The organism is Brevibacterium daeguense, assembly GCF_021729135.1.
GTDB lineage: Bacteria > Actinomycetota > Actinomycetes > Actinomycetales > Brevibacteriaceae > Brevibacterium > Brevibacterium daeguense.
Window position 1 is genome coordinate 169,084 of sequence record NZ_JAJTWW010000009.1, and the last position, 55,067, is coordinate 224,150.

54 protein-coding genes and 2 pseudogenes (1 of these 56 running past the window's edge) are annotated in these 55,067 nt (G+C 68.5%); 37 read left to right on the top strand and 19 right to left on the bottom strand.

From position 1 onward, the window contains the following. A protein-coding gene (locus tag LXN01_RS16375) for a PDDEXK-like endonuclease domain-containing protein (RefSeq protein ID WP_236864503.1) crosses the window boundary here: on the top strand, positions 1-2,459 show its 3' portion. The gene continues 2,356 nt to the left of window position 1, outside the view; the window shows 2,459 of its 4,815 coding nt (coding positions 2,357-4,815); its start codon lies beyond the left edge, outside the window; its stop codon occupies positions 2,457-2,459. Between the two features lie 6 nt (positions 2,460-2,465). After that, a complete protein-coding gene (locus LXN01_RS09670; RefSeq protein WP_236864505.1) occupies positions 2,466-2,678 on the top strand; it encodes a hypothetical protein in 213 nt (70 codons plus the stop codon). A gap of 3 nt (positions 2,679-2,681) precedes the next feature. Here LXN01_RS09670 and mscL read toward each other — a convergent pair whose 3' ends face one another. Further along, positions 2,682-3,167 carry a large conductance mechanosensitive channel protein MscL gene (gene mscL, locus LXN01_RS09675; RefSeq protein WP_236864507.1) on the bottom strand — a complete coding sequence of 162 codons (486 nt, stop codon included), beginning with the start codon at positions 3,165-3,167 and terminating at the stop codon, positions 2,682-2,684. Between the two features lie 64 nt (positions 3,168-3,231). Then, entirely contained in the window at positions 3,232-3,957 is a 726-nt protein-coding gene (locus tag LXN01_RS09680; protein WP_236864509.1) for an SAF domain-containing protein, read from the bottom strand. A gap of 165 nt (positions 3,958-4,122) precedes the next feature. Between LXN01_RS09680 and LXN01_RS16380 the strand changes: the two genes are divergently transcribed. Continuing rightward, a complete protein-coding gene (locus LXN01_RS16380) occupies positions 4,123-4,284 on the top strand; it encodes a hypothetical protein (RefSeq protein ID WP_336885262.1) in 162 nt (53 codons plus the stop codon). A 14-nt stretch (positions 4,285-4,298) separates the two neighbouring features. Here the strand turns inward: LXN01_RS16380 and LXN01_RS16385 are convergent. Together LXN01_RS16385 and LXN01_RS09690 are read right to left on the bottom strand one after the other, a co-directional pair. Beyond that, positions 4,299-4,439, bottom strand: a pseudogene (locus LXN01_RS16385) (FmdB family zinc ribbon protein); the annotation flags it as partial. Between the two features lie 117 nt (positions 4,440-4,556). Continuing rightward, the gene (locus tag LXN01_RS09690) at positions 4,557-5,195 is read right to left on the bottom strand and encodes a 5-formyltetrahydrofolate cyclo-ligase (protein ID WP_236864514.1); all 639 of its coding nucleotides are present in this window, start codon (positions 5,193-5,195) and stop codon (positions 4,557-4,559) included. 23 nt (positions 5,196-5,218) lie between these two features. Between LXN01_RS09690 and galU the strand changes: the two genes are divergently transcribed. From galU to LXN01_RS09710, 4 genes are all read left to right on the top strand, one after another. Continuing rightward, positions 5,219-6,124: a UTP--glucose-1-phosphate uridylyltransferase GalU gene (gene galU, locus LXN01_RS09695; RefSeq protein WP_236864516.1), complete on the top strand. Its 906-nt coding sequence runs from the start codon at positions 5,219-5,221 to the stop codon at positions 6,122-6,124. Beyond that, positions 6,121-6,750 (top strand): molybdopterin-binding protein, encoded by a 630-nt coding sequence (locus LXN01_RS09700; protein WP_236864517.1) that lies wholly within the window; start codon positions 6,121-6,123, stop codon positions 6,748-6,750. Before galU ends, LXN01_RS09700 begins: the two co-directional genes overlap by 4 nt. Positions 6,751-6,753: 3 nt before the next feature. After that, entirely contained in the window at positions 6,754-7,353 is a 600-nt protein-coding gene (locus LXN01_RS09705; RefSeq protein WP_236864518.1) for a GNAT family N-acetyltransferase, read from the top strand. 156 nt (positions 7,354-7,509) lie between these two features. Further along, complete coding sequence (locus LXN01_RS09710; RefSeq protein ID WP_236864519.1) at positions 7,510-9,483, top strand: hypothetical protein; 1,974 nt, start codon at positions 7,510-7,512, stop codon at positions 9,481-9,483. Positions 9,484-9,588: 105 nt separating this feature from the next. Here the strand turns inward: LXN01_RS09710 and LXN01_RS09715 are convergent, their stop codons facing one another. Beyond that, positions 9,589-11,046, bottom strand: a complete 1,458-nt coding sequence (locus tag LXN01_RS09715; RefSeq protein ID WP_236864520.1) for an NAD-dependent succinate-semialdehyde dehydrogenase — start codon at positions 11,044-11,046, stop codon at positions 9,589-9,591. Between the two features lie 77 nt (positions 11,047-11,123). Then, a complete protein-coding gene (locus LXN01_RS09720; RefSeq protein ID WP_236864521.1) occupies positions 11,124-11,807 on the bottom strand; it encodes a MerR family transcriptional regulator in 684 nt (227 codons plus the stop codon). Between the two features lie 137 nt (positions 11,808-11,944). Here LXN01_RS09720 and LXN01_RS09725 point away from each other — a divergent pair, with 137 nt between their 5' ends. The 3 genes from LXN01_RS09725 (at position 11,945) to LXN01_RS09735 (ending at position 13,430) form a co-directional block, all read left to right on the top strand. Next, positions 11,945-12,586, top strand: coding sequence for a DUF2306 domain-containing protein (locus tag LXN01_RS09725; RefSeq protein WP_236864523.1), 642 nt, complete (start codon positions 11,945-11,947; stop codon positions 12,584-12,586). A 59-nt stretch (positions 12,587-12,645) separates the two neighbouring features. Beyond that, the gene (locus LXN01_RS09730) at positions 12,646-12,987 is read left to right on the top strand and encodes a cupin domain-containing protein (protein ID WP_236864525.1); all 342 of its coding nucleotides are present in this window, start codon (positions 12,646-12,648) and stop codon (positions 12,985-12,987) included. An 80-nt stretch (positions 12,988-13,067) separates the two neighbouring features. Beyond that, positions 13,068-13,430: a DUF488 domain-containing protein gene (locus tag LXN01_RS09735; RefSeq protein ID WP_236864527.1), complete on the top strand. Its 363-nt coding sequence runs from the start codon at positions 13,068-13,070 to the stop codon at positions 13,428-13,430. Positions 13,431-13,442: 12 nt separating this feature from the next. Here LXN01_RS09735 and LXN01_RS09740 read toward each other — a convergent pair whose 3' ends face one another. Continuing rightward, on the bottom strand, positions 13,443-13,760 hold the full coding sequence (locus LXN01_RS09740) for a GNAT family N-acetyltransferase (protein ID WP_236864529.1): 318 nt from the start codon (positions 13,758-13,760) through the stop codon (positions 13,443-13,445). Between the two features lie 302 nt (positions 13,761-14,062). On the opposite strand from LXN01_RS09740, the gene LXN01_RS09745 reads away from it, so the two are divergent. Continuing rightward, the gene (locus LXN01_RS09745) at positions 14,063-15,013 is read left to right on the top strand and encodes an ornithine cyclodeaminase family protein (RefSeq protein ID WP_236864536.1); all 951 of its coding nucleotides are present in this window, start codon (positions 14,063-14,065) and stop codon (positions 15,011-15,013) included. Next, positions 15,010-15,540: a GNAT family N-acetyltransferase gene (locus LXN01_RS09750; RefSeq protein WP_236864538.1), complete on the top strand. Its 531-nt coding sequence runs from the start codon at positions 15,010-15,012 to the stop codon at positions 15,538-15,540. Before LXN01_RS09745 ends, LXN01_RS09750 begins: the two co-directional genes overlap by 4 nt. Positions 15,541-15,550: 10 nt before the next feature. Here LXN01_RS09750 and LXN01_RS09755 read toward each other — a convergent pair whose 3' ends face one another. Further along, positions 15,551-16,984, bottom strand: coding sequence for an SLC13 family permease (locus LXN01_RS09755; RefSeq protein WP_236864540.1), 1,434 nt, complete (start codon positions 16,982-16,984; stop codon positions 15,551-15,553). Between the two features lie 81 nt (positions 16,985-17,065). After that, a complete protein-coding gene (locus LXN01_RS09760; RefSeq protein WP_236864542.1) occupies positions 17,066-17,578 on the bottom strand; it encodes an HNH endonuclease in 513 nt (170 codons plus the stop codon). Between the two features lie 171 nt (positions 17,579-17,749). Here LXN01_RS09760 and LXN01_RS09765 point away from each other — a divergent pair, with 171 nt between their 5' ends. Both LXN01_RS09765 and LXN01_RS09770 read left to right on the top strand, forming a co-directional pair. Beyond that, complete coding sequence (locus LXN01_RS09765; protein WP_236864544.1) at positions 17,750-18,931, top strand: trans-sulfuration enzyme family protein; 1,182 nt, start codon at positions 17,750-17,752, stop codon at positions 18,929-18,931. A 93-nt stretch (positions 18,932-19,024) separates the two neighbouring features. After that, on the top strand, positions 19,025-20,557 hold the full coding sequence (locus LXN01_RS09770; protein ID WP_236864551.1) for an AMP-binding protein: 1,533 nt from the start codon (positions 19,025-19,027) through the stop codon (positions 20,555-20,557). An 85-nt stretch (positions 20,558-20,642) separates the two neighbouring features. Here the strand turns inward: LXN01_RS09770 and dctP (LXN01_RS09775) are convergent, their stop codons facing one another. The 7 genes from dctP (LXN01_RS09775) to LXN01_RS09805 all read right to left on the bottom strand — a co-directional run bounded on the left by dctP (LXN01_RS09775) (position 20,643) and on the right by LXN01_RS09805 (position 30,048). Beyond that, positions 20,643-21,953 (bottom strand): TRAP transporter substrate-binding protein DctP, encoded by a 1,311-nt coding sequence (gene dctP, locus LXN01_RS09775; protein ID WP_236864553.1) that lies wholly within the window; start codon positions 21,951-21,953, stop codon positions 20,643-20,645. Between the two features lie 307 nt (positions 21,954-22,260). After that, positions 22,261-23,550, bottom strand: coding sequence for a TRAP transporter substrate-binding protein DctP (gene dctP / locus LXN01_RS09780; protein WP_236864555.1), 1,290 nt, complete (start codon positions 23,548-23,550; stop codon positions 22,261-22,263). Positions 23,551-23,705: 155 nt separating this feature from the next. After that, the gene (locus tag LXN01_RS09785) at positions 23,706-25,010 is read right to left on the bottom strand and encodes a type 2 periplasmic-binding domain-containing protein (protein WP_236864557.1); all 1,305 of its coding nucleotides are present in this window, start codon (positions 25,008-25,010) and stop codon (positions 23,706-23,708) included. 230 nt (positions 25,011-25,240) lie between these two features. Then, complete coding sequence (locus LXN01_RS09790; protein WP_236864559.1) at positions 25,241-26,764, bottom strand: TRAP transporter large permease; 1,524 nt, start codon at positions 26,762-26,764, stop codon at positions 25,241-25,243. Between the two features lie 25 nt (positions 26,765-26,789). Beyond that, positions 26,790-27,326: a TRAP transporter small permease gene (locus LXN01_RS09795; protein WP_236864561.1), complete on the bottom strand. Its 537-nt coding sequence runs from the start codon at positions 27,324-27,326 to the stop codon at positions 26,790-26,792. A 306-nt stretch (positions 27,327-27,632) separates the two neighbouring features. After that, positions 27,633-28,850 carry an acyl-CoA dehydrogenase family protein gene (locus LXN01_RS09800; RefSeq protein WP_236864563.1) on the bottom strand — a complete coding sequence of 406 codons (1,218 nt, stop codon included), beginning with the start codon at positions 28,848-28,850 and terminating at the stop codon, positions 27,633-27,635. A 55-nt stretch (positions 28,851-28,905) separates the two neighbouring features. Next, positions 28,906-30,048: a thiolase family protein gene (locus tag LXN01_RS09805; RefSeq protein WP_236864565.1), complete on the bottom strand. Its 1,143-nt coding sequence runs from the start codon at positions 30,046-30,048 to the stop codon at positions 28,906-28,908. Positions 30,049-30,230: 182 nt separating this feature from the next. On the opposite strand from LXN01_RS09805, the gene LXN01_RS09810 reads away from it, so the two are divergent. From LXN01_RS09810 to LXN01_RS09830, 5 genes are all read left to right on the top strand, one after another. Continuing rightward, positions 30,231-30,983 (top strand): 3-hydroxyacyl-CoA dehydrogenase, encoded by a 753-nt coding sequence (locus tag LXN01_RS09810; RefSeq protein ID WP_236864567.1) that lies wholly within the window; start codon positions 30,231-30,233, stop codon positions 30,981-30,983. Between the two features lie 33 nt (positions 30,984-31,016). Continuing rightward, positions 31,017-31,781, top strand: a complete 765-nt coding sequence (locus tag LXN01_RS09815) for a TetR/AcrR family transcriptional regulator (protein ID WP_236864569.1) — start codon at positions 31,017-31,019, stop codon at positions 31,779-31,781. Then, complete coding sequence (locus LXN01_RS09820) at positions 31,778-32,776, top strand: NAD(P)H-dependent flavin oxidoreductase (protein WP_236864571.1); 999 nt, start codon at positions 31,778-31,780, stop codon at positions 32,774-32,776. The genes LXN01_RS09815 and LXN01_RS09820 overlap by 4 nt, the downstream gene beginning before the upstream one ends. A 100-nt stretch (positions 32,777-32,876) precedes the next feature. Further along, the gene (locus tag LXN01_RS09825) at positions 32,877-34,424 is read left to right on the top strand and encodes an AMP-binding protein (protein ID WP_236864573.1); all 1,548 of its coding nucleotides are present in this window, start codon (positions 32,877-32,879) and stop codon (positions 34,422-34,424) included. Between the two features lie 77 nt (positions 34,425-34,501). Beyond that, positions 34,502-35,092, top strand: coding sequence for a DUF1697 domain-containing protein (locus LXN01_RS09830; protein WP_236864575.1), 591 nt, complete (start codon positions 34,502-34,504; stop codon positions 35,090-35,092). Between the two features lie 27 nt (positions 35,093-35,119). On the opposite strand, the gene LXN01_RS09835 is transcribed toward LXN01_RS09830, so the two are convergent. Next, positions 35,120-35,470: a hypothetical protein gene (locus LXN01_RS09835; RefSeq protein ID WP_236864577.1), complete on the bottom strand. Its 351-nt coding sequence runs from the start codon at positions 35,468-35,470 to the stop codon at positions 35,120-35,122. A gap of 597 nt (positions 35,471-36,067) precedes the next feature. On the opposite strand from LXN01_RS09835, the gene LXN01_RS09840 reads away from it, so the two are divergent. From LXN01_RS09840 to LXN01_RS09880, 9 genes are all read left to right on the top strand, one after another. Further along, positions 36,068-36,292 (top strand): Flp family type IVb pilin, encoded by a 225-nt coding sequence (locus tag LXN01_RS09840; protein WP_236864579.1) that lies wholly within the window; start codon positions 36,068-36,070, stop codon positions 36,290-36,292. A gap of 127 nt (positions 36,293-36,419) precedes the next feature. Then, a complete protein-coding gene (locus LXN01_RS09845) occupies positions 36,420-36,809 on the top strand; it encodes a TadE/TadG family type IV pilus assembly protein (RefSeq protein WP_236864580.1) in 390 nt (129 codons plus the stop codon). Next, entirely contained in the window at positions 36,797-37,750 is a 954-nt protein-coding gene (locus LXN01_RS09850) for a pilus assembly protein TadG-related protein (RefSeq protein WP_236864581.1), read from the top strand. The genes LXN01_RS09845 and LXN01_RS09850 overlap by 13 nt, the downstream gene beginning before the upstream one ends. Before the next feature lie 13 nt (positions 37,751-37,763). Continuing rightward, positions 37,764-38,477 carry a Flp pilus assembly protein CpaB gene (cpaB, locus tag LXN01_RS09855; protein WP_236864582.1) on the top strand — a complete coding sequence of 238 codons (714 nt, stop codon included), beginning with the start codon at positions 37,764-37,766 and terminating at the stop codon, positions 38,475-38,477. Then, complete coding sequence (locus LXN01_RS09860; RefSeq protein ID WP_236864583.1) at positions 38,474-39,709, top strand: CpaE/TadZ family protein; 1,236 nt, start codon at positions 38,474-38,476, stop codon at positions 39,707-39,709. The genes cpaB and LXN01_RS09860 overlap by 4 nt, the downstream gene beginning before the upstream one ends. Beyond that, on the top strand, positions 39,706-41,331 hold the full coding sequence (locus LXN01_RS09865; RefSeq protein ID WP_236864584.1) for an ATPase, T2SS/T4P/T4SS family: 1,626 nt from the start codon (positions 39,706-39,708) through the stop codon (positions 41,329-41,331). The genes LXN01_RS09860 and LXN01_RS09865 overlap by 4 nt, the downstream gene beginning before the upstream one ends. Beyond that, positions 41,328-42,272 carry a type II secretion system F family protein gene (locus LXN01_RS09870; RefSeq protein ID WP_236864585.1) on the top strand — a complete coding sequence of 315 codons (945 nt, stop codon included), beginning with the start codon at positions 41,328-41,330 and terminating at the stop codon, positions 42,270-42,272. The genes LXN01_RS09865 and LXN01_RS09870 overlap by 4 nt, the downstream gene beginning before the upstream one ends. A gap of 65 nt (positions 42,273-42,337) precedes the next feature. Further along, a complete protein-coding gene (locus LXN01_RS09875) occupies positions 42,338-43,237 on the top strand; it encodes a type II secretion system F family protein (protein WP_236864586.1) in 900 nt (299 codons plus the stop codon). A gap of 1 nt (position 43,238) precedes the next feature. Further along, positions 43,239-43,997, top strand: coding sequence for a prepilin peptidase (locus LXN01_RS09880; protein WP_236864587.1), 759 nt, complete (start codon positions 43,239-43,241; stop codon positions 43,995-43,997). Positions 43,998-44,113: 116 nt separating this feature from the next. Here LXN01_RS09880 and LXN01_RS09885 read toward each other — a convergent pair whose 3' ends face one another. After that, the gene (locus LXN01_RS09885; protein WP_236864590.1) at positions 44,114-44,707 is read right to left on the bottom strand and encodes a PaaI family thioesterase; all 594 of its coding nucleotides are present in this window, start codon (positions 44,705-44,707) and stop codon (positions 44,114-44,116) included. Between the two features lie 207 nt (positions 44,708-44,914). On the opposite strand from LXN01_RS09885, the gene LXN01_RS09890 reads away from it, so the two are divergent. The 8 genes from LXN01_RS09890 to LXN01_RS09925 all read left to right on the top strand — a co-directional run bounded on the left by LXN01_RS09890 (position 44,915) and on the right by LXN01_RS09925 (position 53,697). Continuing rightward, on the top strand, positions 44,915-46,459 hold the full coding sequence (locus LXN01_RS09890; protein WP_236864592.1) for an acyl-CoA synthetase: 1,545 nt from the start codon (positions 44,915-44,917) through the stop codon (positions 46,457-46,459). Positions 46,460-46,538: 79 nt separating this feature from the next. Beyond that, on the top strand, positions 46,539-47,513 hold the full coding sequence (locus LXN01_RS09895) for an NADPH:quinone oxidoreductase family protein (protein ID WP_236864594.1): 975 nt from the start codon (positions 46,539-46,541) through the stop codon (positions 47,511-47,513). A gap of 89 nt (positions 47,514-47,602) precedes the next feature. Then, positions 47,603-48,394 carry an enoyl-CoA hydratase gene (locus LXN01_RS09900; RefSeq protein WP_236864596.1) on the top strand — a complete coding sequence of 264 codons (792 nt, stop codon included), beginning with the start codon at positions 47,603-47,605 and terminating at the stop codon, positions 48,392-48,394. Positions 48,395-48,399: 5 nt separating this feature from the next. Next, the gene (locus LXN01_RS09905) at positions 48,400-49,164 is read left to right on the top strand and encodes an SDR family NAD(P)-dependent oxidoreductase (RefSeq protein WP_236864598.1); all 765 of its coding nucleotides are present in this window, start codon (positions 48,400-48,402) and stop codon (positions 49,162-49,164) included. A gap of 58 nt (positions 49,165-49,222) precedes the next feature. Then, complete coding sequence (locus LXN01_RS09910) at positions 49,223-50,119, top strand: enoyl-CoA hydratase-related protein (RefSeq protein ID WP_236864600.1); 897 nt, start codon at positions 49,223-49,225, stop codon at positions 50,117-50,119. A 13-nt stretch (positions 50,120-50,132) separates the two neighbouring features. After that, positions 50,133-51,185, top strand: coding sequence for a dihydrodipicolinate synthase family protein (locus tag LXN01_RS09915; protein ID WP_336885261.1), 1,053 nt, complete (start codon positions 50,133-50,135; stop codon positions 51,183-51,185). Between the two features lie 203 nt (positions 51,186-51,388). Next, positions 51,389-53,008 carry a long-chain-fatty-acid--CoA ligase gene (locus tag LXN01_RS09920; protein ID WP_236864602.1) on the top strand — a complete coding sequence of 540 codons (1,620 nt, stop codon included), beginning with the start codon at positions 51,389-51,391 and terminating at the stop codon, positions 53,006-53,008. A gap of 143 nt (positions 53,009-53,151) precedes the next feature. Further along, positions 53,152-53,697: a GyrI-like domain-containing protein gene (locus LXN01_RS09925; protein ID WP_236864603.1), complete on the top strand. Its 546-nt coding sequence runs from the start codon at positions 53,152-53,154 to the stop codon at positions 53,695-53,697. A gap of 8 nt (positions 53,698-53,705) precedes the next feature. Here LXN01_RS09925 and LXN01_RS09930 read toward each other — a convergent pair whose 3' ends face one another. After that, positions 53,706-54,623, bottom strand: a complete 918-nt coding sequence (locus tag LXN01_RS09930) for a hypothetical protein (RefSeq protein ID WP_236864605.1) — start codon at positions 54,621-54,623, stop codon at positions 53,706-53,708. A 149-nt stretch (positions 54,624-54,772) separates the two neighbouring features. Here LXN01_RS09930 and LXN01_RS09935 point away from each other — a divergent pair. Next, positions 54,773-55,067 (top strand): annotated as a pseudogene (locus tag LXN01_RS09935) (hypothetical protein); the annotation flags it as partial.

The following is a 55,067-nucleotide window of genomic DNA, read 5'->3' on the forward strand; positions in this document are numbered from 1 at the left end:
AGGAGGCGCAGGCACGCCTCGACGCGCTCGGCAGCGACCGGGAGAGCCTCGCCGACCTGCCGGAGCGGACCCGCGTCGAAGCGGAGCTGCTGCAATGGGGTGTCGGAGAACTCCTCGACGACCTGCGCGAGCGCCGCGTCCCCCACGAGCTGGTCGGCCAGGAGTTCGACCTCGCCTACTGGGCGACCGTGCTGCAGCTGCTCGCCTCGGAGGATACTCGGATCGGCGAGCACGACGGTGCGGAGCTGCACCGGGTCGCGGCCGACTTCCGGATCTGCGACAAGCAGTACGTGGCGGCCGGCGCCTCGCGCCTGCAGTGGAGCCATGCCCAGGGCTGGAAGCGCGCGATCACTGAGCTGTCGCAGGAGGCGCAGGCAGTGCGCGCCGAGCTGCGCTCGCGTCATCTCCACGTGAACCGGCTCAGCGAGAGCGCTCCGACCGTGCTCGGCTCACTGGCGCCGATCTGGATGATGAGCCCGTTCCAGGTGCCGGAGCACTTCAGCGGCGCGCCGCTGTTCGACGCGGTGATCATCGCCGACGCCGCGCGGCTGTCCGTGCCCGAGGTGCTTCCCGCCATCGCTCGCGCCCGCCAGGTGATCGCACTGGGCGACGAGCGGCTGCTGGGACCGCGGGAGTTCAGCGTGGCGGTGGACCGCCGGAGTCAGCGCGAGCTGGACTCGGTGCCGAGCGCATTCTCCGCGCTGGCGGAGTTCCTGCCCACCCACCGGCTCCATGTGAGCTATCGCGTGTCGCCCGCGGGACTGGTCGATCTTGCCAACCGTCACTTCTACGATTCGGCGATCACGAGCGTCCCGACCGCTCTGACCAACGAGGGCTCGGGGCTGGAGCTGTCCTTCGTGCCGGACGCGCTCGGCACCCCCGACTCGGGCACCGGGCAGGTGGAGAGCCTGGACGTCGAGGTGCAGCGGGTCGTGGACCTCGTGCTCAAGCACGCGCGCACCCGGGCCCGGCAGTCGCTGGCTGTGGTGACGCTGACTCCGTGGCACGCGCAGCGGGTCGCCACCGCGATCCAGAAGGCGATTCGCGACTACCCCTACGTCGCCTCGTTCTTCACCGATTCGGGGAAGGAGCCGTTCGTCGTCACCGACTGCGAGCGGATCCAGGGCACCGTGCGGGACGCCGTGATCATGTCCCTCGGGTACGGGCGGACCCGCCACGGGCGCATCGTGTACAACTTCGGGAGTCTGTCCAAGCCGGGCGGCGAGCGGCTGCTGGCTGCCGCCATCACGCGAGCGCGCCGCAAGCTCACCATCGTCTCCTGCTTCGAAGCCGACGACTTCGACACCAGCCGGCTGCGGCACGGTGCACGAGTGCTGCCGGGTCTGCTCGCTGATGCAGCCGCCGGCGGTCGAGCGCTGCTGCCCGCCGGGAGCGGCGAGCGTGAACCGCTGATCTCGGACATCGCGGAGCGGCTGCTGCGTTCGGGAGTGACGGCGTGGGAGCGCTACGGCGACATCGACCTGGCCATTCCCGTCTCCGCCGAACCTGCGCAGGGGATGGCTCTGGCTGTCGAGACCGACGGCCAGGCGTATGCGAGCACGCCGAGCATTCGCGAGCGGGAGCGGCTTCGGCCGGAGGCGCTGACGCGGCGCGGCTGGCGATTCCTGCGGGTGTGGTCCACGGACGCGTTCGTCGACCCGCAGTCCGAGGCCGACCGCATCTTCGACGTCTGGAAGGAGACCGTCGAGGATCTCTCACCGCAGGCGGTGCTCGATGCCGCGCGGGCCGCGGCCGTGGTGGTCGGCCGGCAGGGCAACCGCCCCAAGCTCACGCCCGGGCTGCCCCTGCACAAGTACTCCGAATCGGATATCGACGCGATGGTCGACTGGATCCAGTCCGATCGCGTTTCACGCAGCGACAGCGAGCTCCGGGAGCAGCTGCGCACCGCGCTGGCGCAGAAGAGCCAGACGAGGCGCGTCGAGTCGGGTCTCAATGCGGCCGTTGACCGCTACCGGGCCCGCTATGCCGAGGCGAAGCGACAGGCGAGTTCGCCCGACCCGGTCACCCCTGCCGAAGGGAACGCGCGCGTCCGGACCAGCGAGCAGCCGGACCTGGGCTCGCGGGCGGGGCACGGCTCGCGAGTCGCCAGGGCCTCGCAGGCGGGGCACGCCTCCCACCCCGAGCCCGTAGCACGCACCGAGCACGAGGTGTTCCTTCCGGTGTCGTCCGAGACTGCCGGGCAGGGAGACGTCATGCCCTTGTACGACACCGGGCAGCTGCGCGATCAGGACCTCCTCGACGCGGATCTGCGGGCCGCGGGCGGCGAGCAGTCGCCGGATGAGTCGGGTGCTCGTGAAGCCGGTGGATCCCCGGCCGATGGCGACACCGGAACCGGTGGCAGCACTGTGGTGAATGGCAGCGCTGTGGCCGAAGGGTCGCACGATTCGGCCGACGAGCAGTCGCCCGTGGAGCGCAGCGACGCCGACCGGAGGCGATGAGGGGTCGTGGGCGGCGACAGCGGGGCGAAGAAGCGCGACGACACAGCGAAGAAGGCAGTCGAGGCGTACCGCAGGATGGTGCGCAACGAAGCGTCCCCGCATTCGGGCGGTGCGTCGGATCCCGCTGAGAATCGCGATTCGGCGGACGAGCGACTGCTGGCCGAGCGGCCACCGCACTGGCAGTCGCGCACGCGGGTGCAGCCGCCGCCGAAGGACTGATCCTCAGGGACGCGGAGAGTTGGAGCCGAATTTCAAGTCGTCTTCAGCCGGGTTGTCAACGCTCGGCCCACCTGCGATGCGCTGGTCCGGCACGACCTCCTGCCGACCGGTCGCCAGCAGATCTCGGATCTCGGCCAGCAGCTCCTCGGCGGTCGGCGGAACCGCTTCTTCGGAAGCTCCCTTTCTGCGGAGTTCTCCGAGCTTGTTCATCGGCACGATGATGATGAAGTAGACGACCGCGGCCACGATGAGGAAGTTGATGACGGCCGTGATGATGGCGCCGAGGTCGATGGTGGTCGCTTCGAGGTCCGGACGAATCCGGAACGACAGCGCCGGCGATCCGGGTGATCCGATCGCAGCGAGGAGCGGGTTGATGAAGTTGTCGGAGATCGCGGTGACGATGGCGGTGAACGCCGCCCCGATGATGACGGCAGTGGCGAGTTCGATGACGTTGCCGCGCAGGATGAAATCTCGGAAGCCCTTGAACATGGTCAGGTCCTTCAGTGGTGAGGATGGCGGCGCAGCTGCGCCGGCCTCAGCTTAGCCGGAGGCTTCAGTTGAGCAGGGCGAAGTGCAGGCCGCTGCCTGCGACCGAGGCCAGTGCAGCCGCCTGCTGCTCGGTGACGATGAGCGTCACCACTGTGACAGCTGCGCTCAGCGAGCTGCCCGATTCGCGTGCGACCGAGGACACGACCGCCATGTCGACCAGGGCCGAGGACGAGCCTGATTCCGCGGCCGCCCCCGGTACGTCCGAGCCGGCGTCGGAGCGATCAGCGGACTCGGACTCGCCTGCGGTTTCGAGGCTGCCGCCGCCGGCGTCGGCTGCGGACCCGGCCGTGTAGATGCGCACTCGGTGGCCGGGCTGCAGGGTCCGGGCTGCAGCTTCGTCCGTGACGGTCACCGGCATCAGGAGCTGTCCTTCAGTCAGCGATTCCTCCCGCGGCTGGACCAATCCGCTCGCGGTCACCGGGGAGCCCGGGGAGAGGTGAGCGGCCGCCGACTTGCCCACCGCCTCGGCCGGGGACCGGAGCGCGTCGTCCGGAACGAGTTCGGCCGGGTAGGCACGGGTGCTGACATCGGCAGCGCTGAGTTCGGTGCCCGGGGCGATGGGTTCGGCGGCGACGACGACGTCGACTCCGGCGGAGCGCGGAGTGAGTGTCCAGACGACGAGCATGGTGGCGGCCGCCAGGGCGACCGCCGCAACAGCGCGCCGCAGCCGGCGCTTGTCCTTGAGGGGGAGCGATGTGCGCAGGCGCAGTGGGAGCCGAAGTGAGAACATGCTCCGACTGTGACTCCCATGCCACCTGTGCTGCCACTGCCGATCCGGAGGTGTGGATACGGGTCGAGCGTCGTGGCTTCTGTGACCTCAGGCTGCGGTTGCCGCGACACCGGCACCAGAGACAGCCCCCGACCCGGAGAAGGTCAGTCCGCGGAGCTGGACGAGGTGCCGGCCGAAGCCTTCTCCGACGATGCCGAACTCGACGAGGCCGACGAACTCGACGATGCCGAACTCGAGGTCGAGGATGAGCCGGCGCCCGAGGAGGAGGTCGACGGCGAGCCGGCGCCCGACGACGAACCCGCTTCCGAGCGCGAGTCGGTCCGGTAGAAGCCGGAGCCCTTGAAGGTCACGCCCACCGAGCCGTACACCTTCTTGAGCCGACCGGCGCACTCGGGGCAGACGGTCAGCGACTCGTCGGAGAACGACTGGTGGATGTCGAACGAGTGTCCGCAGTTCTTGCACGCATAGGAATACGTCGGCATGGTCAACCTTTCTGGAGAATCCCGGAAGATTATAGTCCAGTTGAACGCTGTCAATTCCCAGCGGGCCACGGTCGAATCCCAGCGGTCCCGACCGGACCCCGCCGAAGACGCCCGGACTCAGTCGGCATCGACGGTCGGAACCGTGCTGCGCTCCGTCACGATCGACCCGACGCGCAGATCCCAGTCGTCCCGGGGCAGCTCGTCGACGATCTCGTCGTGATAGCAGATCCCGAACACCCGGATTCCGGTTCCGGCCACCGGGGCAGCGCCGAGCGGTCCGAAGGTGCGATCGTAGAACCCGCCGCCGTTGCCGAGGCGCCAGCCGGCAGGGGAGAAGCTCAGCCCGGGCACCAGGATGGTGTCCACGGGAGCCGGCAGACGATCCCCGGCGGAGCTCGCGCCGGTCCCGGCGAGCGCCTCGGCGGCGGACAGCGTCGGCTCCGGCTGCCGGATCTGCCACGTGCCGACCCTCGGCAGCTCGGCCATCGGCGACTCCAGTACCCCGAAGCGCAGCGGCTCGCCGGGATGGGTGGTCGGGAGCAGCACCTGCTTCCCGGCGGCACGAGCGGCGTCGAGAGCCTGGTCGAGATCCGGCTCGCCGGCCAGCGCGGCATAGGCGACGAGAACGCGGGATTCGGCCAGCGCCTCGGCGAGCTGGTGGGCGAACTCGCTCCCGCAGCCGGTGCGGTCCGCTCGCTTCCTGCGGACTTCGGTGCGCCACGACGCCTTCGCGGCCGAGTTCGACGGGGGAGCCATGCCCACAGCGTAGACTGACGCGCATGGCAGAGAACAACACTCAATCGGTCCGCAAAGCCGTCATCCCCGTTGCGGGCCTCGGAACACGCTTCCTCCCGGCCACGAAAGCCACTCCCAAGGAGATGCTGCCGGTGGTGGACAAGCCCGCTATCCAGTACGTCGTCGAGGAGTCGGTGGCGGCAGGTCTGACCGACGTGCTCATGGTCACCGGTCGCAACAAGCGGCCGCTGGAGGACCACTTCGATCGCGTCGACGGTCTGGAGCGTGCGCTCAAGGAGAAGGGCGACGAGGAGAAGCTCGCTGCCGTGCAGCACGCCTCGGACCTGGCTGACATCCACTACGTCCGCCAGGGCGACCCGCTCGGGCTCGGACACGCCGTTCTCAAGGCCGAGCAGCATGTCGGGCAGGAGCCGTTCGCGGTCCTCCTCGGCGATGACATCATCGACGAGCACAACCCGATCCTGCCGCAGATGATCGAGGTCCAGGAGCGGACCGGCGGCTGCGTGGTCGCCCTCATGGAAGTCCCCCGCGACTCCATCCACCTCTACGGCTGCGCCGCTGTCGAGGAGACCGGCGATGACGGGGTGGTGCGGATCACCGGCCTGGTCGAGAAGCCGAATGCCGCCGATGCGCCCTCGAACCTCGCGATCATCGGCCGCTATGTCCTGGCTCCCGAGATCTTCCCCATCCTCCGCGAGACCCAGCCCGGCCGCGGCGGGGAGATCCAGCTGACCGACGCGCTGCAGACCTTCGGAGCGGCGTCGGATTCGCCCGGCGTCTACGGCGTCGTGCTCAATGGGAAGCGCTACGACACCGGCGACAAGCTCAGCTACATCAAGGCGGTCATCCAGCTGGCGGGCCGCCGCGACGATCTGGGCGAGGAGCTGAATGCATGGTTGCACGAGTACGTAGCCGGACTTGAGCGATGAACGGCTTCCTGCGTTCACGGACCGTGGAGCAGGACAGGTACACGGTCCTGGTCGTGCTGGTGTCGGGTGAGGTCGAGGCCGAAACCCGCTCGACGGCGACGAATCTCCTCCGCGAGCACGGGTTCAATCCGGTCGAGGCGTTCCTGGGGTCGGCGGCGCAGCTCGAGGAGCTGTGCCGCCAGGCTGCGGAGCAGTTCGACCTGCTCATCACCGTGGGCGGTCTGCGGACCGGAGCGGAGCCCGACATCGCGGATCTGATGCGCCTCGAGCTCGACGCCGAGCTTCCCGGCCTTGCCGAGGTGATCCGTCGGCGCCAGTTCGAGGCGGGGTACCGGATGGGCGTGTTCGAGAACGCGGCGTGCGGCCGGCTCGATGCCACCATCGCGTTGACGCTGCCCGACGACACCACCGCCGTGTCGGTGTCGCTGGAGGTGACGCTGCCGCTGGTGGCGGAGATGCTGTCGGGGCCACGAGCCGACATCGGCGAGGACCTCGACACCGGGATCTTCATGCAGTCGCCGGACCCGGGTGTGGTGCCGCCGCTGTCGGCGGACTCCTCGAGCCCGGACGCCACGATCCTGCCGATGCAGCGCCCTGCGAAGACGCCCGAAGAACCGACGGTTTAGCCGATGAGCAGCTTCTGGCCGGTGACCCTGGTCGAGGGCGGCCTGGTGCTGCGACCCCTGCAGCGTCGCGATGCCAAGGAGTTCGCCGAGGTGCGGCGCCACAATGTCGACTGGCTGCGGCCGTGGGAAGCGACGATCCCCGAACCCGACCACCAGCTGCCCGGCTTCCAGCAGCTGCGGCGGATCCTCGACTCGCAGGCGCGCAGGGGCGCCCTGCTTCCGTTCGCGCTCGAGGTGGACGGCCGGTTCCGGGGACAGCTCACTGTGAGCTCCTTCCAATGGGGTTCTCTCCTCAGCGCCTCCCTCGGCTACTGGATCGACGAGCGTGTGGCGGGCCTGGGCCACACTCCGACCGCGGTGGCGATGGCCACCGACTACTGCTTCTCCTCCCTGGGCCTCCATCGGATGGAGATCAACATCCGGCCGGAGAATACGGCGAGTCTGCGCGTGGTGGAGAAGCTGGGCTTCCGCGACGAGGGCGTGCGCGAGCGCTTCATGCACATCGACGGTGATTGGCGCGACCACCGGACCTTCGCACTGGTGGCCGAGGACGTCCCGTTCGGAGTCTTCGACTACTGGCGGCGGGTGCGATACCGGGAATGAAGCGGTGAGTGTCCGCAGGACCCGCGCGAATCCGCGGCAGGACGGCTTCTGGGATGTGCAAAACGGCAGGTGAGACGCGCATCGGCTGCTGAAATGAGTCCGACACACCTTGGTGTGATGCAATCGTGATCCGCTCCACTCTCCTAAGGTTGGATTGTGGATACCAGCATCACCATCGCCCTCGTCGTCGGAGTGTTGTTCGTATTCACGCTGCCCTCTCTCCTCAGGAGGATCGACGGGGCGGCGCAGCGCACCGAGATCGACCAGATCCCGGCTGCCGCGCATCCATGCGAGCCAGCGGCTCCTGCCTCGTGCTCGACACCGGCGGAAGGCCCCAGCCTCTTCGCCGGCAGTCGTGAAGCCGCGAGCTATCAGCCTCCGATGCTGGTGCCGGTGACGGACGAGGCGCCGGAGCTGCATCTCGTGCGGGAGACTCCAGCGCTCTCCGTGATCGACGGGCAGAATGCTTCGGAGCAGGCAGAGCAGCAGGCAGCGGAGTTCGTCCCGCTGCCTGTTGCAGTAGGACAGCACTATTCGGCCCACCAGTACACCGCCCACCACGATCAGATGGACACCCCCATGAAATCTTCCCAGTCTTCCCACGTCCCGGGTGCCCCGATGTCACAGCACACGAAACGGGAGTTCCCCGCCCACCTTCGATCTCGATTGACGGATGCGCAGAGCTTCGCCGGCTCCACCGGCTCGGCGGGGCCCGGCGCTGATGGTTCGCGCGCAGCCGCCGTGGGTTCGACCGGATCGAGCTCCGGCGCCCGACCGGAGTCCGAGGCAGCGACGCCTCGAGTGTCCGGCCGGAGCGCTCGGCATGCCCAGGAGACCCGCACCGGGTCGTCGGCTCGCGGTCGTTCCACCGCCCGGCCCGCGCAGCAGACCAGCCGTGCGGACGAGGCTCACGAGGAATCCGCCGGCGAGGTGGGGGAGCGGATCGCGCAGCTCAAGAGCGTGATCCCGTTGATCAGCATCGTCTTCCTCCTGGTCCTGGCCGGATCCGTCGTCACCGCGGTCCTGGCCCTGTTCGGGGCCGTGCCGTGGGCGGTTCCGGTGCTGACGGTCCTGCTCGCCGCCGGCTGCCTCTTCATGGTGCGCTCGCTCAACCTTCGGGTTCGCGCGCTGCGACGTGAACTGCGAGAGGCGACACGGGACCGCGGGCAGGCCGTGTCGGGTTCACGGACTGCGTCCGGCCGGTCGACGGCAGCCGAGACCATCAGCGGATCCGCCTCCAGGGCTCGGGCCGATGCTTCTTCTCAGGACACCGTCGCGCCGCGGTCAGCTGCCGAACGTCGGGCCGGCGCGGCACTGGCCGCCGCGGCTGATCGCAGGCGGGCTCGGACCGAGCCGGAACCTGGAGCCTCCCGGCCCCGGGCGGGATCCGTCTCAGCCGAGCCCGCACCCGCCTCGGCTGCGGCCTCGGCTCCGGCCTCGGCTGACACCGAAGCGCCATCGCCGGACCAGCGCGAGACCGTCGACCTGACTGCCGTCCGGGAAGCGGTGGTGGCGGCATCGAAGCCGGCCCCGAGCGAGGCTCCGGAGAAGCCGACCATGGAGAAGCCGGCACCGGGGAAGCCGACGATGGAGAAGCCGGCACCGGGGAAGCCGACCATGGAGAAGCCGACCACGAGCGAGGCTCCGGCCGCGACCGGCTCGCACGCCCGAACCGCTGCGCAGACCCCGACGCCGCGCTCGGCAGGAAACGACGATTCGACGGTCAGGGTGCAGCGCGCGCAGCGGCGACCCGCGCTGAGCCTGGGCGCCGAGGACGCGCCCGCCGCGCCGAGCAGGACGAACGATCCGCTCGCCAAGCGATTCGCCGCGACCGGATGGAACCCGACGCCGGTGCCCAAGCCGACCTACGTCGAAGCCCCTGTGGTGGAGCGGACCCAGCGGCAGCAGGTAGAACCGGACGTCTCGTCCACCAGCCTGCCTGCCCACTCCAAGGAGAGCCTGGCGGAGATGTTCGCCGAGGAGTTGGGCTACCGCGCTGAGCTCGAGGACCCGGTGCGGGAGGACAGCGGCGTCTCCGAGAGTGCTCTGACGCATGGTCGTGCGGCGATCGGAGCGAACCGCCGCGGGGTCGGCCGGATCGACGACGTGCTCGCCCGCCGGCGCGCCTGAGACGCGTCTCGCCGGGCGCCTCTGGGACTCGTCCTCCGGCGCCGCCTGAATAGCAGACGGCCCCTGCCGCACCTCGTGCGCGGCAGGGGCCGTCTGAGTCGGTGATCAGACCCGCGGGGTGGCGACGTACTTGATCTCGAGGAACTCCTCGATGCCCACGCGGCCGCCCTCGCGGCCGAGTCCGGACTGCTTCACTCCGCCGAACGGCGCGCCGGCGTTGGAGATCAGGCCGGTGTTGAGGCCGATCATGCCGCACTGCATCTGCTCGGTGAGCTTGAGCGCGCGCCCGAGGTTCTCGCTGAACAGGTAGCCCGCCAGTCCGAACTCGGTCTCGTTGGCCAGCGCCACGGCCTCCTCGTCGGTGTCGAACACCGTGATCGGGGCGACAGGTCCGAAGATCTCCTCGCGGCGGATCTCGGAGTCCTCCGGCACATCCGTGAGCACCGTCGGGCGGTAGAAGTAGCCCTCGCCTTCGATCTTCTCGCCGCCCGTGACGACCTTCGCGCCCTTCTGCACGGCGTCGTCGACGAGTTCGGCCACCTTGTTGAGGGCCTTCTCCTCGACGAGCGGCCCGACCTCGACGCCCTCATCCAGACCGTTGCCGATCTTCATCGCGCCCATCCGCTCGGCCAGCCGGTTCGAGAACTCGTCCGCCACCGAGCGGTGCACGAAGAACCGATTGGCGGCGGTGCAGGCCTCGCCGATGTTGCGCATCTTGGCCTTCATCGCACCGTCGACCGCTTTCTCCAGGTCGGCGTCCTCGCACACCACGAACGGCGCGTTGCCGCCGAGCTCCATCGAGGTCTTCATGACGTGCTGGGCAGCCTGCTCGAGCAGCCCCTTGCCCACCTCGGTCGAACCGGTGAAGGTGACCTTGCGGGCGATGCCGGACTCCATCCACGGGGTCACGACCCGGCGCGCAGAGCTGGAGGTCACGACGTTGAGCACACCGGCGGGCAGGCCGGCCTCGACGAGGGCGTCGACGAGCATGAACGAGGTCAGCGGGGTCAGCTGCGCGGGCTTGAACACCATGGTGCAGCCGGCCGCGATCGCCGGGCCGATCTTGCGGGTGCCCATCGCCAGCGGGAAGTTCCACGGAGTGATGAGGATGCTCGGACCGACCGGCTCGCGGGAGACGATGATGCGCGACTTCCCGTCGGCCGACACCGTGAAGTCGCCCTCGATCCGCACGGCCTCCTCGGCGAACCAGCGGAAGAACTCGGCACCGTAGGCCACCTCGCCCTTCGACTCGGCCAGCGGCTTGCCCATCTCGGCGGTCATCACCGCGGCGATCTCGTCGGTGCGGCTGATGAGGATCTCGTAGGCGCGGCGCAGGATCTCCCCGCGCTCGCGCGGCGGGGTGGCGGCCCAGGACTCCTGGGTCTCACCGGCGACCTTGATGGCCTCCTCGGCGTCGGCGCCGGAGCCGTCGGCGATGCTCGTGAGCACCTTGCCGGTGGCGGGGTTGAAGACGTCGATCGTCTTGCCGCCCTCGGCGTCGCGCCACTGTCCGTTGATGAACAGGCCGGTGTTGAGCTTGTCGATGATGGGCTGGACGTCCATGTCGGCGTTCCCTTCCGTTGGTGAATTCCTGTGACCAGGGGCTGACGCCAGTCTAGTGGGCAGGCGGCGGTGGTCTGCTACTCTGCCCGGTCGTCGGACGCCTCGCGGACGATGCTCGCCGAGGCGTGGGCCAGGCTGTTCATCGCCACCAGGTACCGCGTCTGCATCGTGACGCCGATGAGGACCCCCAGCGCCACGGCATCGCGTGTGCCCCGGACCCGGCTGTCGCCGACGTTGTCGGCGGCGAGCGGTCCCAGAGCGTGCCCGTATCGGATGAGGGAATCGGTGGTCGGCATCATCCCGTACCGGTCCATCTGCACCAGCACCTGCGCGAGAGCGGCGCGTGCCTGTGAGGCGGTGTCGGGCCACCCGAGGCGCGTGCAGGCCTCGGATATCCGCTGCTCGACGGGTGCGTGCTCCGTGCTGCCGGGTGCGTGCTCTGCGCTGCCGGGGGTGTGCTCTGCGCTGCCGGGGGTGTCACTCGACAGGCCGATGGCGAGCGACTGGCAGTGGTCCATGATCGAGACCAGCTGGACCGCGGGGTCGTCGATGCGCGTGGTCAGAGCTCGGATCACATCGATCGAGTGACCCAGTTCGGTGCGCATCGTCGAGATCAGAGCGATGCGCTCGACGTGCGCTTCGTCGTAGTCAGCGGTCGTGGTGTTCCGGAGGCGGCCCGGCGGCAGGATGCCCTCGCGGATCCAGTACTTCACTGTGGCACTGCTGACTTCGGTTCTCTCCGTGAGTTCCTTCAGCTTCATCGGCGCGCTCCTTGCGTCGCTCGGATTGCTGTCCTCTGTTCGCAGCCTCGCCTCGGATGGCTGTCTCCCCTCGGATAGCTGATGCGCCCCGCGCTATCTACGTTGAGGGAATTGGATAGTAACTCTATCTTGTTGGCATGATCGCCGCGCACATCGTCATCGCCGTCCATGCTCTTGCCGGTTCCCTGGTCATCCTGCTCGCGCCCGTGAATCTGCTGCGCCGCCCGAAGGACTCGGCGCACCGGATGATCGGCCGCAGCTGGGTGCTCATGATGTACCTGGTCTGCGTCTCCGGCATGTTCATCTACTCGCTGAGCGGGGGCTTCACCATTTTCCACGCGCTCGCGATCTTCACCTTCGGCACCACCACCTTGGGGGTGCTGGCGATCCGTCGCCGGGACGTCCGCTCGCATATCGGCAACATGGTGGGGTCCTGGCTCGGTGCGATCGGGGCGGGAGCGTTCGCCTTCGCCGCACCGGGGCGCACGATCCCGACACTGGCGATCGAGGATCCCGCGCTTCTGTGGGGTCTGGTCTCCGCGGTCGTCCTGGTCGCGACCGGCTGGGTGAGCTGGGTTCTCCTTCGCGTACCGGACACACGTCGTCCCACTCGACCCTCTCGCCCGGTGGCGCCCCCAGTCGGGGCGCCTGCAGCGAACACCCCTGTCGCCGAGGCGCCTGCCCGGACCGGTGCCGAGGCGCCTGCCCGGACCGGTGCCGAGGCGCCTGCCGGTTCGCTCGGCGATCGTGGACTCCCGCCTCGGCCGCGGATAGGTTAGGGGAGGAACCGGGAACCGCGCAGCGGATCCGCAGCACGCCCAAGGAATGGAGCACCGTCATGGTCGATCTCACGAACTGCAGCGCCGAACAGCTCGACAAGGCACGGGCCGACGAGCGGGGGCGCAGCGCAGACCTCGTCGGGCAGGACGGACCGCTCCGCCATACCGTCATCGCTCTGACGGACGGTACCCGGATGGCCGAGCACAACTCGCCGCCGGCGGCCAGCCTGCAGGTGCTGGAGGGGCAGGTCCGGGTCGAGCTCGGGGACGACATGCAGGGCGAGCTGTCCGCCGGTGAGCTGATGATCCTCACCCATGAACGTCATTCGGTGCTGGCACTGGCCGACAGCGTCTTCCTGCTGACGACGGTCACCAACGTGGATCAGTCCTCCCACTCCTGAGCCATGGCCGGCTCGCGTCATCGGTCGGGAATCCGGTGCGCGTCGCCTGACCGGAAGCCGGAGCAGAATCAGGAGGATCAATGGATATTCGAGTGAGCCGGGTCTACGCCCCCTCCGACGGGGTCGGCTACCGAGTGCTCGTCGATCGGCTGTGGCCGCGCGGCATCCGCAAGGATCAGCTGGACTACGACGAATGGTGCAAGGACGTCGCGCCCAGCAACGAGCTGCGCCAGGCGTTCCACTCCGGGGGCGTGGAGTTCGACCAGTTCGCCGAGCGCTATCGGCAGGAGCTCAAGGAGTCGGAAGCACCGGCGGCTCTGCTGCAGCGCTTCGGTGCCTCCGGCCGGGGGGTGCTGGTGCTGCTGTTCGGAGTCAAGAACGAGAAGCAGAACCACGCCCAGCTGCTGGCGGAGCACCTCGCGAGCATTGCCGGTGAGGACTGAGCAAGCGGACGCTCAGCTGCTCAGGTGGTCGTTCCAGTCGTCGTGTTCGCGCACGAAATCGGCGACGTAGGAGCATGCGGGCAGGATTTTCTTGCCCTCGGCGGCGGTGGAATCGAGCGCATAGCGCACGACTGCACCGGCGATTCCCCGGCCGCCCCACGCCGGCAGCGTCTCCGTGTGATGGAATACCCGCTGGTCCCCGCGGTCGAGGTAGGAGGCGAAGCTCAGCCGGGCATCCTTGTGGTAGGCCCCGAACTGCGAGAGGCGCTCGTCATGGCGGAGCTCGACGGAGATGCCGTCGACTTCAACGGTCTGCGGGGAGTGGCTCATGCTGCGTTCCTTCCCGAGGAGAGACGATTCGCCTCCACCCTACTTCCAGGGGGAGGTCCGACGCGGCTCCAGCCTATTCCGCCCCCGGCCTCCGGACCAGGCCCTGACCCTCCGAACCAGGCCCCCGCCCGCCGGACCAGGGCCCACCCTCCGGACCAGGCCCTGACCCTCCGAACCAGGCCCCGCCCGCCGGACCAGGGCCACCCTCCGGACCATGCCCTTACCCGCCGGACCAGTGCAATCGATGTCGGCCGGCGGCGCGTGACATTAGAGTTGGGGCACACCCCCAGAGGAGGAGAACGATGAGGATCTTCGATGAGGCGACCCTCGCCTCGGCGCTCGACTATGCCGGCGCCATCGCCGCGCTCCGTGCGGCCCTGATGACGGACTTCGATCCCGCAGACGACCCGACACGGCTGTCGGCCCCGCTCAAGCACGGCGAATTCCTCTTCATGCCCGCAGAGATCGGCTCCTACGCCGGCGTCAAGGTCCTCACCGTCACCCCGGACAATCACGAGGCGGGGCTGCCGCGGATCCAGGGCAGCTGCCTGCTGCTCGACTCGCGCACCCACCGGCCGCTGGCCATCCTCGACGGCGCCGCGCTAACCAACCTGCGCACCCCTGCGGTGTCCCTGGCCGGGGTCGCCGATGTGCTCACGCGGCGCTTCCCCGAAGGCGTATCCATGACGGTCTTCGGAGTCGGCGTGCAGGGACTCCTGCATGTCGACGCGGCGCGCGCGGTCGTGCCGGTCAGCAGCGTCAACGTCGTCGTGCGGGAGCCCGGGCGCGGCGCCGAATTCCTCGCCGGCCTGGCGGACATGGGCATCCCCGGGACCGAGGTCGTGGGCAGTTCCGGCGAGGAGCTGGTGGCCGCGCTGCAGGCGTCCGACCTGATCGTCACGGCGACCACCGCGCAGGAGCCCCTGTTCCCCGCCGAGGCGATTCCCGATTCAGCCGTCGTCGTCGCCATGGGTTCGCACAGCCCTGACGCGCGGGAGCTGTCGGGCGCCCTGCTCGCGCGGTCCACGGTCATCGTGGAGAGCCGACACACGGCGCGGGACGAGTGCGGCGATGTGGTGATGGCGATTGCGGAGGGCGCCCTGCAGATGGAGGACACCCTGACCTTCAAGGAGGTCGTCACCACCGGCGCGGCCGGCGTCGACCCGGAGCGACCGGTGGTGTTCAAGACCTCCGGGATGTCCTGGGAGGACCTGGTCGTGGCCAAGACCGTCTACGAGGAGGTGGGACTGTGATCCTGACACCGGCGCTCGCTCGGCATTCCGACGTCGATGATCTCGTCGCCCTCGTCGAATCCGCCTACCGCGGCGAGGCCTCGCGTGCCGGGTGGACGACAGAGGCCGACCTCCTCGACGGCCGGCGACTGGACCGGGAGGCGGCAGCGGAGATGATCGACGACCCGAGCGGCGTCGTGCTGCTGGTGCGAGCCGACGACGGCAGTGCGCTCGGCAGCGTCCAGCTGCGCGACCTGGGCGACGGGACGGCGTACTTCGGGCTCTTCGCCATCTCGCCGCGCGCGCAGGGCCAGGGGATGGGCAGTCGGCTGATGACCGCCGCGGAAGGCTACGCGGCGGAGCACTGGCAGGCCCGGCGGATGCGGATGACGGTGATCAGCAAGCGCACCGAGCTCGTCGCGTTCTACGAGCGCCGGGGCTACGAGCTCACCGGCGAGACCGAGCCGTTCCCGTACGGCGACGAGCGCTTCGGGATCCCGCGGACCGATGACCTTGAGTTCGCGGTGCTGGTCAAGCAGCTGGTGTAGCCGCCGCCCCTCAGAGCAGCATCGCCGGGACGACGAGGCCGCCGACCAGCAGCAGTGGACCGATGACGACCATCGACAGTCCGAACCGCACGAGGATGCCGGTCAGCCGCTCCTTCTCCCTCAGCGGCGCGGTCGCCACGACGGTGGCGCCCAGCGTCGAGTAGGGGGAGACGTCGACGACGGCCGAGCAGATGCCCAGCGCGGTGATCAGCGCCCAGCCCGGGAGGCTGCCGTCGGCGACCAGCGGCAGCGCCAGCGGCACCAGCGCGGCGAGGATCCCGGTCGTCGAGGCGAACGCGGAGACCAGGCCCCCGACCGCGCACAGCACGAACGCGGCCACGATCGGCGCGCCGATCGACTTCGCGCCCTGACCCAGCAGATCGACCGCTCCCATGTGCTGGAGCACGCCGACGAAGGTGATGATGCCGCCGACGAGCAGCACCGTCGACCAGTCGATCTTGCTCACCGCGTTCCTGCCCGTCGCCGGATCGACGAGCGCGAGGACCGAGGCGAAGGCGAAGCACAGCAGGCCGATGTCCGGCTCCCGGCCGAACGCGGCGATGAGCACGACCGCGGCCAGCAGCGCCACGATGCACACGACGGTGAGGATCTGGATCGGGGTGAAGGGCGGCAGTCCCGCGCTCTGCTCGTCCTCCCCGGCGTGGCCGGAGTGCGAGGCGTCGAACATCGCCTCGTCCTCGTCGTCCTCGCCGAACGCCACTCCCGAGGCGGATGCCGAGCCCCGACGCAGGGCGGTCTCCCGTTCGAACGGGTGGCTGCCGGGCGCCTCGGCGGTCCTGGCCAGGTCCGGCGTCGCGATCGCGGTGCCACCGGACGTGCGCGCCCGGGAGAAGAACTGCCGGCCGAACATCGCGTACGCGGCGATGAGCAGCAGCAGGTAGGTCGCCACGGTGATGCCGAACAGCAGCAGCGGATTGAGCGGAATGCCCGCGTCGTGGGCGGTGCCGTAGGTGACGATGCCGTAGAGGCTGGTCGGTGCGAACCCGCCGGCTCCCACGCCGAAGCAGATCGCCAGGCCCATGAGCGCGTAGTCGATCCCGTACCGGCGGGCCACCTGCATGCCGACCGGCATCATCACCAGACCGGCCAGCGGGGCGCCCATCGCGGCGATGCCGGCGGTGATGAGGAAGAAGCCCACCGGGATGAGGGCGGCCTTCGAGCCGATCCGCTGCAGGGCCGAGTCGATGATCCGGTCGACCGTGCCGTTGGTCTGGGCGATGGCGAAGAAGTACGTCACGCCGACCAGCAGCACCATGATCGACAGCGGGAAGCCCGCGATGACGTCCTCCATCGCCAGCTCGGTGAGGAACAGGGCCACACCGGCCGCACCGGGGATCATGAGTACGCCGATGTGCACGCCGCGGATCGCGCCGATCGCGAAGAGGGCGATGAAGACGATGAGCGCCACGATCTGAGCAGCCAAAGATCCTCCTTGCTTGGTTCGCTGACGCTGACACGTTACGGCATTCGAGGAGCCGCCTGTCCGGGGACCGTGACGAGCGTCTCAGGTCTTCGAGAGCCGAGGCGAACGAGGCCGAACGAAGCGTTGGCCGGGTGTTCGCGGCACGTCCTGCGGGAAGTATCGCTGCCGCCGGTGCGCGATTCTCTCGGTGAGGCCGGACGAGGGGCGGCGACTGGCCTTGCGCCGATTGCACCGGGCGCAGGCCGCCACGAAGTTGGCCATCGTCGTCGCACCGCCCTTCGACCACGGGACGAAGTGATCGCCGTGCGCTGCCGGACTCTCACATCGGGTGAAGGGGACCCAGCCGTCGAACTCGCACCGATTGCCGGCCCGGGTGAATCCCTCGCGCCGCTGCTCCCGGGAGAATGCGCGCATGGGGTCCCGCGGCGCTCTCCGGGCCGGAATGAGGCTGATCAGCGCAAGGGCTCCGACGATGAGACCGAACGCCCACGGATTCTCCATGAACCACGGGACCAGGCGCTCGAAGAGCTCGAAGTAGCTGGTGAATGCGAAGGCGCTGGTGGATGCGAAGATGTCGGCAGTCGAAGCGTCCATGTGGTGTCCAAGGGGTGAGGAGGGGACCGTGCGAGCCATGACGGGAGAAACGGCGACCCGAATGGCTGGGGTACCCGGAGGAAGCGCCGACGACTCGGCCGTCGAGCCAATACTACTACCAGAATCGGATGAATATCTCGGCCGAATCAGGCCGGGATTAGAGTTGAGTTCATGACACAGAAATGGGCACCCGAGACCGTCGTCGTCGAAACCGCCAGGCCGACCCGCGAGCACGATGCTCCGCTCAACCCGCCGGTCGTCCTGTCCTCGACCTTCATCGGCACAGCGAGCCTGGAGTCCGGAGGGATCCAGTACGGCCGCTATGGCAACCCCACGTGGGAGCCGCTCGAGCAGGCGCTCGCGGAGCTCGAAGGCACCGCGCTGCCGGGACTCGTCTTCGCCTCGGGCCTGGCCGCGGTGTCCGCGGCGCTCGAGCTCGTCGCGGCCGGCGGCACCGTCATCATGCCCCAGCACTGCTACCTGGGCGCCCTCACCGGCGCGCAGGACTCCGCCGCGGTGGGCAGATTCGAGCTCGTCACCGTCGACATCGCCGACACCGAGGCGGTCAACACCGCCGTGTCCGCCGCAGCAGAGCAGCACGCCGGCACCGCGCGTGGTGTGCTGCTGTGGCTGGAGAGCCCCACCAACCCGATGCTCGAGGTCGCTGACCTGCCGGCGCTCATCGCCCACGCCAAAGGCCTCGGGGTGATCACTGTCGTCGACAACACCTTCGCCACCCCGCTGGTGCAGCAGCCGTTGGCCTTCGGTGCCGATGTCGTCGTCCATTCGGTGACGAAATACCTCGCCGGACACTCCGATGTGGTGCTCGGCGCGGCCATCACCTCCGACGCGCAGCTGCGCGAGGCGCTCCACCACCACCGCTCGATGAAGGGCGCCATCGCCGGACCCTTCGAGACGTGGCTGGCGCTGCGCGGACTGCGCACGCTGGCGCTGCGCGTGGAGCGCTCGCAGGCCAACGCGCTCGAGCTGGCCGAGCGGCTCTCCGAATACCCGGGGATCGAGGTGCGCTTCCCCGGGCTCGAACAGGATCCCGGGCATGAGCGCGCCGCCGCCCAGATGACGGGATTCGGCGCGATCCTGTGCATCGTGCTGCCGAACGGGCAGTCGGCGGAATGCGTGGCGGAGCAGGTCGAGCTGTGGACGCCGGCGACCTCGCTGGGCGGAGTGGAGAGCCTCGTCGAGCGCCGCCGCCGGCACGAGAGCGAGCCGGAGACGGTCCCCGAGGGGCTGCTGCGGCTGAGCGTAGGGATCGAGCACATCGACGATCTGTGGTCGGATCTCAGGCAGGCCCTCGACACCGCGCTCACCGGGGACACGGCCGGGTCGAGCTGAAGCGGCGCCGACTTTACCGGGGGCATCGAACTCGCTAACCTGAGCGAGACCTAACGATTGTTCAATAAGTATGAACGCAACGAAGGAGTTGCCGTGGACCTCGAGTTCGAACTCTCCCGCACTCACCTGCCGATTGCCGGTGTCTACCGGCACGCGCGCCAGCTGCCCGATCGTCCTGCCATGATCGCCGAGGACACCACCATCACCTACGGTGAGTTCCTCGTGCGCATCCAGCAGGCGGCGGCGCGGCTCGCGGCGGCAGGTGTGCGCCGTGGTGATCGCGTGGCGCTCGTCGCCGGCAACAGTGCGGAGTTCCCGGTCGTCACCTACGCGACCAACTACCTCGGCGCGATCACCGTGCCCGTGAACTTCCGGCTTGCGGCCGGGGAGATCGCCTACATCCTGGGCAACTGCGAGCCGACCGTCGTCGTCGCCGACGCCGAGCGGGCCGACACCGCTCGCACGGCGCTCGCCGAGGCGCAGGGCTCGGCGTCGGAGGCTGCCTTCATGGACCTGCTCGAGCTCGCCGCCGCCGGCGAAGAGGGCGATGTGCCGGACCCGGTGGTGTGCGACCTGGGCGACGATCAGGCCATCATGTACACCTCCGGCACCACCGGCCGTCCCAAGGGTGCGGTGCTGTCGTACTCCAACTTCCTCGCGACGACCATGCGGTCGTCCGCGTCGTGGGCGTACGTCCCCGGCAAGGACTCGGTCCTCATCGCCTCGCCGATGTTCCACATCGCCGCCTTCAACGTCGTCACCACGAACATCGCCAATGCGGCGGCCTCGGTGATCACGCCGTCCACCGGATTCGACGCGGGCTACCTGCTCGACGTGATGGAGGCCCACGACGTCAGCCGCACCTTCATGGTGCCGGCCCAGTGGCAGCTCATCGTCGACGAGCAGCGCCGCAAGCCGCGCAGCGTCAGCCTGAAGTTCTACAGCTGGGGCGCCGCCCCGGCCACCGAGGCGCTGCTGACCGCGATGGGGGAGACGTTCCCGGAGGCGAGCTCGCAGGCCGCGTTCGGCCAGACCGAGACCACCGCCGGCGGAGTCTCCCTGAGCCACGAGGACTCGCTGCGCAAGCTCGGCTCGGTCGGACTGCCGGACCGCAACTACTCGATCCGGGTCGTCGACTCGCAGATGAACGACGTGCCCCGCGGCGAGGTCGGCGAGATCGTCTACCGCGGGCCCGGCGTCATGAGCCGGTTCTGGAACAACGAGGCCGCCACCGCCGAGGCGTTCGCCGGCGGCTGGTTCCACTCCGGAGATCTCGTGCGCCAGGACGAGGAGGGCTTCCTCTACGTCGTCGACCGGGTCAAGGACATGATCATCTCCGGCGGGGAGAACATCTACTGCGCCGAACTGGAGAACGTCATCGCCTGGCACCCCAAGGTCGCAGAGGTGGCCGTCGTCGGCCGCTCGGATGAGAAGTGGGGCGAGGTGCCGGTGGCCGTCGTCGTGCCGCACGCCGACGACGACGTACCGACCCTCGAGGAGATCCGGAAGTTCTGCGACGGCAAGCTCGCCCGCTACAAACTCCCCAAGGACATCATCATCCGCGAGGCGTTCCCGCGCAGCGGCACCGGCAAGATCCAGAAGACGGTGCTGCGCCAGGAGGTGTGAGACTCACGCCGCCACCCGGCAGAGCCGAGGCCGGCAGAGCCGAAGCCGGCGGTGCAGGGGAACCGAGGGCCGGGCGCGGCGGCGCTCACTCGGGGCGATGGGGACCCATGACCTCGTCGAACAGTGCCTGGCCGAGCTCGTCGTAGTCGGCGTCGGTCGGATACCAGTCGGGCAGCTCGGCGAAGTCGCCGTCCTCCCGGTAGCCGAGCTCGTCGACCCGGGTCTGCCACACCTCGGCGGCCTGGGTCAGCCGGTCCGGTACTCCGGGCACTCCCGCGGACTCCGCAGTCTCAGCGGTGAGCCGTCCGGCGTGCTCGGCGATCGCCTGCTGCACCTCCGGGTCGAACGCCTCCACGGAACCTCCGCCGGCCAGGGCGTCCTCGACCGCGACCGCCTTCGCGCCGATCACGACCTCCATCATGGTGCTGAAGGCGGTCGACATCGAATCGAAGATCACCTGCTGGTAGGCCAGCGGGAGCTCCCGGTACGTCTGACCGGCCACATACGCGCCGGCGGCCCGCGCAATCCCGGCGTCCGTCGTGTAGCCCAGGTGCGGAGCGACCTCGAAGGTGCCCGCTTCGACATTGGGCGCGAGCTGGCCGAGGTCGCAGTCGACCGTGCCGCGCTGCAGAGCCTCATAGGTCTCCGGGAAGGACAGCGACACGGGTGAGCCGCCGAGGTTCTGCACCTGCTCGCTCGCCGCGGCCGAGCCGATCCGCACCTGGGTGCCCTCCCAGTCCGCCAGGCTGGTCATCGGCTCCGAGCACATCGTCGAGTAGCCGCCACCGGCAAGGACCGGGATGAGCGGCACGAGATCCTTCTCCTCGTACTCGGCGAGCACCTCGGGCGTCTCCCAGCCGGCCTGCACGCCGGCCGCATTGGTGACGAGCTCCCCGGTGACCGGCGAGTCCGGCAGCGTGGCCATCGCGGTGCCGATCGAGTCGAACGCCGGGTATTCGGCCGGGGCGTAGGAGGGCAGCGTGAAGGCCAGGTCGACCCGCCCGTCGGCCAGCGCATCGTCGATCTCGGCGTAGCCTGCGATCGCTTGGCCCCACACCACGTCGACGGTGATCTTGCCACCCGAGCGCGTTTCGATCGCCTCCTTGATATCCGTGCCGTTCGGGCCGATGATCGATTCCGCCGAGGCCGCCGAGGGCTGATACGTGATCGTCACCGGCTCGAGCTCGGCCAGCGCCGCGTCGACCTCCTCCTGCGAGGCGCCATAGGCGAACCCGGAGCCGGTGCCGCCGGTGTCGCCGCCGTCGGGCTCACCACCCGGGGCGCCGCAGCCGGACGCCACGGTGACAAGACCGAGCGCGGCGGCCGCGGGCCAGGCGCGGCGGGGCCGGGTCCGGGCTCCGAGGGTGCGGCGGGCGGAGGGCTGGACGTGGCTCATGGGTCTCCCTGCTGTGGTTCGAGGCGGTGTCCTGGGTGCGAAGGATTGTCCTCCATCGTAGGGTCCGCCTCGGACACAGCAGAACTCCCCGTGCCTTTCCGACTGGGTCACGGGGAGTTCTGCTGCGCCCGGCTCCGCGGCCCCCGCGTCCCGGCGGTGCGCTGCGGGCGGTGCGCCTCAGCAGTGAGCGACATTCTGCGGAACGTGCGACCCTGCGAGGTCGCACCACGTCGAACTGGTCGCACGATGCCAGAGGCTCGGGCGGGAGGCGGAGGCTCGGGCGGGAGCCGGGCAGGGGAGGGCCCGATCAGCTCGGTCGGTGCGCGGTGAAGACCTCATCGAAGAGCGCGGTGGACATCTTGGTGAAGTCGGTCTCCTCGTCGTACCACTCGTCGAAGTCCTCGGTCGAGCCCTGGTCCTCGTACCCGAGCTCCTCGGCCTGCTGTGCCCACTTCTCCGCGGAGTCCTCGATCCGGGTGATCGTGTCCTCGCCGACCACGCCGGACTCGACGATCTCCTCCTTCTTCGCGGAGTTGAAGTCCTCGATGGTCTGCTGCAGATCCGCCGGGAACTCCTCGATCTCGCCGCCGGCCTCCTTGGCCTGGCGGATGCCCTCGGCGTTGCCGCCGATGGTGGTCATCATCTGGCCCTGGTAGTACTCGACGAAGCTGTCGAAGACGACCTGCTGGTACGCCAGCGGCAGCTGATCGAAGCTCGAGCCGGCCAGCAGCGCACCTGGGGCTCGGGTATAGCTGGTCTCCGTCATGTAGCCGACGTGGGGAGCGACCTCGAAGATGCCGGCCTCCGCCGACGGCACCAGCTGGGCGAGCGTGCAGTCGACCGTTCCGCGCTGCAGTGCCTCGAAGGTCTCCGTGTACTCCAGCGACACCGGCGAGGCGCCGATGTGGCTCATGAGCTGGTTCTGGGTAGCCGAGGCGATGCGCACCTGGCGGCCGTCCCAGTCCTCGGTTCCCATCCCGGGCTCGCTGCACACGGAGTAGTAGCCGCCCGACGCGACCACCGGGACGATGGGTGACAGGCCGCGGGACTCGTATTCCTCGACGATCTCCGGGGTGCCCCAGCTGACGTCGGCGGCGACGGCGTTCGTCACCATCTCGCCGGTGAACGGTGAGGGGGACATGCCCGCGAGCATGTCACCGAGTGCGTTCACCGCCGGGAATTCGGTCGGCTGGTACACCGGAAGCGTGTAGGCGAGGTCGACGCGACCGTCGGCCAGCGCATCGTGGACCTCGCCGTAGCCGGCGATCGCCTGGCCCCAGACGGTCTCGACGGTGATCTTGCCGCCGGACCTCTCCTCGATCGCCTCGGCGAGCACCGTGCCCGAGGGGGACTGGATGGACGCCTCCGAGGCCGCCGAGGGTTGGTAGGTGATGGTGACCGGGTCGAGCTCGGCGAGGGCCTGATCGAGCTCCTCCTGAGAGGCGCCGTATTCGTAGCCCTCGCCACCGCCGGCTCCGCCCCCGCCGCCCCCGCCTCCTGCGGAGCCGGCGCAGGCGCTCAGCGCGAGCGTCAGTGCGGCGGCCGCGGCGAGCGGCGCGGCGGTGCGAGTCAGGTTTCGGCGCTGTGATCTCATCATTGCTTCCTCTGGTTGCGGTTCTTCGGATGGGGATCTCTGTGGTCTCTGATGATGCCGGACATGGGTGATGGCGGGAACCGGTCCTGGTCCCCGCCATCACCGGCGGTGCTTCTGCTCAGCGATCCCGCTGAGAGGGCGTCAGCGGCCCTGGAGCATCAGCTGGGCCGGTGGCTCAGCGCCTCGCCGTTCTCGTAGGAGGAGCGGGCGTAGTCCATGTAGTCGGTGTTCGTGTCGTACCATTCGTCGAACTCCGAGGTCTCGCCCTCGTCGGTGTAGCCGAGCTCCTCGAATTCCTTGGCCCACTTCTCGCCGGCCTCGGAGATGATCGACTCGATGTTCTCGTCGATCTGCCCGTTGCTGACGGCCTCCTGGGTGAGCTCCTTGGAGTACGTGGAGATTTCGTCCTGGATTTCGTCGGCGAACGGTGCGACCTGGCCGTTGTTCTCCTTGGCCTGTGCGACCGCGGCCGCGTTGCCGTCGATGACCGCCTTCATGCCACCGGAGGCGGCCAGCGCATTGCCGTCGAAGATGATCTGCTGGTAGGCCAGCGGCATGTCCTTGAAGCTGGAGCCCGCCAGGTACGCTCCGGGGGAGCGGGAGAAGCTCGAGTCCGTCGTGTAGCCCAGGTGCGGGGCGACCTCGAAGATGCCGGCCTCGGCCGAAGGCACGAGCTGGCCGAGCGTGCAGTCGACGGTGCCGCGCTGGAGCGCCTCGAAGGTCTCCGTGTACTCCAGTGACACCGGCGAACCGCCCAGGTGCTGGACCTGCGCGGACTGCGCTGTGGAGGCGATGCGCACCTGCAGACCGTCCCAGTCCTCGGCCGACTCGACCGGCTTGCTGCACACCGAGTAGTAGCCGCCCGAGGCCGCCAGCGGAGTCAGCGGAGTGAGCCCCTTCTCCTCATACTGGTCCAGCGCGTTCTGATTGGCCCACCCGAGCTCGTTGCCGACGGCGTTCGCGACCAGCTCGCCGAGGTACGGCGAAGCGGGCAGGCCTGCCATCGCAGTGCCCAGATCGTTGATCGCGGGGAACTCGGTGGGCTGGTAGACCGGCAGGGTGTAGGCGACGTCGATCCGGCCATCGGCCAGTGCGTCGTGCACCTCCGCGTAGCCGGCGATCGCCTGGCCCCAAACGATGTCGACGGTGATCTTGCCGTTCGAGCGCTCCTCGACGATCTCCTTGAAGACGGTGCCGGCCGGCGCCATCACCGAGTTCTGGGAGGCGGCCGAGGGCTGGAAGGTGATGGTGATCGGCTCGAGGTCCTCGACGGCGGCGTTGACGTCCTCCTGCGACGCGCCATACTCGAAGCCCTCGCCTGAGCCCGAGCCCTCGCCGCCCCCGCCTCCTGCGGAGCCTGCGCTGCCTGCGCACGAGCTCAATGCGAATGTCAGGCCGACGGCAGCCGCGGCAGTCGCGAGCGTCTTCGCCCGCAGACTCTGTGATCGTCGGATCGATGTCACCTGGGTTCTCCTTTGAGAGGCGTTCTGCGTTGAACGGATCAGGATTCGGTGCTCCGGGGGCGAACCCCCGTGATGGTGCTTTCCGAGGCTTGGATTCAGTGCGGACCGAGCCCCGGGGATGGGACGAGCCCCCTCGCGGGGGCTCGTCCATCTGGAGAGGATGTTACCGGAGTGTAGCTTGAATCACATCTTGGCGTCTGCTGGGGAGCTGCACGCTCCTGAGCTGCCCGCTACTGAGTCGCCGCACCGCCGCTGGTCTTCTCCAGGATCGCCGGCAGCCATTCGGTCATCTGCGGCACCGCGATCATGACGATGAGGAACAGAATCACGATCGGCAGGAACCACAGGAGCGAGGTGAAGACGTCCTTGAGGGTGATGTTCTGGCCGAGGTTGACCTCCGGCGCTTTGGAGATGTTGTGGACGATGTAGGACAGGATGCCCACCGGCGGGGTGATCATGCCGAGCTCGCCCAGCAGCACCACGAACACGCCGAACCACAGCGGGCTGACCTCCATGACCTCAAGGGTGGGCAGCAGGATCGGGATGGTCAGCAGCATCATCGACAGGGTGTCGAAGAACATGCCCATGATCACGTAGAGCACGATGAGGACCAGCAGGAAGCCGACGCGGCTGAGCCCGAGCCCGGTGATGAAGTCGGTCATCATCGGGGCCAGGCCGGTGATCGCCAGGAGCTTGGTCAGCATCTCCGCGCCGATCATGATGAAGAAGATCGCTGCGGTGGCGGACACAGTGGCGAAGGCGGCCTGGGTGAGCTTCTGGAGCGGCTTGTCCTTGCGCGTGTGCAGGAGCAGGAGCAGCAGGGCGGTCAGCGCGGCGGCGGCACCGGCCTCGGTGGGGGTGAAGACGCCGGAGAACATGCCGCCGAAGAGCACGATCATGATGACCGGGAAGCCCCAGATCTCGCCGAGGGACCGGAACCGCTGTCCCCAGGTGACCTTCTCGCGCGCGGCGGCACCCTTGGCTCCGCGGCCGACGAGTTTGGGGGCGAAGATGCCCAGGCACAGGATGAACAGTGCGAAGAAGACCGCGACGAGGATGCCGGGGACGGCGCCGGCGACCAGCTGCGGGCCGACCGGCACGGAGGCGATGCCGGCGTAGATCACCAGCAGGATCGACGGTGGGATCAGGTTGCCCGGCAGGCCGGAGACGATCACGGTGCCCACGGCGACGCGCTTGTCGTAGCCGGCGCGCAGCATCTCGGGGATGCCGGCCCGGCCCAGCGCATAGGTCATGCCGATGGTCGACCCGGACACCGAGGCCAAGCCGGCGCCGGCGGCGGTGGTCCCGATGCCGATGCCGCCGGGCAGCCAGGAGAACCAGCGGTCGGTGGCCCGGTAGATCTTGGTGGTCATGCCCGAATTGGTCAGCAGCATGCCCATGAAGATGAACATCGGCAGCACGCTCATCGACCACTTCGACACCGCGTGGAACGGCGAGGTCGACAGGATGTTCTCCATCGCGGGCACGCCGCTGATGGCGTATACGCCGACCAGGCTGGGCACCGCCAGGGCGATGGCGACCGGCACGGACAGGAACATCAGCACCAGCATCATGCCCACGCACCACATCCCAGCGACAGCTGCCGAGGGGCTGGTGAACAGGCCGATCAGGCACACGGCGACGAGGCCGAAGCCGATGGCCAGGGTCAGCGGCTTGGGTTTCTTCCGCCGTGAGTCCGAGGGCAGGAGGCCGGGCTTCATCCCGGCAGGGGTGGTTTGAGTATCAGCAGTCATGAGAATTCTCCTGTCAGGGGCCCGGTCAGATGATCGCGTCTTCGATTTCGTGCTCGACGCGCTCACCGGTTGTGAGATCGACGTCCGGCTCTCCAGTGCGCGCGATCAGCACGATGTCGAGGAAGTAGAGGATGGCCAGCAGGACGAACACGACCGGGACCAGGAAGTAGACGGGCCAGGTGGTGATGTCGGTGACGCCGGCAGTCGAACCCATCGCCATGTTGTCCATGGCCTCCTCGAAGCCGAACCAGGCGAAGCCGAGGCTGACCAGGACGCCGAGCACGGCGGCGAAGATCTTGAAGATGCTCGCGGTCTTGTGGTTCATCCGGTCGACGGCCAGCGTGACCGTGATCTGTTCCTTCTGCAGCTGCGCGGCGGGAATGCCCAGCAGCGCCACGATCGGCAGCCACCAGTACGCCACGATCTCATTGGTGCCGTAGATGGGGGCGTTGAACGAGAAGCGCATGACTGCGTGGAGCACGATGTGCAGCATCATCAGAATCAGCGCGATGGCTGTGACGATCGAGAGCGCCTTGTCGAGGCCCTGATTGAATTTCAACATCAGAAGTCACCTTTGTCTTCGACGATGGGCAGGCCGGTTGGCCGGGTCGAACTCAGCATCGGTGCCGAGTCGCTTGCCTTAACTTAACGAGTGCTCAATAAGATTACAAGTGGAACGTCGGAGAAAAAGTGCTGAGTGTTGTGGAGCCGTGATTTTCGCTGCTCCCGAGCCCTGCTGTCGGTGAATCGCGAAGATCCCGGGGGCGCGTGATGCGTCCTCGGGATCTTCTGCTGGTGTTCTCGCCGCTGTAGGCGCGAGAGGCCCGGCGTGCCTCAGCCGTCGTGCGGCGTCAGCCTCAGCTCGACGTCAGCGAGCTCCGGCCGCAGCGGCTACCGGTGCCTTCTCCGCCGTGCGCGGTGCGGATTTCTTGTACCGCTTGGCGATCTCCTTGCCGATGATGTACTTCATGACCTCGGAGGTGCCGCCGTAGATGGTCTGGATGCGGCTGTCGCGGAACGCCCGCCCGATCGGGTACTCGAGCATGTAGCCGTAGCCGCCGTGCAGCTGCAGGCAGCGGTTGACGACCTCGAGCTGCAGCTCGGCGCCGACCAGCTTGGCCTTGGACGCCTCGACAGCGGTGAGCTCACCGTCGTTGAGCGCCAGCGCGCAGCGGTCGATGTAGGCCTCCAGGACATCGATCCGAGCTTCCATCTCGGCAAGCTCGAACTGGGTGTTCTGGAAGTCGCCGAGGGTGCCGCCGAACATCTCGCGGTCGAACACGTACTCGGCGGTCCAGTTCAGCGCGGCGCGAGCGCCGGCCAGGCCGCCGGTGGCGATGCCCATCCGCTCGTACGGCAGGTTCGTCATCAGGTGGATGAAGCCCTTGCCCTCCTCGCCCAGCAGGTTGGCATGGGGCACCCGGACGTCGGCGAACGACAGCTCCGAGGTGTCCTGTGCGGCCAGGCCCACCTTGTCGAGGTTGCGGCCGCGCTCGAAGCCCGGCGTGTCGCAGTCCACGATGAACAGCGAGGTGCCCTTGGAGGCCGGCACATCGAAGTTCGTGCGTGCCACAACAACCACCCAGTCGCAGTTCTGCCCGTTGGTGATGAAGGTCTTGGCGCCGTTGATGACCCACTCATCGCCGTCGCGCACGGCCTTCGTCTTGATGCCCTGCAGGTCCGAGCCGGCCCCCGGCTCGGTCATGGCGATGGCGGCGATCTTCTCGCCGGCGGCGAGCCCCGGCAGGTAGCGCTGCCTCTGGTCCTCGTTGGCGAAGGACTCGAAGTAGCCGGGCACGATGCCGTCGGACACGCCCCAGCCGGAGGTGGCGGAGCCGAAGCCGCGCTTGGCGACTTCCTCCCCACGCACCATCTCGAACCGGTAGTCGCTGATTCCCGACCCGCCGTATTCCTCCGGCAGGGAGAACCCGATGACACCCGCCTCGGCGGCGGCCTTCCACATCGAGCGGTCGACGCGCTTGTTCTTCTCCCACTCATCGAAGTGGGGGGCGACCTCTTTGTCGAGGAAGGCGGCGACGGTGCGCCGGAAGTCCTCGTGGTCGGCCGTGTAGAGAGTTCGCTTCATGGCAGTCTCCTGATCTGTTCTGTGCGGCTCGGGCTGTGCTGCTGTGCGCGCCGGCTCAGAGCAGCTCGAGGATGGTGGCGTTGGCCTGGCCGCCGCCCTCGCACATCGTCTGCAGGCCGTACTGGATGTCGTTGTTGACCATGTTGTGGATCATGGTCGTCATCAGGCGCGCGCCGGAGCCGCCCAGCGGGTGGCCCATCGCGATCGCGCCGCCGTGCGGGTTGAGCCTGGCGGAGTCGGCGCCGAGGTCGTTGAGCCATGCCAGGGGAACCGGGGCGAAGGCCTCATTGACCTCGAAGGTGCCGATGTCGTCGATCGTCAGACCCGACTTCTTCAGCGCCTTCTCGGTGGCCGGGATGGGGGCCGTGAGCATGATGACCGGGTCGGAGCCGGCGAGCACCGCGGTGTGCACGCGCACCAGCGGCTTGAGGCCGAGCTGCTCGGCGCGCTCGGAGCTCATCATGAGCATGGCAGCCGAGCCGTCGGAGATCTGCGAGGCGTTGCCGGCGTGGATCACGCCGTCCTCCTTGAACACGGTGTTGAGCTTGGCGAGCTTCTCCACGGAGCCGCCGCGGCGGATGCCCTCGTCGGCGGAGATGGTGCCGTGCTCGGTCTCGACCGGGATGATCTGGGACTCGAAGGCCCCGCCGTCGGTGGCGGCGGCGGCCTTCTCGTGGGAGGCCACGGCGAACTCGTCGAGCTGGGTGCGGGAGAAGCCCCAGCGCTCGGCGATCATCTCCGCGCCGATGCCCTGGTTGGGCGTGACGCCGTCGTAGCGCTCCATGAACTTGTCGCCGTAGGGGCTCTTGCCCTGCGAGGAGGAGCCCATCGGGTTGCGCGACATGGACTCGACGCCACCGGCGACCACGATGTCGTACTGCCCGGCGATGATGCCCGCGGCGGCGAAGTGCACGGCCTGCTGCGAGGAGCCGCACTGGCGGTCGACGGTCACGCCGGTGACGGTCTCGGGGAAGCCTGCGGACAGCGCCGCGGTGCGGCCGATGTCCATGGTTTGCTCGCCGGCCTGGGTGACACAGCCCCAGACGACGTCGTCGATGAGCTCGGGGTCGACCCCGGCGGTCTTGACGAGGTCTTCGAGGACGAGGGCGGACAGATCTGCGGGGTGGATGCCGGACAGGACGCCGTCGCGTTTCCCGGTGGGAGTGCGGCGGGCTGCGACGATAACTGCATCGGACATGGAAGCTCCTTGTCGGTTTGTGGGCCACATCGACCACTGTGCTGAGTTCGCGGCGCCGGTTTCGGTCCCGCTGTGAACTTAACGTGCGATCAGCTTCACATATTCGGCGAAACCAGTCAAGATGGACTGGTAAGCATTCTCACTGCGCAACCGGCGCAGTCATTCAATGAGGAGTACGTGAAATGCAGATCAAGGACCAGGTTGCCTTCGTCACCGGCGGCGCATCGGGATTGGGACTCGCTACCGTGAAGAAGGTCGTCGAGCAGGGCGGCAAGGCTGTCGTCTTCGACCTCAAGGGCGAGGAGAACGTCAAGGACCTCGGCGACAGCGTCGTCTTCGTCGCCGGCGATGTCACCAATGAGGAGCAGGTGCAGGCCGGCCTCGACCGCGCCAAGGAGCTCGGTGACCTGCGGATGGTCGTCAACTGCGCCGGCATCGGCAACGCGATCCGCGTCTCCGGCAAGCAGGGCCCGTTCCCGCTCGACGCCTTCAACAAGGTCATCCAGGTCAACCTGGTCGGCACCTTCAACGTGATCCGCCTGGCCGCGGCCCAGATCCAGCAGACCGAGCCGATCGACGGCGAGCGCGGCGTCATCGTCAACACCGCCTCGGTGGCGGCCTTCGACGGCCAGATCGGGCAGGCGGCCTACTCGGCGTCCAAGGCGGGAGTGGCCGGCATGACCCTGCCGATCGCGCGTGACCTGGCGTCGACGAAGATCCGCGTCAACACCATCGCCCCCGGCATCTTCGAGACCCCGATGATGATGGGCGCCTCCGAGGAGACCAAGAAGTCCCTCGGTGAGCAGATCCCGCACCCGTCGCGGCTGGGCCGCCCGGAGGAGTACGGCGCTCTCGCCCAGCACATCATCGAGAACCCGATGCTCAACGGTGAGACCATCCGCCTCGACGGCGCCATCCGCATGGCCCCGCGCTGATCCGAGAGTCGACTCATCAGCACTCAGCCCGGCGTGACGCCGGAGATGACGGTCGGCGCCTCGGGATCCGCTCCCGAGGCGCCGGCCGCCGTGCCTGCCCACGCGTCGGCACCATCGACTCCCGCCGCTGAAATGGCGCCTGCGGTTTCTGATCCTCTCGATCCGGAGCCGGAACCCGGCCAGCGGCGCGGCCGGATCGCCCGCGACGAGATCCTGTCGGCGGCCATCGACTGCCTGCTCGAGAACGGCTATTCCGCGACGACCACGATGAAGGTCCAGGAGCGGGCCGGGGTCTCCCGCGGCAAGCTGCTCCACCACTTCCCGTCCAAGCGCGAGCTGATCACGGCCTCGATCCGCCGCCTGGCCGCCGATCGCCTTGATTCGGAGGCGGACTACTCGGACGTCCCGGACCACGCGGACCTGCCGGCGCGGGTGCGGTGGTCGGTCGAGCGGCTCTGGGCCAGCTTCTTCCACCCCAACTTCTGGGCGGCGACGGAGACCTGGATCGCCGCCCGCACCGACCCGGAGCTGGCTGCCGAACTGGTGATCCACGAGAAGCACGTGCTGCGGCGAGTGCGCGAGAACGCCCATCGGCTCTTCGGCGAGACCGCCTGCGCCCGGCCCGGCTTCCCCCGGATGCTCGACGTCGTCTTCACGAGCATGCGCGGCATGGCCATGACCTACACCTTCTCCGGTCGCAATCCGCAGACCGAGCCGATGATCGCCACCTGGAACGCGACCGCGCTGGCGCTGCTCGACGCGGAACCCACGGCGACGGAATCCCAGGAGACCCAGTGACCCAGCCCGCACCTCGACCCCTCGACTTCTCCCGGCTCCGGCTGCCGCTCATCGCCGCGCCGATGCTGCGGGTCTCCGGACTGGAGCTCACCGCAGCGGCGGTGCGAGCGGGCATCGTCGGCTCCTTTCCCACGCTCAACGCCCGCACCCCGGAGACTCTGGAGCGGTGGCTGGCCGAACTGAGCGCAGTGCAGCGGGAGGCGGCCGCAGGTGGGGGAGGCGGTCTGTTCTGCCCCAACCTGGTCATGGCGGATGCGAACGTCGCCGAGCACGCCCGGCTGATCGCCGAGTCCGAGGCGCGGCTCGTGATCACCTCGGTCGGCTCGCCGAAGCCGGTCGCAGGGCTGTTCGCCGAGGCAGGGATCGCCGTATTCGCCGATGTCGCCACCGTCGCCCACGCTCGCAAGGCGCTCGCCGCCGGCGCCACCGGCCTGGTGCTGCTGACCGCCGGGGCCGGCGGCCAGACCGGCTGGCTCAACCCCTTCGCCTTCATCACCGCGGTCCGCGAGTTCTTCACCGGGCCAGTGGTGCTCGCCGGCGGCATGACCGGCGGTCGGTCCGTGGCGGCGGCGCAGGTCGCCGGCTACGACCTCGCCTACGCCGGCACCGCCTTCATCGCCAGCGCCGAAAGCGACGCCGGAGCCGACTACCAGCGCGAGGTCGTCGAATCGGGCCCGGACGACATCCTGCTCACCCGCGCCTTCACTGGCTTGCCCACCAGCATGCTCACGCCCTCGATCCGCGCCGCCGGGCTCGACCCGAGCGCCCTCGACGAGGAGACCACCCCGGAGGCGGCCGCCGAGCTGTTCAGCAACCGTGCCAGGGGGATCGGACCCAAGCGCTGGGCCGACATCCACTCGGCCGGGCACTCGGTCGCCGGAGTGACGCAGGTCCGCACGGTCGCGGAGATCGTCGACGACTTCGCCCAGGAGTATCACCGCGCCATCGGCACACCCGCATCCCCGCTTGTGCCGTCTGCCGACTCCACCGCATAATTCGAGCAGTCCCAGCCACAGCATTCGACCAGCCACAGCCACAGCACGCGAGCAGTCCCCGCCCGGGCGAACTGCACGCACCCACTCACCAGGAGGATCAATGGAGATCGCCACCCACCTGACCGGACCCACCTACGGCGCGCAGGTCAAGCGCACGCTCGAGCGCTACCCGAACCGGATCGCGTTCAAGGACCAGCAGGGACACGAGCAGACCTACGCCGAGGTGTCCGACCTCATCGGCCGCTACCAGGCAGTGCTCACCGGCGCCGGCCTGCAGCGCGGCGACGGGGTGGCAGCGCTGGGTGCCAATCGCTTCGAGGTGTGGGTGCTGGGCGTGGCCGTCCAGTCACTCGGCCTCTACATCACCTGGCTGCACCCGATGGGCTCGCTCGCCGACCAGACGTTCCAGCTGGGCGACTCCCAGGTCAAGGCCCTGGTCGTCGACGAATCCACCTACCAGCAGCGCGGCCGCGAGCTCGCCGAGGAAGCCGGCCGGGCGGGCCTGAAGATGTGGACGATGAGCCCGTCCGACTTCGCCTCGGACCTGCAGGCCGCAGCCGAGGCGGTCGGCCCCCAGCCGTTCCAGACGGCTGCCGCGGAGGACGACCTGGCGATCATCAACTACACCGGCGGCACCACGGGCCGGCCGAAGGGCGCCTACCGCCAGCACTTCAACCTCGGCCCGTCGACGGCGGACATCCTCGCCGACTTCGAGCTGCCCGACACTCCGCGCTACCTGCTCATCCCGCCGATGAGCCACGTGGCCGGCACCAAGGTGCTGCCCACGCTCATCAAGGGCGGCACGGTGCATCTGATGAGCGGCTTCGACCCGGCGCAGGTGCTGGAGACGATCGAACGCGAGAAGATCAACTTCACCCTGTTCGTGCCGACCATGATCTACGCCCTCCTGGATCATCCCGACCTCGACCGGCGGGACACCTCGAGCCTGGAGTACATCCTCTACGGCGCCTCGCCGATGTCCGAGAGCAGGCTCAAGGAGGGGATGAGGCGGATCGGACCGGTGTTCGGCCAGCTGTACGGCCAGACGGAGTGCTACCCCATCTCCGTGATGTCCAAGGAGGACCACCAGAACCCGGACCTGCTGCTGTCCTGCGGCAAGCCGGTCGAATCGGTGGATGTGCGAATCCTCGACCCGATGGGCGAGGAGGCGGCGCTGGGGGAGCCCGGCGAGCTGTGCGTGCGCGGACGCGGCGCGATGACCGGCTATTGGCGGCGCGACGACCTCACCGCGGAGACGATCGTCGACGGGTGGCTGCACACCGGTGACATCGCCAAGATGGGCGAACAGGGCTACCTCTACATCGTCGACCGCAAGAAGGACATGATCATTTCCGGCGGCTTCAACGTGTTCCCCCGCGAGGTCGAGGATGCGCTGGCCACCCACCCGGCGGTGTCGCAGGCCGCGGTGTTCGGCATCCCAGACGAGAAGTGGGGCGAGCAGGTCACCGCGGCGGTGATCCTCAAGGAGGGCCGCACCGCCACGGCTGAGGAGCTCATCGCGCACGCGAAGGAGCTCAAGGGCGGCGTGCAGGCACCCAAGGAGATCGTTATCGTCGACCAGCTGCCGCAGACCGCTGTGGGCAAGGTCAACAAGCGGGCGCTGCGCGACATGGTCACGAGCGACTGAGCAGATGCGGACGGAAACCCACGCCTCCAGCGGATGGAGGCGTGGGGTTCTGCTGTCCGGGGGAGGACACTGGGGGCATGAGATTCGCAGCGTTCCTCCGCGGCATCAACGTCGGCGGTCGGCACAAGCTCCCGATGGCCGAGGTCCGCGACGTGCTCTCGGCTCTCGGCGCCCGGGATGTCGCGACCTACATCCAGTCGGGAAACATCGTGTTCTCCGACGAGGACGGCGGCCCGCGTTCAGCAGGGCGCCCGCCCGCAGCCGGACGTCCAGTCGCAACGGGGCATCCGCCCGCTGAGGGTTCGGCGGAGGACTGGGCGGATGCGATCGCCCTTGCGCTGGAAGCACATGCGGGTTTCGCTGTGCCCGCACGGGTGCTGGCGGGGGCAGACCTCGTCGCAGCCCGTGACGCCTGCCCCTACGCACCGGAGGATCCGCGCTTCTGCCACCTGGTGTTCCTGCCGGAGGCGCCGTCGCAGGAGGTCGTCGTCGAGCTGCGCGGCCTGGCTGACGGAACTGACACCGAGCTCACCGTGGAGGGACGGACTGCCTACCTGCTCACGCCGGGCGGACTGTCGAAGTCGAAGTCGGCCGAGCGGATCCTCGGCCGACTGGGCGGCACGGCGCGAAACCTCCGGACCGTCGACGAGGTCGCTCGGCGACTCTGAAGAGGCTGCTGACGTGGTTCGAGGACGTCAGGCGAGGAGCATTCGGATCTTCTGGACGAGCTCGGACGCCCGCTCATCGACGCTCTCGAGAATGAAGTGGTCATTGTCCTCGCCGGGGATGTTCGCGGCTTCCAGGACCTTCCCAACGGGAGAGTCCTTCGTGTAGAGGCGGACCAGGCCTTCCTGATTCGTCGGCATGAGATCCGGGGTGTGCGGTATCGCCCCCATGCCATTGGCTGCCAGCGAATCGCAGATGGCCTCGTTGATGCCACGCGTGAGGCGGCCGGCCCCCTGAGCTTCCCGAAGAACCCACGCCTCGACTGTGAGAACGCCTCCGCTCTCCTGGACCTGCTGTCTCAGTTCCTCGTACGTTGCCACGGTCTCACTTCATCTCCATCATAAAAAGTTGTAGGTCAAATCTATCATAGTTCTCAAGAAAATTCTTTCATGATAGATATCCCGAACTTCAGCGGACGATTTACCCTTCGAGCCCTGCTGGCGTGGGCGAGAACTCGACTCCTGCCAAGTGATCTTCCCTCCTGGTGCCCGAGCTGAGGCCGCGGCTCGATCGAAGTTGCGGGGGCAGACGCGGCATCCAGCGGAAACCCGCACGCCATTCTCTCGCGGCAGTCGCCAGATGCCTGCGAGCGCTGCTGAGCCTGTGGCCTGCTCGTTGATCTGACTGATCCCGCCTCGCGGCGCACGGGAGTGGGGGCGCGAGGGTGAAGGGGCGCACTTCTTGGGGGATTCGAGTGGCGGGCGCGGGTGTGGGCCAGATCATAAAATCTAACTGTAAGTCGTGGTCAGTGACTACTTCAATGCCAATGACTACAGTCATGTAAGTTACAAGAAAAAATAAATCGCAGGATTTTGATTTGCAATTTGTTTGGAACCTGTGTCATGATTTTCATGTCACCCCGGCTGAGCCGGAACAGAGACCGGCCCTGCCGGTCACCTCATGAAGGATGAATCACCATGACACGTGCAGCTGTCTACTTCGCCACTCTCTTCACCGCCATCGGCAACCGCTTCGAGACCCGCTCCAAGGATCGCGGCGCCACCGCTGTCGAATACGGCCTCATGGTGGGCCTGATCGCCATGGCGATCATCGCCACCCTTGTCCTGCTCGGACCGGAGCTGAACGACATGTTCAAGACTGTCCTCGAGAAGCTCCAGGCCGTCGGCACCACCGCCCCCTGATCCCTCGATCCACTTCTAGATCACCTCGTGTGATCCCGGGCCCGGTGCGGTGCTGCTCCCTGGGGCGCCCGCCGGGCCCGTTTCCACACACCGCCACCGAAGTCGCCCGCCGCGAAAGGATCTGAGCGTGAGCAGCCGTCACAACGACCGCGGAGCCGCCGCAGTGGAGTTCGCCCTGGTGCTGCCGCTGCTGATCCTGCTGGTATTCGGCATCGCGGAATTCGGTCGGGCCTATCACATCCAGACCACCCTCTCCAACGCAGCGCGCGACGGAGTCCGCGTCATGGCGCTGCAGAACGATCCCGCCGCCGCCACGACCACCGCCCAGCAGTCGGCGAGCCCCCTGGGCCTGACCGCATCCCAGATCAGCGTCAACCCGACGTCCTGCGCGGCCACCGCGACCACGCCCGCCGGCACGGCAACCGTGACGATCACCTATCGGATGGACTTCCTCACCGGACTCTTCGGTGCCGAACTCGACCTCACCGGAAAGGGGACCATGCGATGCAACGGCTGAGGGACGACCGCGGTGCAGTCAATGTCATGGTGGCCCTGCTCATGATCCCGCTGATCGGCTTCGTCGCGCTCGCCATCGACGTGGCGGCGATGCACTGGGAGAAGCAGCAGCTTCAGGTCGGCGCCGACGCCGCAGCGCTGGCAGTCGCCCAGGACTGTGCGCGGCACGCCTGCGGCACGCCCGCAGTCACGGCGCAGGACTTCGCGGTCGCCAACCACAGCACCGGCGATGTCACGGCAGTCGTCGATCCCGTCCCGACCCCTGCATCCGGGGAAGTGCGCGTGGCGACGACCGGCGTCAGCGAGCACTTCTTCGCACCGGTCCTCGGCTTCGACGAGACCACGCTGACGACGCGGGCGACGGTCGGGTGGGGGGCGCCCAGTGGCGGCACCGCCGTGCTGCCCGTCGCGTTCTCCTGGTGCGAGTTCCAGCAGCAGACCGGCGGCGGGCTGCCGACGGGCACCACCGAACGCACCATCTTCTTCACCAAGTCCTCCGGCACCACCGGCTGCACCGGCCCGTCATCGAACGTCGTCCCGGGCGGTTTCGGCTGGCTGACCGTCAACGCCGAATCCTGCCGGACCACAAGCGCGATCGACGAGATCCTCTGGTCAGACACGGGTGAGAACGTGCCCTCCAGTTGCACCACCGCGGACTTCACCGAGGTGCAGAACACCACGGTGCTGCTGCCCATCTATGACGAGGCCGGCGGCACCGGTTCGAGCTCCTGGTATCGCCTGTACGGCTACGCGGCCTTCCACATCACCGGTTATCACTTCGTCGGCCAGTACTCGTGGAGTGCCGCAGGTACCTGCAAGGGCAACGTCCGTTGCATCCAGGGGTATTTCACGCAGTTCGTCGACATGTCCGACGCCTTCGACTACAGTCCCGGCGCCCCCGAGATGGGAGCCTCCGTCGTCCGTATGCTGCCAGATTCCTGAGTGAGAGAGTTCCATGAACGTCAGTCGTCGCATCCTTGCCGCAGTCGCGGCCGTCCTGCTTGCCGGAGTCGGCGCACTCCTGGTGTTCGCCTACGTCGCAGGTGCCGAGCAGCGCGCCCTGGCCCGGCTCGACCCCGTCGAGGTGTACGTCATCAGTGAGCCCGTCCCCACCGGCACGCCGGCCGAGGCGCTCGGGGAGACGGTGACGGTGAAATCGCTGCCCGCCGAGGCGGTGGTCCCCGGAGCGGTCACCGATCTCGACGAGCTCAGCGGGCTGGTCACGGTGACGGATCTGCAGCCCGGGGAGCAGCTGCTCGCCGCCCGCTTCGCCGTCCCCTCCGACGCCACCGTGGTGGTCCCGGAGGGCATGCACGAGGTGTCGTTCCTGCTCGACTCGCAGCGCGTCCTCGGCGGCAACCTCACACCTGGCGCCACCGTCGGAGTATTCGTGTCCGGGGGTGACGACCCCGCAACCCGGCTCGAGATCGCTCACGTGCTCATCACCCGCGTGCAGGGCGGTCTGGCACCGCCCGCGGAGCCGAAGGACGGCGAAACCGATGAACCCGCCCCGGCCCCCATGCCGGAGGGCGGGGTCATGGTCACCATGGCACTCCACCCGAAGGATGTCGAAGCAGTCGTGTTCGCGGCCGAGTACGAGTCGATCTGGCTGTCCCTGGAGCGCTCGGCGAACGCACTGCCTCCGAGCGAGAACGTGGAATCAGAATGAGCAGCATTGCCCTTGTCACCCCATCATCGGAACTCCTGGACCGCCTTCAGCGCACCGTCGACACTCCTCTGCTGGTTCAGCTCACCGAAGCACTGCCGGCGCACCCCGCCGAGCTGTTCGATCGGCTGGCCGGGCAGATTCCCGAGGTGCTCATCCTCGACGCGGCACCGCCTCGGGCTCAGGAGGCCCTCGCGCTGGCCGCGCAGTTCGACGAGCAGTTCCCGAACGTCACCGTGGTCCTCGTCAGCGACGAGGCCGTGGCTATCGGCCTGGCCGCGATCCGCGCGGGGGTCCGCGACATCCTGCACCCGCAGGCGGGTGAAGCCGAGATCCGCTGGGTCCTCGACCGCGCATGCAAGACCTCTCAGATGCGTCCGGCCGGCTTCGACCCGCTCCACCAGTCGGTCGGCGACCCTCAGCAGGGTCGCGTCATCACCGTGGCCTCGCCCAAGGGCGGTGTCGGCAAGACCGCCATCGCGACCAATCTGGGAGTCGGGCTGGCCCGGCACGAGCCGGGCTCGACCGTGCTGGTCGACCTGGACGTGCAGTTCGGGGACGTGGACTCGGCACTGGATCTCACTGCGGAGTACACGCTGGAGGACGCGGTCAACAGCCCGGCCGCCCAGGACCCCATGGTGCTCAAGACGTTTCTGACCCGGCATCGCAGCGGTCTCTACGTGCTCCCCGCCCCGGTGATGCCGGCGGCTGCCGACGGGATCACCCCCGAACAAATCGTGAGTCTGCTGGCCATGCTGGCCGGGGAATTCCGGAACGTTGTCATCGACACCGCTGCCGGCATCTCCGATCCGACCCTGGCCGCCTTCGACATCTCCACCGATCTCGTCCTGGTGACCAGCATGGATGTGCCCGCGGTCAGGGCGATGCGCAAAGAGCTCGCCACCCTGGCGGCGCTGGGCCTGTCCGACACGACACGACACCTGGTGGTGAATCTGGCCGAGCCGGGCGGTGGGCTCACCGTCGCCGACGTCGAGGCCTCCCTGTCCTCCGCTGTCGCTCTCACCCTGCCCAGATCCAAGGTCGGGCTGGCCGCGACCAATCAGGGCATTCCGCTCCTGGAGAGCGGGGTGCGCGATCCGCTCACGAAGGAGCTGCGCCGCCTGCTCGCCCGGGTCGCGCCCCAGCCGGCGCACAGGTCGCCGTCCTCCGCGCCCGCCTCGCCTCCCCGCCCACGTTCGCCCCGCCTCTTCATCGGGAAAGGAAGCCGTCGATGAGTCTGTCTCGCCGCCTGCAGGCGGCCCACAATCCGAACCACACCGATCCCGCGCGCTCTGCGGCGCGTCCGTCCGTCGGTGCCGAAGGCGACCATCCGACGGATTCCTCCGGCGTCCGCGCGGCTCCGGCGAGGGGCGAACGGGAGAATCGTGCCGATGGCGACGGGTCCGCTGGTGAGCCGAGAACGGGCCGGCACAGCAGCCACGCGGGACCGGCGGGTCCCGATCCGGTGGCCGGCGCCTCGGGAACGGCGAGCCCGCAGAACAGCGGCCGACTGGTCGGGGAGGATCCGGCGGCCCGCCGGGAGACCCCGGTCTCGGAGCTGTCCGGCAGCCCCGCGCTGACGCGCCTCAAGGATCGGGCGGCCACCGCGCTGTTCGAACGGATGGGCACGCGACTCAGCGACCCGTCCCTGAGCGAGGAGCAGCTGCACTCGCTCGTGCACACCCAGCTCAACAGCATCGTCGCCGAGGAGAAGGTGCCGCTGACGGATGATCAGCGCCAGCGCCTGATCAGGGAGGTGCAGGCCGACGCGCTCGGCTACGGCCCGCTCGAACGGCTGCTGGACGACCCGACGGTCACCGAGATCATGGTCAACGGGCCGGACATGGTCTACGTCGAGCAGCACGGCAAGCTCACGCGCAGCACCGCGCGATTCACCTCCGAGGAGCATCTGCGCCGGGTAATCGACCGGATCGTGTCGCGGGTCGGCAGGCGCGTCGACGAGTCCTCGCCGCTGGTCGACGCGCGTCTTGCGGACGGATCCCGTGTGAATGCCGTCGTCCCGCCACTGGCCTTCAACGGGTCCTCCCTGACCATCCGGAAGTTCTCCAAGGACCCCTTCAAGGTGCCGGACCTGATCCGGTTCGGCACCCTCACCCCGGAGATGGCGGACCTGCTCCACGCGTGTGTCGAGGCGCGCCTGAACATCATCGTCTCCGGCGGCACCGGGTCGGGCAAGACGACGCTGCTCAACGTGCTGTCCTCGTTCATCCCCACCGACGAGCGGATCGTGACGATCGAGGACGCCGTGGAGCTGCAGCTCCAGCAGGACCACGTCGTGCGGCTGGAGTCGCGGCCCTCGAACCTGGAGGGCAAGGGCGAGATCACGATCCGCGACCTGGTCCGCAACTCCCTGCGCATGCGGCCCGACCGCATCGTCGTCGGCGAGGTCCGCGGCGGCGAGACGCTCGACATGCTCCAGGCGATGAACACCGGCCACGACGGGTCGCTGTCCACGGTGCACTCCAACTCGCCCCGCGACGCGATCGCCCGGCTCGAGACCCTGGTGCTGATGGCAGGCGTCGATCTCCCCCTGCGCGCCGTGCGCGAGCAGATCGCCTCGGCCGTGGACGTCATCATCCAGCTCACCCGGCTGCGCGACGGCACCCGCCGGGTGACGGCCGTGACTGAGGTGCAGGGAATGGAGGGCCAGACGGTGACGCTGCAGGACGCCTTCCTGTTCGACTACTCCGCAGGTGTCGACCCCAGCGGTCGGTTCCGCGGGAAGCCGGTGTCCACCGGCATCCGACCGCGCTTCACGGACCGCTTCGAGGAGCTCGGCATCAACCTGCCGGCCGGCGTGTTCGAACCCCCGACGACGGCGGGAGCACGGCGGTGACCTCCCTGCTGCTCAGCCCGGCCGGCGTCGGCGTCCTCGCTCTCGCGGCGGCGCTGCTCATCACTGTCTACCTCATCGTGTCCCCGGGCCCGGCCCGGGTGCCGCGCGAACGGCGCAGGCCCGCCGACGCCGCCGACACCGGCATCCTGACGCGCGTCGCGAACCTGGCGACCAGCGCAATCGAGCGGGTCCTGCGCAGCCGCGGGGGCCCCGGCGCCGACGTGCTCGAGGAAGCCGGGGTCAAGATGCGCCTGCAGGACTTCGCCTTCCTCGTCATCGTCTCCAGCCTGGCTGCCGGGGCCGTCGGCATGGTGCTGTCGGGGCTGCTCCTCGGGGTGGTGCTGGCCGTGCTCGCACCCGTGGGCGCCAGGATCGCCCTGCAGGTGCTGGCCAAGCGCCGGCGCAGGGCCTTCGCCGAGCAGCTCGACGACTCGCTGCAGCTGATGGCGAGCAGCCTCAGGGCGGGTCACAGCATGCTCCAGGCGCTCGCCTCGGTCGCCCGGGAGGCGGAGCAGCCGACCTCGGAGGAATTCACCCGCATCATCAACGAGACCCGGATCGGCAGGGAGATGGGGGAGGCGCTCGAGGAGACGGCCGAGCGGATGGGCAGCCAGGACTTCGTGTGGGTGACCCAGGCCATCGCGATCAACCGGGAGGTCGGCGGCAACCTCGCAGAGGTGCTCGACGGCGTCGGTCATACCATCCGCGAGCGCAATCAGATCCGGCGGCAGGTGGCGGCGCTGGCGTCCGAGGGCAAGATGTCGGCGTACGTGCTCATGGCGCTGCCCTTCGGGATCATCGGCTTCCTCGCCATCACAAGCCGTGAGTACATCATGGCGTTCACCACGGGCCTGCTGGGGTACAGCCTGATCGGGATCTCCGTCGTGCTGCTGATCGTCGGTGGCCTGTGGCTGCGCAAGGTCGTCAACTTCAAGTTCTGATTTCCGTTCCCCCGTCCTGCACTCGCCCCGACCGGTTCGGGGCTCGCACTCCGGAAGGAGACCTCGTGTCACCCCTGCTTCTGCTCGGCGTCCTCGCCGTGAGCGCCTCCTGCGCGCTGGCCGGACTGGCCGTGATCAGCGGCTTCGACGGCGTCCACCGCCGCAGCGTCGCCAACCTCCGCCGCGGGGAGACCCGCGGCGCGGCCTCCTCGCCGGCCGAGAAATCGGCTCTGAGCACCGCGCGGCAGTGGTTCTTCGCAGTGGCCTTCCGGCTGACCCCGAGGAGCATGGTGCGCCGACTGGAGGGACTGCTGACCCGCGCCGGGCGGCCGCCGAAATGGCCGCTCCAGCGGCTCGTCGCGGCGAAGCCGACTCTCGCGGTGATCGCCGGCGGCCTGAGCCTGCTGATCCTGCTCCAGTCGCCGGGTGCCCGGTCGCTGCTGCTCGGACTGGCGGTCGCCACGGTGGCCTACTTCCTCCCCGAGCTGCTGCTGTACAGCCGTGGCAAGGAGCGCAGGCAGCAGATCGGCCTCGACCTGGCGGACACGCTGGACCAGATGACCATTGCCGTCGAGGCGGGTCTCGGCTTCGACGGGGCGATGTCACGGGCCGGGAAGAACGGCACCGGGCCGCTGGCCGAGGAGCTGGTCCGCACGCTGCAGGACATCAAGGTGGGCCGATCCCGCCGGCAGGCCTACGAGGAGCTGGCCGTCCGCACTGACGTCCCCGACCTGCGCCGCTTCATCCGCGCCATCGTGCAGGCCGACATGTACGGCATCGCCGTGGCCGACGTGCTGCGCACCCAGGCAGCGGAGATGCGCATGAAGCGCAGGCAGCGCGCCGAGGAGAAGGCCATGCAGATCCCGGTCAAGGTCATCTTCCCGCTGATGCTGTGCATCCTGCCCGTCCTCTTCATCGTGATCCTGGGTCCGACGGTGATCAACGCCATGGGTGCCTTCGGCTGATATGGGGTATGCCATGGGGGACCCGGCGATCATCCTGACAGCGGGAGCAGCGGGAGCAGCGGGAGCAGCGGGAGCAGCGGGAGCAGCGGGAGCAGCGGGAGCGCTCGCGCTAGCCGTCACTCCGCTGATCCGCCGCTTCGTCCCCGCCGACTCCTCGCGGCTGCTGCGCTGGGGGCATGTGCCCCTCGCCGTTCTGCTCGGCGCCGGGGCCGCAGCGCTGGCCGATTCCTGGGCCGAGGCGCTCGCCTTCTCCGTGCTCGCGGTCGCCTGTGCCGCCCTGGTCGTCATCGACGTGGCCGTCCACCGGCTCCCGGACCTCATCGTCGGTCCCGCGTACCTCGTCTTCTTCGCGGCCCTGGCCGTGGCGGCGTGGACCGGCGGGGCTAGCGGGAGCACCGCCGGGCGGCTCGACGGCGCCGGCGAGTGGGGCGATCTCGGGCGGGCGGTCGTGGCCGCCGTCGCGATGACGGCCGTCTACTTCGTCCTCGCGCTGATCTCGCCGGCCGGGCTCGGGCTGGGCGACGTCAAGTTCTCCGGCCTGCTCGGCGCCTTCCTCGGCTGGCACGGCTGGCCCCAGGTGTACCTGGGCACGCTGAGCGCCTTCGTCATCAACGCGCTGGTCGCTCTCGTGGTGCTGCTGGCGACGCGCAGCCGGCGGTCGGAGGGTCTGCAGGCGGGCGCCGAGGCGCGCACCAGGGAAGTGCCGTTCGGGCCGTCCATGGTCATGGGCTCGGTCGTGGGTGTTCTCAGTGGAATGTGAGCGAGCGACCTGAACCGGAGGGCAGCGGGCGCGCGGGCCGCCGGCGGCGGCGCGTCGGCCCCCGGCGGCGGCGCGTCGGCCCCCGGCGGCGCAGCCTCGGCCGTGGTGGCGCAGCCTCAGCTGCGGTGGCCCAGCCCCTCGCGCGGTTCGATCCACAGCCCTTCGGCACGCACCCGCACCTCGCCGTGGCACAGGATCTCGCCCTCCATGAACCGCTTGCGGCCGTCGTGCCGGGCAGTCCGCCCGACGACGACGAGCGGCTCGCCGACGGGCGTGGCCGCATCGTAGGAGACGTTGAGGTAGCGGGTGTAGGAGCGCGGACGGCCGCCCGCATTCGCCGCATTGCCGAGCACGTGATCCAGCATGGTGGCGACGATCCCACCGTGGACGCGGCCAGGAGGACCCTGGTACTGCAGCGGCAGCGTCAGCTCGCAGCGCGACTCATCGCCGTCCCACTCGATGAGCATCGGCGGGGCGATCGGGTTGCGGGCCGAGGACGCCGGCGTGATGTCGTCGGGGATGTGCCCGGCCGACCGGTGGGGGTCCGCCACGGTCACCTGCTGGGGGCGGGCGGCCGCCTCGGCGAGCTTGTCCGCGATGAAGGCGACGTGCTCGGCCAGGCGAGCCTCGTCCGTCTCCGCCACGAGGGTGTGGATGAGCTCGCGGGTCAGGCGCGCGGTGTATTCGGTGAAGGGTGGCGTCGGCATCATTCTCGTTTCAGTCAATCGGGCCGGTCGTGGGGGACCGGCGGCGGAGGGTGCGTCCCGAGTGAACCGCGGGGTTCATGCCGCCTCCGGGAGCGTCAGGGCTTGTGTGCAGGGGGAGTGCGAACTAGTCTACTGAACAAGTGTTCGGTAAGCCCGATTATAGTGCCGAGACGACCTTTCCTCACGAACAGTCACAAGGATGTGATGTGCATGTACCCAGGCAAATGGGCTGCGGCCCAGCCCGACAAGCCGGCCGTGATCATGGCCGACACCGGCCAGACGCTGAGCTATGCCCAGCTCGAGGAGCGCTCGCTGCGGCTGGCCAACCACTTCCGCAGCCTGGGCCTGAAGCCGGGCGACCATGTGGCGATGATCGCGGAGAACCGGATGGAGATCATCGAGGCCTACTGGGCCGCGCTGCGGTCCGGCACCTTCATCACGATCGTCAACCGGCACCTGACCGTGCCGGAGAGCTCCTACATCATCCACGACTGCGACGCCGCGGTGGTGCTGATCTCTGCAGTCCTCGACACCGCGGAAGCCCTCAACGAGGACTGCCGGGACATCCCGCACCGGATCTCCGTCGGCGGCACCCTGCCGGGAGCCGAGGAGTACGAGGCGGTGCTGGCCGCCTCGAGCGCGGTCAAGCCCGACTACGAACCCCGCGGCGACGACATGCTCTACTCCTCCGGCACCACCGGCAAGCCCAAGGGCATCCTGCCGGCGCTCAAGGACCAGCCGCTCGAGGACGAGAACATCCCGCTGATCCAGCTGTTCACCGCGCTGTACGGCTTCGACGACAGCTCCGTCTACCTGTCGCCGGCTCCGCTCTACCACGCCGCCCCGATCCGCTTCGTCATGACCACCCACGCCCGTGGCGGCACTGCGGTGATCATGCCGAAGTTCGACCCGGAGGAGGCGCTGCGGCTGATCGAGAAGCACGGCGTGACGCACTCGCAGTGGGTGCCCACGATGTTCATCCGGATGCTCAAGCTGCCCGCGGAGGTGCAGGCGAAGTACGACGTGTCGAGCATGAGGGCCGCCATCCACGCCGCCGCCCCGTGCCCGATCGAGGTCAAGCGGGGCATGATCGAGTGGTGGGGCCCGGTGATCCACGAGTACTACGCGGCCACCGAGGCCAACGGCATCACCGTGATCAACAGCGAGGAAGCGCTCGCCAAGCCCGGCTCGGTGGGCCGGGACGGACTCATGGGGATCGCTCACATCTGCGGCCCCGACGGTGAGGAGCTGCCGACCGGTGAGATCGGCACGATCTACTTCGAGCTGGAGGAGGGCCGCGAGCCCTTCGTCTACTACAAGGACGACGCGAAGACCACAGGCACCCGCCACCCGCAGCACGAGCGCTGGACGACCACCGGCGACCTCGGCTATCTGGACGAGGACCGCTACCTGTTCATGTCCGAGCGCAAGAGCTTCCTCATCATCACCGGCGGGGTCAACATCTACCCGCAGGAGATCGAGAACGAGCTCGCTCTGCACCCCGACGTGAAGGACGTCGCCGTGATCGGGGAACCCGACGAGGAGCTCGGCGAGATCGTCGTGGCCTACCTGCAGGTCGAGGATCACGTCCGGCCCAGCCCGGAGTTCGCTGAAGAGGTGCGGCAGTGGCTGTCCGACAAGCTCGCCCGCTTCAAGATCCCGCGGGAGTTCCGCTTCATCGACGAGATGCCCAGGACTCCCACCGGCAAGCTCGTCAAGCGCAAGCTCACCGAGGTCCCGCAGGCCACCGCCTGAGGCGGCACGAGCAGCCACCACCGCACCACTGATCCCCCGAACGCCCTACGCCACCTCTGCCAAGGAGAATCGAAACAGTATGAAAGCCATTCACGTCACCACCCTCGACGGTCCCGAGGCGGTCGAGCACGTCGACATCGAGCGTCCGAGCCCCGGCCCCGGCCAGATCCTCATCGAGGTCGCCGTTGCCGGCGTCACCTTCCCCGAGCTCCTGCAGACCCGAGGCATGTACCAGATCAAGCACGAGCTGCCCTTCGTTCTCGGCTCAGAGGCCGCCGGAGTGGTCGTCGAGGCCGGCGAGGGCTCGAAGTTCTCGGTCGGGGACCGCGTTGCCGCGATCACCGGCCGTGACACCTTCGCTGAGTATTTCGTCGCCGACGACACCAACGCGGTGAAGATCCCGGACTCGCTGAGCATGCTTCATGCCGCTGCAATGCCCATGAACCTCTTCACCGCCGACTTCTCCCTGCGGATCCGCGGTGACCTCCAGCCGGGCCAGACGCTCCTCGTCCACGGGGCAGCCGGCGGATTGGGTTCGGCAGGCGTGCAGCTGGGGCTGGCGATGGGCGCCGAGGTGATCGCCGTGGTGTCCACGGATGACAAGGCCGACATGGTCAGGTCCCTGGGTGCGACCCACGTCGTCAAGGCGGACGGCTTCAAGGACGCCGTGCTCGAGATCTACCCCGAGGGCGTGGACTACGTCTTCGACCCAGTGGGCGGCGACCGCTTCACCGACTCGATCCGCACGCTCAAGCGCTTCGGGCACCTCCAGGTGCTCGGGTTCACCGCCGGTGAGATCCCCACCATCAAGGTCAACCGCCTGCTGCTCAAGAACGTCTCCGTGGACGGTGTGGCCTGGGGTGAAGCCCGCCGCGATGAGACAGTGCGGATCGACGAGCAGTGGAATGCCATCCTCCCCTTCGTGGAGGCCGGCAAGCTGAACCCGCACATTCATGCCACCTTCCCCCTGGAGAAGGCTGCCGAGGCGATCTCGGTGCTCGACCAGCGTGCCGTGCTCGGCAAGGTCATGCTCGAGGTCAAGCCCGAATCCTGATCTCCTGATCCACCCGGCCGCTCCGGCCGATTCCCTTTGAGCGGCACCGCCACATCTCCGGCGCTGCCGCGCCCTTCGAAAGGAACATCATGTCCGAACAGCAGACCGTGACCGACCAGCACCTCAAGGTGTCGGTGGACAACGGCGTCATGACCATCCAGTTCAACCGCCCGCAGGCGCTCAACGCCGTCACCCGCGAGGTCATCCTCGCCCTCGACGAGGCGATCGAGCGCGCCGCGACGGAGGCGCGGGCCGTCGTCATCACCGGTGACGAGCGCTCGTTCTGCTCGGGTGCCGACCTGGCCGGTGCCGCCAACAGCAGCGGGGGAGGAGGAGGCGTCGGCCTCGACGTCGTCAACGCTCTCATCCGCAAGATCCGCGACCTGCAGGTCCCGACCGTCGCCGCCGTGTCCGGCCCCGCCGCCGGCGTGGGCTGCTCGCTCGCGCTGATCTGCGACTACGTGGTCATGAGCGAGAACTCCTACCTCATGCTCGCCTTCACCAGGATCGGCCTGATGCCCGACGGCGGTGCCACGGCGCTCGTCGCCGCCTCGGCCGGACGCCACCGTGCGCTCCGGATGGCGCTGACCGCGGAGAAGGTCAAGGCTCCCACCGCTCTCGAATGGGGTCTGGCCTCGGAGGTCGCCTCCGCCGACACCTACCTGCAGCGCGCGCAGGAGATCGCGACGACCTTCGCGCAGGGGCCGACCCTGTCGCTGGGCATCACGGAGGCCGCGATCAACCAGGCCGCGCTGTCCGAGCTCGACGCCGCGCTCGACCGCGAGCTCGAGGGACAGGCCACGCTCAGCGCCACCGCCGATTTCAAGGAGGGCGTCCAGGCGTTCCTCCAGAAGCGCACCGCGAAGTTCGAGGGGAAGTGACAGCCATGGCTGATTTCAACGATCTCACCGGCCAGGTCGCCGTCGTCACCGGCGGCAACAACGGCATCGGGCTGGGAATGGCGCGCGGGCTGGCACAGTCGGGCGCCTCGGTGGCCATCTGGGGACGCAATGCCGAGCGCAACGCGCAGGCCGAGGCGGAGCTCTCCGAGTTCTCGAAGGCCAAGGCCTTCGCATGCGACGTGGCCGACCGCGACCAGGTCGCCGAGGCGATGGCCGGCACCATCGAGGAGTTCGGCAGGGTCGACAGCCTGATCGCGAATGCGGGGATCGGCGGCAAGAAGGGGCCGTTCCACGAGATGGAGATCCAGGAGTTTCACGGCATCGCCTCGGTCAACGTCGATGGCGTGGTGCTGAGCTTCCAGGCGGCCATCAAGGAGTTCCTCAAGCAGGAGTCCGGCGGCTCGCTGGTCGCGGTGTCGTCCCTGGCCGGCATCGAAGGTGCGGGCACCAACATCCACTACGGCGCCACCAAGGGCGCAGTGCTGGCGATCATGCGGGGAGTGGCCGCCGAGTACGGCCGCTACAACATCCGCGCCAACGCGATCCTGCCCGGCTGGATCGACACCGACATGACCGAGGGCGCAGTCGGCAGCGAGGTCTTCTGGGAGAAGGTCATCAAGCGCGTGCCGATCCGCCGCTGGGGCAAGCCCGAGGACTTCGCGGCGGCAGCGGTGTACCTCGCGGGCCCCGGCAGCAAGTACACCAGCGGTCAGCAGTTCGTCATCGACGGCGGCTACTCGATCTTCTGAGGCTCCACCCATCCCTCTCAACGAAAGGACGAGGATGTCTGTAAGCGAAAGGACGACGATGTCCGAACTCGAGCACATCACCTACGAGGTGGCCGACCGGATCGCCACCGTCACCATCGATTCCCCGCAGACCAAGAACGCGTTCACCGCGCTCATGGGCAAGGAGCTCATCGACGCGTTCCGCCGCGCCGACGAGGACGACGACGTCAAGGTCATCGTGTTCACCGGCAAGGGACGCTTCTTCTGCCCCGGCGCGGACCTGTCCTCCGGTGCGAACACCTTCGACTACGACGCCCGCGACTCGGCAGCCGTCGATGTCGCCGGTGACGGGGGAGAGACCATCGAGGGTGTCCGCCGTGACGGCGGTGGCCGGGTCTCCCTGGCCATCGCCGCGCTGCGCAAGCCCATCATCGTGGCCTTCAACGGCGCGGGTGTGGGCGTGGGCTCGACGATGACTCTGCCCTGCGACATCCGGATCGCCAGCGAGGACGCGAAGTTCGGCTTCGTGTTCGCCAAGCGCGGCATCATGCCCGAGGCCGCCTCCACCTGGTTCCTGCCCCGCGTGGTGGGCATCAACAAGGCGCTCGAATGGGTCTACACCGGGCGTGTGTTCGGCGCCCAGGAGGCGCTCGAGGCCGGCCTGGTCTCCCGCGTCGTCCCCGGCGACCAGCTGATGGACACCACCTACGAGCTCGCCCGCGAACTCGTCGAGGGTTCCTCGGCGCTGACGATGGCCGCCGGCCGGAAGATGCTGTGGGGCATGCTCGGCGCCGACAACCCGTGGGAGGCCCACCGCCTGGACTCGAAGGGCATCTACGAGCTCGGCAAGATGGCCGATGCGAAGGAGGGCGTCACCTCCTTCCTGGAGAAGCGCGATCCGGAGTTCCCGGCCCGCATCCCGGCCGACTACCCGGAGTGGCTGCCAGACTTCCCCGGACCCCAGCCGGTCGAGTGATCCCGCTCGAACAGTGAGCGAGGCTGTGGGCCCGCCGTCGGCATGTGCCGGTGGCGGGCCCGGCCTCTTTCTGGCCCACCCTCTTGGCGGGCCCGCAGCAACGCCTCAGGAGAAGCATGACCTCACCCAGCAGCTCCACCGCACCGGAGTCTCAAGCAGATCCAGCACATTCACCGGACTCAGCGCTTTCCCGCTGACTCCGCTGGTCGACGACCAGGTGGACGAGGGCGCGTTCGCAGGACTGGTCGGCCGCCTGGCGCGTGCCGGGGTCGACTCCATCACCGTCCTCGGATCGACCGGCTCCTATGCCTACCTGACCGGGCGGGAGCGCGCGAGAGTCGCCCGCCTGGCAGTCGAGCACGCAGGTGCGACACCGGTCATCGTCGGCGTCGGAGCGCTGCGCACCTCCCATGTCCTGGCCTGTGTCGAGGACGCCGAGGCGGCAGGCGCCGCCGGGCTCCTGCTGGCTCCCATGAGCTATCAGCCGCTCACCGACGACGAGGTGTTCGAGCTGTTCCGCACCGTCACCGAGCATTTCTCGCTTCCGGTGGTCGTCTACGACAACCCGGGCACCACCCACTTCACATTCAGCCTCGATCTCTACGCGCGGATCGCAGCTCTGCCCGGCATCGCCTCCATCAAGATCCCCGGAGTCCCGACGGATCCCGTTGCCGCCCGCGCTCACGTCGCAGCCATCCGCGCCGCTGTCCCGGAGACCGTCACGATCGGCGTCTCCGGGGATGCCCTCGGTGCGGCCGGGCTGCTGGCCGGCTGCGACGTCTGGTACTCCGTCATCGCCGGCACCCTGCCCGCGCCCCCGCTGCGCATCACCCGTGCCGCCCAGCGGGGAGACGCCGCCGAGGCGCTCGCCGAGTCCCGGCGCCTGGCACCTCTGTGGGACCTGTTCGCTGAGTTCGGCGGCAGCCTGCGGGTGACGGCGGCGATCGCGGAAGAAGTGGGGCTGGTGCGCGCACCGAGTCTGCCCCTGCCGATCCTCGGACTCGACCGCGAGCAGCGGGCGCGCGTCGTCGAGGTGATCGAGAAGCTGCGACTGCCGGACGGGTGAGGTGACGCCGGCAGGCCGGGTGGGAGACCGGCGCTGGCCGTGTGTGAGACCCGGCGCGGGCCGTTCGTGAGCCGCTGAACGACCGTCCGATTTACGCGCTAGGATCGACCCACGGACCGGTTTCATCCGCAGCCAGCACAGGCCGGCGACAGCATGCACCGACGCGAAAGGGAGCGAAGATGCTCAAAGGAATTTCGTCCACGATGGGTGATGACTACCCGCTCAACATCTCGAGCCTGCTCAGGCACGCGGCTCTGAACTTCCCGCACACCGAGATCGTGCACCGGCGCATCGACGGCAGCTGGGGCCGCACCGACTATGCCGGGCTGATGCAGCGGGTGAACCGCCTGGCCTATGCGCTGGACTCCCTGGAGATCGGCGCCGGCACGATGGTCGGCGTGCTCGACTGGAATCAGCTGCGCCACCTGGAGCTCTACAACGCCGTGCCGGGAGTCGGTGCGACGATGCTGCAGCTCAACCTCCGCCTGGCGCCCGCGGACCTCATGTATGTCGTGGAGCATTCGAACGCGGAGTGGGTCTTCGTCGACGAGTCGCTGCTGCCGGTCGCGGAAGGGCTGGCCGACAAAGTCGATGTCAAGGGCTGGATCGTGATGACGGACAAGCCGTCCTCGGAGATCTCCACGACCCTGCCGAACGTCCACTTCTACGAGGATCTGCTGACCGATCAGCCGGAGCATCCGGAGGAGTACAACTGGCAGTTCATCGACGAGGACACCGCCTGCTACGCCGGGTACACGACCGGCACCACCGGGCGGCCGAAGGGCGTGCTCTACTCGCATCGCTCGATGTACCTGCACACTCTGGGCCTGATCTCGGCGCTCAAGATCGACTACCTCGACTGCGTGATGCCCGTGACCCCGATGTTCCATGCGGTCTCCTGGGGCTTCCCGCAGGCCGCGGTCGGCGCGGGGACGAAGATCGTGCTCCCCGGCCGGTTCACCGCCGACAACATCGGCTTCGTCGCCGAGGCGATGGTGGACGAGGGTGTGACCGTTGCCAATGGTGCCCCGTCGCTGTTCGCGCCGATCCTGGAGTCCATCCGGAAGATGCCCGAGGCGCCGGACCTGTCGAGCACCCGCCTGGTGTCCGGTTCGACGGAGCCGCCGCTGTCGCTGATGAAGGGCTTCGCGGAGCTGACCGGCGCCAATGTCATCCACGGCTACGGCGCCTCGGAGACCAGCCCGCTGGTGACGTACAACTGGCGGCTCAAGCCGGAACTGGCCGACCTGCCGGTCGAGGACAAGTGGGACCTCAAGCGGTACCAGGGCGTGCCAATCCTGGGCACCGAGGTCAGGATCGTCGACCCGGAGGGCAACGAGATGCCGCGGGACGGGAAGTCGATGGGCGAGGTGGTCATCCGCGGTCCGTGGATCGCGACCAGCTACCACAAGCTCGACGACAGCGCCGAGCGGTTCATCGAGGGCTGGTGGCGCTCCGGTGACGTCGGTGTGATCACGCCGGAGGGCTATCTCAAGCTCACCGATCGGCTCAAGGACGTCATCAAGTCCGGCGGCGAGTGGATCTCCTCGATCGACATGGAGAACGCGATCATGGACCACCCGAAGGTGCTCGAGGCGGCCGTCATCGGCGTCCCGGACGAGAAGTACCAGGAGCGCCCGGTGGCGTACGTGGTCGGCCGGGACGGTGCCGAGGTGTCCAAGGACGAGGTCTACGAGGTGCTGACCGGCAGGTTCGCCAAGTGGCAGCTGCCCGACGACGTCGTCGTCACCGACCAGCTGCCGCGCACCTCGGTGGGCAAGCTCGACAAGAAGCTGCTCCGCAGCCAGTGGTCCGAGGCCTGAGCAGGGACGCGCAGAGGTGAGCAATGGTGCAGGGGCTCTCATCGCGAGGGCCCCTGCACACCGCCCAGGGCCTCGCCGGGGACATCCTCCCGCTCCACGGCGTAGCATTGTGGCCATCATCACCGTCTCTGGAGGGAACCGACATGTCAGATCCTCACGCGTACCTGGTCGCCGAAGCCCGGAACCAGACCGAGTTCTTCTCAGCTTCCGAAGTGCCCACAGCGGTGGTGAAGGCCACCGACTACCCGGTGAGCGATCTCCCCGCGCTGTTCGACAGTGCATTCTCCGCGCTGTTCCCGGCACTCGGCGAGCGGGGCGTGCAGCCGGTCGGCCCGGCTTTCGCGCTCTACCAGCGGATGCCCGACGACACGGTCGACCTCGAGGTCGGCGTACCGGTTGAGCAGCCGCTCGCCGAGACCATCGAGCTCGAAGAAGGTCGGAGCGTCGAACCTTCCGCGATCCCCGGCGGCAGGCTTGCGGCGGTCAGCCACCACGGCTCCTACGACGCCCTCAGCGAGGCCTGGACCGACTTCATGACTGACGTTTCGACCTCGGGCAGCAAGCCCCAGCTGCCATTCTGGGAGGTCTACGTCACCGAGCCCAAGCCCGACATGGATCCTGCAGATCTGCGCACGGACCTGTACGTCATCGTCGACAGCGCGACGAACAGCGACACCGACGCGGGCTGAGAGCCAGCTCAGGCGCGCGGGCCCTCTTCCTCCGAAGTGCTGATCTCGTCCTCGGCCAGGGGCCCATCGTCGTCGGGATGGGTGAGCAGATACGTTCCGTTCTTGAGGAAGCCGCTGATCTCCCAGCCGTCGTCCAGCAGTCCGGTCAGGCCGTCGCGCAGGGCGAATCGCCAGCGGCTCGCCAGCTCCGGGTTGTCGCCGCGCAGCGATTCCATGTCCACCGGAATGCGAATCGATGCGATCTCCGTCGAGCGGGGGATCTCCCGCTTGAGCAGCGGTTCCCCGGTGTCGTCGACGTCGAGCAGGCAGTTGGCGCGCTCGAGGTCTGCTTCTCCAACCGTCGGGCGTCGTTCGGCGATGTCGAGCCGCCAGGAGACGAGCAGTCGGTCGGATGCCTGCCCCTCGTTGACGCCGTCGCGCATCTGACCGTAGAAATCCTCGAAGTACTCGAGCGCATTGACGCCGAGTCGACTGAAGTTGAAGTTCGCGTTGCGCGCGATGAGCGGGTCGAACGTCCACGTCATCTGCCGGATTCCGCGGTTGAGGCACCACAGCCGCTGGTGCAGCTTCATCGCGGCTCCGGTGCCGCGCCCGACATGCTCGTGGCGGACGCCCGCAATATGGGAGTGCATCATCTTGCCGAGCGGCTCGCCGAAGAAACCGACAGTCACGCCGATCATGGTGTCGTCCTCCGAGTCGAAGGCCGCCGCGACGTAGTTGCCGGAGTGCGCAAGCGCGACGAGCAGCCCTGGTTCAAGCTGAGTGGTGCCGGCCCGGCCGACGTTCCACACCTCGTCGAGGAGGAGGGACGCTTCAGCCGTCTCCTCCGCGCTGTGCAGGAGGCGCATCGTGACCCCGGCGCTCTCCTGGGCGTCAGCCAACTGCTCCTCGGCAATCGTGATGATCTTCGAATCGACTGAGCTCATGAGGCCATTGTGCCACCAACGGCGAGGAGCAGATATAGCGTGCGAATGCGGGGGAGCGAGGCTGGCGCAGGAAGCTGTTCAGATGGCTATCGCTCCTGGTCACGCCGCGATACTGACCCGTGTCCGTCCGTCTTGCTGATATAGAACACATGATCGAATCTCTGCAGTTGAGCAGTCACGACGACGTGGCTGTCGTGCGTGATGCGCTGGCTGGGATGGAGCCCGCTGGAACTGAGGAGGAGGCGCTGGATCGGATCCGCGTCCTCGAAGAGCTCAAGGCCGCCTGCGCTGCTGCCCAGGCGTGGGAGACCGCGGCGTTCGATCATCACCGGCGGCGGAACGAGGCTGATCGTGGTGTTGCGGAGTCGAGGCGGGGGAAGGGTGTGGCCGCTGAGGTGGCGCTGGCGCGCCGGGAATCACCGGCCCGCGGGTCCCGCCACCTCG

What these genes read in the sequence shown, in the direction of transcription:
- LXN01_RS09840 (WP_236864579.1), top strand. Translation starts at nt 36,068, where the DNA reads ATGACACGTGCAGCTGTCTACTTCGCCACTCTCTTCACCGCCATCGGC.
- LXN01_RS09680 (WP_236864509.1), bottom strand. Translation starts at nt 3,957, where the DNA reads ATGTTCTCACTTCGGCTCCCACTGCGCCTGCGCACATCGCTCCCCCTC.
- LXN01_RS09735 (WP_236864527.1), top strand. Translation starts at nt 13,068, where the DNA reads ATGGATATTCGAGTGAGCCGGGTCTACGCCCCCTCCGACGGGGTCGGC.
- LXN01_RS09705 (WP_236864518.1), top strand. Translation starts at nt 6,754, where the DNA reads ATGAGCAGCTTCTGGCCGGTGACCCTGGTCGAGGGCGGCCTGGTGCTG.
- LXN01_RS09825 (WP_236864573.1), top strand. Translation starts at nt 32,877, where the DNA reads ATGGAGATCGCCACCCACCTGACCGGACCCACCTACGGCGCGCAGGTC.
- LXN01_RS09880 (WP_236864587.1), top strand. Translation starts at nt 43,239, where the DNA reads ATGGGGTATGCCATGGGGGACCCGGCGATCATCCTGACAGCGGGAGCA.
- LXN01_RS09900 (WP_236864596.1), top strand. Translation starts at nt 47,603, where the DNA reads ATGTCCGAACAGCAGACCGTGACCGACCAGCACCTCAAGGTGTCGGTG.
- mscL (WP_236864507.1), bottom strand. Translation starts at nt 3,167, where the DNA reads ATGTTCAAGGGCTTCCGAGATTTCATCCTGCGCGGCAACGTCATCGAA.
- dctP (WP_236864555.1), bottom strand. Translation starts at nt 23,550, where the DNA reads ATGATGAGATCACAGCGCCGAAACCTGACTCGCACCGCCGCGCCGCTC.
- LXN01_RS09730 (WP_236864525.1), top strand. Translation starts at nt 12,646, where the DNA reads ATGGTCGATCTCACGAACTGCAGCGCCGAACAGCTCGACAAGGCACGG.
- galU (WP_236864516.1), top strand. Translation starts at nt 5,219, where the DNA reads ATGGCAGAGAACAACACTCAATCGGTCCGCAAAGCCGTCATCCCCGTT.
- LXN01_RS09690 (WP_236864514.1), bottom strand. Translation starts at nt 5,195, where the DNA reads ATGGCTCCCCCGTCGAACTCGGCCGCGAAGGCGTCGTGGCGCACCGAA.
- LXN01_RS09850 (WP_236864581.1), top strand. Translation starts at nt 36,797, where the DNA reads ATGCAACGGCTGAGGGACGACCGCGGTGCAGTCAATGTCATGGTGGCC.
- LXN01_RS09860 (WP_236864583.1), top strand. Translation starts at nt 38,474, where the DNA reads ATGAGCAGCATTGCCCTTGTCACCCCATCATCGGAACTCCTGGACCGC.
- LXN01_RS09800 (WP_236864563.1), bottom strand. Translation starts at nt 28,850, where the DNA reads ATGAAGCGAACTCTCTACACGGCCGACCACGAGGACTTCCGGCGCACC.
- LXN01_RS09830 (WP_236864575.1), top strand. Translation starts at nt 34,502, where the DNA reads ATGAGATTCGCAGCGTTCCTCCGCGGCATCAACGTCGGCGGTCGGCAC.
- LXN01_RS09865 (WP_236864584.1), top strand. Translation starts at nt 39,706, where the DNA reads ATGAGTCTGTCTCGCCGCCTGCAGGCGGCCCACAATCCGAACCACACC.
- LXN01_RS09895 (WP_236864594.1), top strand. Translation starts at nt 46,539, where the DNA reads ATGAAAGCCATTCACGTCACCACCCTCGACGGTCCCGAGGCGGTCGAG.
- dctP (WP_236864553.1), bottom strand. Translation starts at nt 21,953, where the DNA reads ATGAGCCACGTCCAGCCCTCCGCCCGCCGCACCCTCGGAGCCCGGACC.
- LXN01_RS09795 (WP_236864561.1), bottom strand. Translation starts at nt 27,326, where the DNA reads ATGTTGAAATTCAATCAGGGCCTCGACAAGGCGCTCTCGATCGTCACA.
- LXN01_RS09810 (WP_236864567.1), top strand. Translation starts at nt 30,231, where the DNA reads ATGCAGATCAAGGACCAGGTTGCCTTCGTCACCGGCGGCGCATCGGGA.
- LXN01_RS09890 (WP_236864592.1), top strand. Translation starts at nt 44,915, where the DNA reads ATGTACCCAGGCAAATGGGCTGCGGCCCAGCCCGACAAGCCGGCCGTG.
- LXN01_RS09700 (WP_236864517.1), top strand. Translation starts at nt 6,121, where the DNA reads ATGAACGGCTTCCTGCGTTCACGGACCGTGGAGCAGGACAGGTACACG.
- LXN01_RS09885 (WP_236864590.1), bottom strand. Translation starts at nt 44,707, where the DNA reads ATGATGCCGACGCCACCCTTCACCGAATACACCGCGCGCCTGACCCGC.
- LXN01_RS09805 (WP_236864565.1), bottom strand. Translation starts at nt 30,048, where the DNA reads ATGTCCGATGCAGTTATCGTCGCAGCCCGCCGCACTCCCACCGGGAAA.
- LXN01_RS09790 (WP_236864559.1), bottom strand. Translation starts at nt 26,764, where the DNA reads ATGACTGCTGATACTCAAACCACCCCTGCCGGGATGAAGCCCGGCCTC.
- cpaB (WP_236864582.1), top strand. Translation starts at nt 37,764, where the DNA reads ATGAACGTCAGTCGTCGCATCCTTGCCGCAGTCGCGGCCGTCCTGCTT.
- LXN01_RS09760 (WP_236864542.1), bottom strand. Translation starts at nt 17,578, where the DNA reads ATGGACGCTTCGACTGCCGACATCTTCGCATCCACCAGCGCCTTCGCA.
- LXN01_RS09715 (WP_236864520.1), bottom strand. Translation starts at nt 11,046, where the DNA reads ATGGACGTCCAGCCCATCATCGACAAGCTCAACACCGGCCTGTTCATC.
- LXN01_RS09720 (WP_236864521.1), bottom strand. Translation starts at nt 11,807, where the DNA reads ATGAAGCTGAAGGAACTCACGGAGAGAACCGAAGTCAGCAGTGCCACA.
- LXN01_RS09920 (WP_236864602.1), top strand. Translation starts at nt 51,389, where the DNA reads ATGGGTGATGACTACCCGCTCAACATCTCGAGCCTGCTCAGGCACGCG.
- LXN01_RS09910 (WP_236864600.1), top strand. Translation starts at nt 49,223, where the DNA reads ATGTCCGAACTCGAGCACATCACCTACGAGGTGGCCGACCGGATCGCC.
- LXN01_RS09930 (WP_236864605.1), bottom strand. Translation starts at nt 54,623, where the DNA reads ATGAGCTCAGTCGATTCGAAGATCATCACGATTGCCGAGGAGCAGTTG.
- LXN01_RS09925 (WP_236864603.1), top strand. Translation starts at nt 53,152, where the DNA reads ATGTCAGATCCTCACGCGTACCTGGTCGCCGAAGCCCGGAACCAGACC.
- LXN01_RS09745 (WP_236864536.1), top strand. Translation starts at nt 14,063, where the DNA reads ATGAGGATCTTCGATGAGGCGACCCTCGCCTCGGCGCTCGACTATGCC.
- LXN01_RS09905 (WP_236864598.1), top strand. Translation starts at nt 48,400, where the DNA reads ATGGCTGATTTCAACGATCTCACCGGCCAGGTCGCCGTCGTCACCGGC.
- LXN01_RS09765 (WP_236864544.1), top strand. Translation starts at nt 17,750, where the DNA reads ATGACACAGAAATGGGCACCCGAGACCGTCGTCGTCGAAACCGCCAGG.
- LXN01_RS09740 (WP_236864529.1), bottom strand. Translation starts at nt 13,760, where the DNA reads ATGAGCCACTCCCCGCAGACCGTTGAAGTCGACGGCATCTCCGTCGAG.
- LXN01_RS09725 (WP_236864523.1), top strand. Translation starts at nt 11,945, where the DNA reads ATGATCGCCGCGCACATCGTCATCGCCGTCCATGCTCTTGCCGGTTCC.